The following is a 55,974-nucleotide window of genomic DNA, read 5'->3' as shown; positions in this document are numbered from 1 at the left end:
ACGCCGCCACCGCCGTGGCAAGGAGTACCGCCGCGCCGACGCCCGACGCCAGGCGCAGGCCGTCCACGAAGGACGACTGTGCCGCCGAGAGCAGGGCGTCCGCCTGTCGCGCCGGCAGGCTCACAACCGATTCCACGGCGCCGCCCAGGGATTCGTGGGACGCCGCAGCCACGTCGGCCGGGGTGCCCGGTGGCGCCGTGAAGTCGCGGTACACGCCCGTGACGATCGAGCCGAGCAGGGCGATGCCGAGGGCCGCGCCCAGTTCGTACGCCGTCTCCGAGACCGCGGAGGCCGCGCCCGCCTGTTCCTTGGGGACGCTGGAGAGGATCACGTCGGCGGTCACCGTGAACGAGAAGCCCGCGCCGATGCCGACGACCAGGAGCGAGGCGCCGAGCAGCGGATAGCCGGTGTTCTGGCTCAGCGTCGTGAGCGCGGCGAGCGAGAGACCGACCGCCGCGAGGCCGCCCGCGACCACGATCCGCACCGAGAACCGCCGCGCCACCATGCCCGCGACCAGACCGGCCGCCACCGCGCCCGCCGCGGCGGGCAGTTCGGCGAGGCCCGCCTCGAACGGCCGCCTTCCCTGCACCAGTTGCAGGAACTGGGAGAGGAAGAAGACCAGGCCGGACAGGCCGAGGACGGTCAGCAGATCGGCGAGGACCGCCCCGGAGAAGCCGCGGTTGCGGAAGAGCCGCATGTCCAGGAGCGGCGCGGTGAGGGTGAGTTGGCGGCGTACGAACCAGGTGAGCGCGCCCACGCCCACGACGGCGGCCGTCGCGACGTCCCAGCGCAGCCCGTGCGCGGCGGCCTCCTTGATGGAATACACGACGGCGATCATGCCGATGAGCGAGAGCGCGACGCTGATCAGGTCCCAGGGCCCGGGTGACGGGTTCTTCGATTCGGGCAGCAGCTTGATGCCGACGATCACGAGCACGGCCATCACCGGCAGGTTGATGAGGAAGACCGAGCCCCACCAGAAGTGTTCGAGCAGGAAGCCGCCGACGACGGGCCCGACGGCCGCGCCCGCGGACGCCATGGCGCCCCAGATGCCGACCGCGAGGCTCCGCTCGCGCGGGTCGTGGAAGATGTTCCGGATCAGCGCCAGCGTCGACGGCATCAGCGTCGCACCCGCGACGCCGAGCAGCGCACGGGCCAGGATCATCATTTCCGGGCTCGTGGCGTAGGAGTTGAGGACCGACACCGCACCGAAGGCCACGGCTCCGGTGAGCAGCAGCTTCTTGCGGCCGATGCGGTCGCCGAGGCTGCCCATCGAGACGAGCAGACCCGCGATGACGAAGGAGTAGACGTCGCCGATCCACAGCAGCTGTGTGCCGGACGGCTTGAGGTCCTCGCTGATGTACGGCGTCGCGAGGCCGAGCACGGTCGCGTCGACCGCGACGAGGAGCACGGCCAGCGCGAGCACGGCGAGGGCGAGCCAACGGGCCGCCGCGCCCCGTTCCGCTTCCGGTGCCGCGGGCCGCTGGTGGGTGCTGGTCATGATTCCACTCTCCGCTGTGCGCCGCCGATCAGCAGCTCGGCGATCATGTACGAGAAGTCCTTGGCCGCCACACGGCCGTCCTGCACGGCCCAGGCGCCCGAGCCGACGAGGCCGTAGAGCGCCTCGGTCAGCCAGACGGGCGTCAGGTCGATGCGGAACTCGCCGCGCTCCTGGCCGCGCCGGAAGAGCGCGGCCAGGCGGTCGTCGATGCGGGACCAGCCCTCGTGCTGCTCGTCGCCTTCGAAGAGCTGGTTCTCGGTGTAGAGGAACGCGAGCAGCCCGGCGGCCGGCTCGACCTCCTTCACCAGGCGCCGCAGCGCGTCGCAGGCGCTGCCCTCCTCCAGCCGCGCCCGGTCGAGGGCGGCCTCGCTCTCTCGGAGGCCGAGGTCCTCGAGGGCGCGCACGAGGGCGTCGCGGCCCGCGAAGTGGCGGTGCAGCGTGGCCCTGCTGATGCCTGCGGCGCGGGCGACCTCGTCCATCGTGGACGTGGACTTGCGGGTGAGCAGGGCCGCGGCGCTGCGCAGGACCTGATCGCGATCGACTGACATGAGACAACCATAAGCCGTGTGAGACAGAAATGTCTCACAACTTTTCGGCGTCACCCCACTTCGGGACGTCCCACGCCTTCACGAGGACCCTGCCGCGGCCCTTCCTCGCGCTCAGTGCCAGGGCAGCTCCGCGCGCCCCCGCCAGTACGCCCCGGGCTCCTCCACCAGACCTGCCAGGCGCTCCAGCTGTCCGCCGTCCAGGTCCACGGCGGCGGCGTGCAGATTGGAGACGAGCTGGACCGAGGTGGCCGCCCCGGACAGGACGACGCCCGTCCACGGCTCGCGCAGGACCGCGGCGAGCGCGACCGCGTCGCAGCCGAGCCCCGTCTCCTCGGCGACCTCGCGCAGGGCCGCGGGCGCGTGCGGGGCGGCGAGCCTGCCGTTGGCCATGCCCTCCTTGACGAGCACGGTGAGCCCCGCGTCGTGCGCCTCGGCGAGCGCGGGCCCCGCCGAGGTCTCCAGGATGTTGTACGTCGCCTGGACCGTGCGGAAGAGCGGCTCCCCGTCGACCGTCACGGCGAGGGCGGAACGGATCGCCGCGGCCTGCTCGGGGCCGCTCACGGAGAGGCCGACGGTGACGCCCTGGGCCGCGAGTTCGGCGAGACGGGCGTGGAGATCCTTGTCGGTGAGCGCCGGGCTCTCGGGCGTCACGGAGTGGATCTGGTAGAGGTCGAGCCGGTCGCCGAGCAGCTCGGCGGTCTCGGCGCGCTGACGTGCGTACGCGGCCGTGCTGTGGTCCTTGACCTCGTGCGGGCCCTCGGCGTCGGTGCGCCAGGCGGCGGTGTACGTATAGCCCCACTTGCTGCCGATGACGACGTCACGGATGTCGGGCCTGGCGTGCAGCCAGTCGCCGAGGAACTCCTCGGACCGGCCGTAGGAGCGCGCCACGTCGATGTAACGGACCCCCGACGCGTAGGCGGCGTCGAGGAGTTCGAAGGTGCGCTCGCGCAGGGCCTCGACGCTGCGGGACGGCGGCAGGTCGGTCTCGCGGTCCAGCGTGATGTAGCCGGGCCTGCCGACGGCGGCGAGACCGAGCCCTATGTGCGCGGTCGGGGTCGTGGCTGCGGCCAGCCGGGCGAAGGGCATCGCGGGCTCCTCGTCGTAGGGGTGTTCCCCGTCAACGTAACCCGCGATGCCGCTTTGTCACCCGCGGGCGCCGGCCCACTCCCGCTGCGCCGCCAGGTCCGCCTTGACCTCGGCGAGCTGTACGGCGACGGCCGAGGGTGCGGTGCCGCCGCGGCCGTTGCGGGAGGCCAGCGCGCCCGGCACGTTCAGGACGGTGCGCACCTCGGGGGTGAGGTGCTCGGAGATCTTGGCGAACTGCTCGTCGGTGAGGCCGTCCAGTTCCTTGCCCTCGGCCTCGGCGACCTTCACGCACTCGCCCGCGACCTCGTGCGCGACACGGAACGGCACGCCCTGCTTGACCAGCCATTCGGCGATGTCGGTGGCGAGCGAGAAGCCCGCAGGGGCCAGCTCCTCCATGCGCTCGCGGTGGACGGTGAGCGTGGCCATCATGCCGGTGAAGGCGGGGAGCAGGACCTCCAGCTGGTCGCAGGAGTCGAAGACCGGCTCCTTGTCCTCCTGGAGGTCGCGGTTGTACGCGAGCGGCAGGGCCTTGAGCGTGGCCATCAGGCCCGTCAGATTGCCGATCAGACGGCCGGACTTGCCCCGCGCCAGCTCGGCGATGTCCGGGTTCTTCTTCTGCGGCATGATCGACGAGCCGGTCGAGAAGGCGTCGTGGAGGGTGACGAAGGAGAACTCCTTCGTGTTCCAGATGATGACCTCCTCGGCGATCCGCGAGAGGTTCACGCCGATCATCGCGGTGATGAAGGTGAACTCGGCGACGAAGTCGCGCGATGCCGTGCCGTCGATGGAGTTGGCCGCGGAGCCGTGCTCGAAGCCGAGGTCCTTCGCGACCGCCTCGGGGTCGAGGCCGAGGGAGGAGCCGGCGAGGGCGCCCGAGCCGTACGGCGAGACGGCCGTGCGGGTGTCCCACTGCCGCAGCCGCTCCGCGTCCCGGGACAGCGACTGGACGTGCGCGAGGACGTGGTGCGCGAAGAGCACGGGCTGGGCGTGCTGCAGATGCGTACGCCCCGGCATGGCGACGTCCGGGTGCGCCTCGGCCAACCCCACGAGCGCTTCCTGGAGTTCGGCGATCAGGCCGCCGATGATCCGGGCGTGGTCGCGCAGGTACATCTTGAAGAGCGTCGCCACCTGGTCGTTGCGGGACCGGCCCGCCCGCAGCTTGCCGCCGAGGTCGGGGCCGAGCCGCTCGAGGAGGCCCCGCTCCAGCGCGGTGTGGACGTCCTCGTCGGCGATGGTGCCGACGAACGATCCGTCGGCGACGTCGCCCTCCAGCTGGTCGAGCCCGGCGATCATGCGGGTCAGCTCGTCCTCGGTGAGCAGGCCCGCCTTGTGGAGCACGCGCGCGTGGGCGCGGGAACCGGCGATGTCGTACGGCGCCAGACGCCAGTCGAAGTGGACCGACGCGGACAGCTTCGCCAGGGCCTGTGCGGGCCCGTCGGCGAACCGTCCGCCCCAGAGCCGGACGCCACCGCCGTTGTTGCTGCTCACTGCACGTGCTCCTCAAGGCTGTTGCTGGTATGGCCGATTTCGCGTTACGCGAGGTCGCGCCGGGCGGCGATCTTCGACGAGAGGCCGAAGATCTCGATGAAGCCCTGCGCCTTGGACTGGTCGAACGTATCGCCCGAGTCGTAGGTGGCGAGGTTGAAGTCGTAGAGCGACTGGTCGGACTTCCGGCCCGTGACCACGGCGCGGCCGCCGTGCAGGGTCATCCGGATGTCGCCGGTGACGCACTGGTTCGCCTCGTTGACGAAGCCGTCCAGGGCGCGCTTGAGCGGGGAGAACCACAGGCCGTCGTAGACCAGTTCGCCCCAGCGCTGCTCGACCTGCCGCTTGTAGCGGGCCAGTTCGCGCTCGACCGTGACGTTCTCCAGCTCCTGGTGGGCGGTGATCAGGGCGATGGCGCCCGGAGCCTCGTACACCTCACGGGACTTGATGCCGACGAGGCGGTCCTCGACCATGTCGATCCGGCCGATGCCCTGGGCGCCCGCGCGCTCGTTCAGCTGCTGGATCGCCTGGAGGACGGTGACGGGCGTGCCGTCGATCGCGACCGGGACGCCCTCCTTGAAGGAGATGACGACCTCGTCGGCCTCGCGGGGCTCCGCGGGGTTGGCGGTGTACTCGTAGATGTCCTCGATCGGCGCGTTCCAGATGTCCTCCAGGAAGCCCGTCTCGACGGCACGCCCGAAGACGTTCTGGTCGATGGAGTACGGCGACTTCTTGGACGTCGCGATCGGGAGCCGCTTCTCCTCGCAGAAGGCGATCGCCTTGTCCCGGGTCATCGCATAGTCACGGACGGGGGCGATGCACTTGAGCCCGGGGGCGAGGGCGACGATGCCGGCCTCGAACCGCACCTGGTCGTTGCCCTTGCCGGTGCAGCCGTGGGCGACCGTGGAGGCGCCGTGCTTCTCGGCCGCGGCGACCAGGTGCTTGACGATCGCGGGCCGAGAGAGGGCGGAGACCAGCGGATAGCGGTCCATGTAGAGGGCGTTCGCCTTGATCGCCGGGAGGCAGTACTCCTCGGCGAACTCGTCCTTGGCGTCGGCGACTTCGGCCTCCACGGCACCGCAGGCGAGCGCGCGCTTGCGGATGACGTCCAGGTCCTCGCCGCCCTGGCCGACGTCCACGGCGACGGCGATGACCTCGGCGCCCGTCTCCTCGGCGATCCAGCCGATGGCGACGGAGGTGTCAAGGCCGCCCGAGTAGGCGAGTACGACGCGCTCGGTCACGGGGCCCTCCTTGCGTGCGGTGCGTTCGCTGGTGTGCGCATTCACTGTCATGCATGAGTATGCAGTGCTCCGTATGTTTCGTCAATCCAGTCGGCATATCTTTCGTTAGACAAGCGAAGGACTTCTGGTCAATAATTCTTGGACATGGGAAAGACTTACGAACGCATCGACGGCAGGCTCCGCACCTTCATCGAGGAACAGCCGATGTTCTTCACCGCGACCGCGCCCCTCGCCGACGACGGCACGATCAACCTCTCCCCCAAGGGCCTCAAGGGCTCCTTCGCGGTCGTCGACGAACTGACCGTCGCTTACCTGGACTTCGCGGGCAGCAATGCCGAGACCATCGCGCACCTGCGGGAGAACGGCCGCATCACGCTGATGTGGTGCGCCTTCCAGGGACCGCCCAACATCGTGCGGGTGCACGGCCGCGGCGAGCCCGTCTTCCGTGACGACCCGCGCTTCAAGGAACTGCTCGGCCACTTCCCCGGCATCGACCCGACCCCGCACGGGCTGCGCGCCATCATCGTCGTGCACGCCGACCTCGTCCGCGACACCTGCGGCTACGCGGTGCCCTTCATGACGTACGACGAAGAACGCGACCTGCACGGCAAGCGCTTCGCGCGCGAGGACGACGCGTCGCTCAACGCGTACTTCACCAAGAAGGAACACATCGCGCAGAGCATCGACGGACTTCCGGGGCTTCCCCTGCCGCTGCCGCCCAGCGCCGCCTGAGCGCGCCGCGCGGCCTTCGTGTAGCGACCACATACCGAGACGAGGTTGCGCACGCGCGGGGCCGGGGCGTTGCATCGCGCCGTGCAATCCGAACAGACGATCCCCGCCGACGGCGCGGGCACCGCGGACAGGGCGGCCCGCCGCGCCGTCACCGTCTTCCCCGTCCTCGTCCTGGCCGCGGGCGCGCTCGGCCTCCTCGTACCGGACGCCTTCGAGGGCTGGGGGACCAACGTCCCGTACCTGCTGGGCGTGGTGATGTTCTGCATGGGGCTGACCATGACCCCGCTCGACTTCCAGGGCGTGGTCAAGCGGCCCTGGGCCGTCGCGCTCGGACTCGTCGCGCACTACGTGATCATGCCGGGACTCGGCTGGCTGATCGCCCACGCGCTCGGCCTGTCACCGCAGTTGGCGGCCGGCGTGATCCTGGTGGGCTGCGCGCCGAGCGGCACCGCGTCGAACGTCGTGACCTATCTGGCGCGCGGCGACGTGGCGCTCTCCGTGTCGGTCGCCACCGTCTCGACCGTCCTCGCGCCGCTGATCACGCCGCCGCTGACGCTGCTGCTCGCGGGCGAGTACCTGCCGGTGGACGCGGGCTCGATGGTGACGGACATCCTCAAGACCGTGCTGCTGCCGGTCATCGCCGGACTCTTGGTTCGGCTGCTCTTCGGGCGGTACGTCGACCGGGTGCTCGGCGCGCTGCCGTGGCTGTCGGCGCTGACCATCGCCGCCATCGTGGCGATCGTCGTCGCGGGCAGTGCCGCGGCCATCAAGTCGGCCGCGGCACTGGTGTTCCTCGCGGTGTTCCTGCACAACGGGCTCGGCCTCGCGCTCGGTTACGGCGCGGGCAAGCTGGCGCGGCTCGGCCCGCCGGCCTCGCGGGCGATGGCCTTCGAGGTCGGCATGCAGAACTCGGGCCTGGCGGCCTCGCTGGCCACGGCTCACTTCAGCCCGCTCGCCGCGCTGCCTTCAGCCGTGTTCTCGGTGTGGCACAACGTGTCGGGGGCCGTGGTCGCCGCGTGGATGGCCAGGCGTTCGCGCGGTTGATCAGTGGTCGTTCGAAGCCAGGCGCAGCAGGTGGTCCGCCAGCGCCTGACCCCCCGCCGGCTCCCTGCTGATCAGCATCAACGTGTCGTCACCCGCGATCGTGCCGAGGATGTCGTGCAGCTCGGCCTGGTCGATGGCCGATGCCAGGAACTGGGCCGCGCCCGGCGGGGTGCGCAGGACGACGAGGTTCGCCGAGGCCTCCGCGGAGATCAGCAGCTCCGCGGAGAGACGCCGCATCCGCTCCTCCTTGGCCGACTCCCCCAGCGGCGCGCGCGGGGTGCGGAAGCCGCCCTCGCTCGGCACCGCGTAGATGAGGTCGCCCTCGGCGTTGCGGATCTTCACCGCGTTCAGCTCGTCCAGGTCCCGGGAGAGCGTCGCCTGCGTGACGGTCAGGCCGTCGTCGGCGAGCAGCTTCGCCAGCTGACTCTGGGAGCGCACCGGTTGCCGGTTGAGGATGTCCACGATCCGGCGGTGGCGTGCGGTGCGGGTCTGCGGCACGGCGGGACCCGCGTGGTCGCCGTGCTCGTTGCCTTGCGCCTGGCTCATCGTCGTCTCAATCTCCGGATCATTCGTCCCCGTCGGCTTCAAGAGCCTTGTCCAGGATGCCGGGCAACGCCTGGAGGAACGTGTCCACCTCGTCGTCGCGCACGTTCAGCGGGGGCATCAGCCGTACGACATCGGGGGCGGGGGCGTTCACCAGGAAGCCGGCGTCCTGAGCCGCCTGCTGCGCCCGGGGCGCGAGCGGCTCGGTGAGCACGATACCCAGCAGCAGGCCCGAGCCCCTGACATGGTCGACGAGCGGGTGTCCGAGTGACTCGATTCCGTCGCGCAGCTTTTCGCCCGCCCGCTTGGTGTTCTCCAGGAGCCCCTCGGTCTCGATCGTCTCGATGACGGCGAGGCCCGCGGCGCACACGACGGGGTTCCCGCCGAACGTCGAGCCGTGATGACCGGGCTTGAACAGCTCGGCCGCCGCGCCGAACGCGACGGTCGCGCCGAGCGGGAGCCCGCCGCCCAGACCCTTCGCGAGCGTGACGACGTCCGGCTCGACACCCTCGTGCGCGAGGTGCTCGAACCAGTGGCCGGTGCGGCCGATTCCGGTCTGCACCTCGTCGAGGACGAGCAGCGTGCCGGTGGCGGCGGTGATCTCGCGGGCCGCCGTGAGATAGCCCGCGGGCGGCACGACGACGCCGTTCTCGCCCTGGATCGGCTCGATGATCACGAGGGCGGTCTCGGTGGTGACCGCCGCGCGCAGGGCCTCGACGTCGCCGTACGGGACATGGGTGACGTCACCGGGCAGCGGCAGGAACGGCTCCTGCTTGCCGGGCTGGCCGGTGAGGGCGAGCGCCCCCATGGTCCGGCCGTGGAAGCCGCCGGTGGTGGCGACCATGTGCGAACGGCCGGTCAGCCTGCCGAGCTTGAAGGCGCCCTCGTTGGCCTCGGCGCCGGAGTTGCAGAAGTACACCCGGCCCGCGCGTCCGAAGAGCCGCAGCAGCTTCTCGGCGAGCGTGACGGGCGGCTCGGCGACGAAGAGGTTCGAGACGTGGCCGAGCGAGCCGATCTGCGTGCTCACCGCCTCCACGACCGCCGGGTGGGCATGGCCGAGGGCGTTGACCGCGATGCCGCCGACGAAGTCGACGTACTCCTTGCCGTCGGCGTCCCACAGCTTGGTGCCCGCGCCGCGCACGAGGGGCAGCCGCGGCGTGCCGTAGTTGTCCATGAGCGCGCCCTGCCAGCGCGCGGTCAGCTCCTGGTTGCTCATGACTCCCCCTCCGTGCCGGTGGTGCTGTCGTCGTGGTCGGGCACGACCATCGTGCCGATGCCCTCGTCGGTGAAGATCTCAAGCAGGATCGAGTGCTGGACGCGGCCGTCGATCACGCGGGCCGTCTCGACGCCGTTGCGCACGGCGTGCAGACAGCCCTCCATCTTCGGGACCATGCCGCTGGCCAGCTCGGGCAGGAGCTTCTCCAGCTCCTTCGCGGTGAGCCTGCTGATCACCTCGTCGGAGTGGGGCCAGTCCTCGTAGAGGCCCTCGACGTCGGTGAGGACCATCAACGTCTCGGCACCAAGCGCCGCAGCGAGTGCCGAAGCCGCCGTATCAGCATTGACGTTGTAGACATGTCCGTCGTCCTGGGAACGGGCGATCGAGGAGACGACCGGGATACGGCCGTCGGCGAGCAGCGCCTCGATGGCGCCGGTGTCGATCTCGGTGATCTCGCCGACCCGGCCGATGTCGACCAGTTCGCCCTCGATGCGGGGCTGATGCTTGGTGGCGGTGATGGTGTGCGCGTCCTCGCCGGTGAGGCCGACGGCGAGCGGGCCGTGCTGGTTGAGCAGGCCGACGAGCTCGCGCTGCACCTGTCCGGCGAGCACCATGCGTACGACGTCCATGGCGTCCTCGGTGGTGACGCGCAGGCCCGCCTTGAACTCGCTGACGATGCCGTGCCGGTCGAGAGCCTTGCTGATCTGCGGTCCGCCGCCGTGCACCACGACGGGCCTGAGGCCCGCGTGGTGCAGGAAGACGACGTCCTGGGCGAAGGCGGCCTTCAGCTCCTCGTCGACCATGGCGTTGCCGCCGAACTTGATGACGACGGTCTTGCCGTGGTGCCGGGTCAGCCAGGGCAGCGCCTCGATGAGGATCTGCGCCTTGGGGAGCGCGGTGTGCTTGCGCGCGGTCGGCTGACTGCTGGGGTCTTTGCTCATGTCGTCGCTCATGAGCTGTACGCGCTGTTCTCGTGGACGTAGTCGGCGGTGAGGTCGTTGGTCCAGATCGTCGCGGTCTCGGCGCCCGCCGCGAGGTCGGCGGTGATGACGACCTCCCGGTAGCGCATGTCGACGAGCTCGCGGTCCTCGCCGACCGAGCCGTTCTTGCAGACCCAGACGCCGTTGATGGCGACGTTGAGCTGGTTCGGGTCGAAGACCGCGGAGGTCGTGCCGATCGCGGAGAGCACCCGGCCCCAGTTGGGGTCCTCGCCGTGCAGGGCGCACTTGAGGAGGTTGTTGCGGGCGATGGACCGGCCGACCTCGACGGCGTCGGCCTCGCTCGCGGCGTTGACGACCTCGACCTTGATGTCCTTGCTCGCGCCCTCGGCGTCGCCGATCAGCTGCCGTCCGAGGTCGTCGCAGACCTCACGGACGGCCTCGGCGAAGTCGGCGTACTCCGGGGCGACTTCGGCCGCGCCCGAGGCGAGCAGGAGGACCGTGTCGTTGGTGGACATGCAGCCGTCGGAGTCGACGCGGTCGAAGGTGAGCCGGGTGGCGTCGCGCAGCGCCTTGTCCAGGACGTCGGCGCCGAGGTCGGCGTCGGTCGTCAGGACCACGAGCATGGTGGCGAGGCCGGGGGCGAGCATGCCCGCGCCCTTGGCCATGCCGCCGACGGTCCAGCCGTCCTTGGTGACGACGGACGTCTTGTGCACGCTGTCGGTGGTCTTGATGGCGATGGCGGCCTTCTCGCCGCCGTGCGCGGAGAGTTCACCCGCGGCCTTCTCGACTCCCGGCAGGAGCTTGTCCATCGGCAGCGTGACGCCGATGAGTCCGGTCGACGCGACGGCGACCTCGCCCGCGTTGAGGGACAGCACGTCGGCCACCTTCTCGGCGGTGGCGTGCGTGTCCTGGAAGCCCTTGGGTCCCGTACAGGCGTTGGCGCCGCCGGAGTTGAGGACGACCGCGGAGACGAGGCCGCCCTTGAGGACCTGCTCCGACCAGAGGACGGGGGCGGCCTTGACGCGGTTGGAGGTGAAGACGCCCGCGGCGGCCAGGCGCGGCCCGGTGTTGACCACGAGGGCCAGGTCCGGGTTGCCGTTCTCCTTGATTCCGGCGGCGATGCCCGCGGCCGTGAATCCCTTGGCTGCCGTCACACTCACGGCGCGACTCCGATCGTAGAGAGCCCGGTGGCCTCGTCGAGGCCGAGGGCGATGTTCATGCTCTGCAGGGCACCGCCGGCGGTGCCCTTGGTCAGGTTGTCGATGGCGCTGATCACGATCACGCGGCCGGCCGCCGCGTCGTGGGCGACCTGGACGTGCACGGCGTTCGAGCCGTACACGGCGGCGGTGTTCGGCCACTGCCCCTCGGGGAGCAGGTGCACGAACGGTTCGTCGGCGAAGGCCTTCTCGTACGCGGCCCGCACGGACTCGGCGGTGACGCCGTCCTTCGCCTTCGCGGTGCAGGTGGCGAGGATGCCGCGGGGCATCGGGGCCAGGGTCGGCGTGAAGGAGACGGTGACCGGCGCGCCCGCGGCCGCGCTCAGGTTCTGGATCATCTCGGGGGTGTGCCGGTGCACGCCGCCCACTCCGTACGGGGACATGTTCCCCATGACCTCGGAGCCCAGGAGGTGGGGCTTGGCTGCCTTGCCCGCGCCGGAGGTGCCGGACGCGGCGACGATCACCGCGTCGGCCTCGACGAGGTCCGCGGCGTACGCCGGGAAGAGCGCGAGCGAGACGGCGGTGGGGTAGCAACCGGGCACCGCGATGCGCTTGGCCCCCTCCAATGCGGCGCGGGCGCCCGGCAGTTCGGGCAGGCCGTAGGGCCAGGTGCCCGCGTGCGGGCTCCCGTAGAACTTCTCCCAGTCCCCCGCGTCCTTCAGCCGGAAGTCGGCGCCCATGTCGACGACGAGGACGTCGGGGCCGAGCTGGTCGGCGACGGCGGCGGACTGCCCGTGGGGCAGGGCGAGGAACACCACATCATGCCGACGGCCCTGGCCCGCGAGGACCTCGACGGTGGTCGGCTCCAGGACGCGGTCGGCGAGCGGAAGAAGATGCGGCTGCAGCGCGCCCAGGCGCTGGCCCGCGTTCGTGTTGCCGGTCAGGGCACCGATCTCCACCTCGGGGTGGACGAGCAGCAGACGCAGCAGTTCGCCGCCCGCATACCCACTCGCCCCTGCCACTGCTGCGCGTACCGCCATGGAACCCTCCTCTTGGGTGGCATGACTATACGCATAGCCGCAGTTTTATGCAATGCCGATGGGCGCTGTGCGGGCGGCCGCCTGTGACGTTGCGCTTCAGTTGGCGGGTTTGCAGGTGATCTGGCGGGTTGTGCGTGATGCTTCGGGGGGTGCGCACGCACCTCTTCAGATTGATGACATCGGATCGCGCCGATTAACGCCGAGCACGTGCAGCGTCAAGCAGGGGCCCCGGACCTCCACCCCGCTCTGGCGAGACACCGCGACCGCACACGAGCACCTACCCAACGCCGCCCTCCGACCTCGGACGGTCAGCCCCACGACCTGCTGACCGCTGTCCCTCATGTGACTGAGCGCGATAGCCGGCGGCTGAGCGCGATGACTGGCGCGCGGGGTAGCGACTGAATCGACACGGCCAGGCGTCTTCCCGGGTTCCACGGTGCGGGCCTGGTTCGCGCGGGGCTCTCACGTCATGACGGGTGCTGTTCTTGGATACGTGTGATCTAACCGCTTCGACGAGCTGGTCGTGCCGTGCACCGTCGCGTAGGGAGAGAGCCTCGACCCGCGCACGGATTGGGCGGAACGGCGGATGGCCACTTGGCAGACTGGCGGAAGAGACATCGTCAGCCCTGTCCGTGACCTGTGGGCCGCGGCTTCGGCGAAGCGCAGAAGTGGTGACAGGGCGCGGCTTACTTCTGCCGAAGTCGGCGGCGGTACTCAACTGTCCGTGCTTCCGGGCGCGCAACGATCCCGCGCTACGCGTCCCAGTCCCAGCTTGCGGGGGCGGCCAGCCCTGCCAGCGGGCATGTTCGTCCCCTCGCGCCTACGAGCTAGGGTGTTCGTCGATCCAGCTCTGCGGGACGAGGGCCTCGCCGTCGCGCCAGTTGTAGCGAACACAATCCTGGTACCACTGGTCAGGCAGGTTGGCGTGGTCGCTGACGATGAGTTGGAAGTCGGGGGCGAGGTCGTGGGTGAAGCGGTACATCAGGTCAAACATGCCATGAACGGTGTTGCGGTCGGCGTCCGAACGGATGAGGTCGGGGTTCCCGCTGTCCTTGGCGACTTCTGAGGGGTAGAACGGCTGGGTCACCTGGTCCAGCAGAAGCATCCGCGGCACAGGCCGATGGTTTAGTGCGAAGAAGCGGTGCAACGCCAGGTGGGCGACAAGGTGGTAGCCAACCCAGTTCTCACCGCTGCCGATGCGCAGCAGCGGGGTGATCCCGTCGTCGGTGTCGGCAAGGACGGTAAGTTTGCGCACGTCGAGGCGCACGTTGCGTTCGCTGTGCTCAAGTTTGAGTTCCTGGGCGTAGGCCGTCATGTCGGTGTTGATGTAGCTGAGGGCGTGATCGAGCCGGTCCTGCATGGCGTCAGTGTCGAGTTCCGCTTCGAGTTCGTCGGCCGTTGCCTGGGCGAAGGCGGCGGACGCTCGCATCTGCAGGAGACTCCCCTCGTAGCTGTCCCCAGTGCCCGGGAGCTGGCTCAGGTGCGCGTCGATCCGGCCGCGCAGGAAAGCCTGTTCCTCGGCCTGGGCGCGGAAGCGCGTGCGGTCGGCTTCCAGTTCAGCCAGTGAGTTGAGAGCTCCTTCGACGCCCCGCAATTCTTCTCGCACAGTGTCCGCCTGCTCGGCGAGTTCCCGCAGTGTCTGCTCGCGCCGGGGCCGCACCGTGTGAACGGAAGCGAGCTGCCCCCGAAGATCGCTGAGGGTGTGCAACATGTCTTCGACAGCGCTATCGGGTTGTGGCAGGCGCGATGCGCACAGTGGACATGTGGCGTCATCTACGAGCGGCCCACGGCCGGGGGGAAGCAGGTCGACGGCATAGAGGCGGGAGATGCCGCGTTGTACCACCTGTGAGTAGCTGTTTTCTTCTGCTTCTTGCCGCGTGAGGAACCGACGCTGCTCACTGATGTCCTCCAACCGGTGGCGGAGTTGGGTGCGACTGTCTTGCAACGCGACGGTGCGCTCTGCCTGTGAGGGGTTCGCCTCGGTGGGGGGCGGCGGAAAGCGGACCGCTTCGCGTAGGGCGTCGAGCAGAGCTTCGCGGCTGCCGAACTCCTCGCCGGCGGATATCAAGCCTGCTGTGCGGGCTTGGGCCAACAGCAAGTGCAGGCGGGCGTCGATGTTGCCGTCGGCGGTTTCGGCGACCTTCAATTCCTGCTGTCTGCGTCGCAGAATTCGGCGCGCTGTGGTCAGTTCGTGCTGTTTTTGCGCCTGGTCGTCACCAACCGCACCGAGGAAGTACGGCAGGGTCGAGGTCAGCCGAGCTCCTGCGTCGCGTTCGCCTTGCCGGTGGAACAGGATGCTTCGTGTGGTGATCTCGTCCTGGTTCTGCAGGCACAGTGGTACCGCATGTCCGAGGTGGACTGCGAAGGGTGCTTGCAGGCTTCCGGGCTGTGGTTCGCTGCGGACGTCTCCTAGGCCGATCCTGAGGCCGAGCTGCTGACGCAGTTCGTCGGAGTCGCAGTTGTTGTCGAGCCGCTCGTAGGGCAAGGCCTGTAGAGCGGAGCCGAACTCAAGCATCGCGGTGGAGATGGACTTCCTCCCCTTGGCGGGAAGTCGACGTGCCACAAACGCCCGGGTGTCGGGCAACTCTAGTAGCACGGCCACCCATTCGACGGTTCTGGTGATTGGCCCGACGGACACGGGGGCGTCGTCGCGTCCCAGACAGAAGTCGACGATATCCAGGATGATGCTCTTCCCGGTCCGAGAACTGCCCGTGATGATGTTCAGTTCACCCAGCCTGAACTTCAGCTCACGGGTCTTGCCGCTCTTGCTGTAGAGAATCAGTGACCGAAGCTGCACGCTGATCAGACTCTCACGCCTAGGAGCGCCAAGAGGGTGGAAGGCTGATCTACGGTCGCCGCCCACTTTCCGACGAGTCGGGCCGCCTTCAACAGCTCCTGAAGTTCTCCCTCGGCCCGCTGTGCGGGAACAGGCGCGGAGGACACGGCTCCGGACTCCATCTGTATGAGCCCGTGCCGCAGAGCAAACCGGAGCCCTTCCCGCATCACCGGCAACGTCGACTGGACCCGAGCTCCGAAGCCCGCGAGCAGCCCCGGATTGCGCGCTGCCCAGGTAGGCAGGTGCGTTCTGGTACTGGACGGCAGTGCCTCACGAGTAGAGCCGTGCAACACCAGAACGGGCAGGACGAGCGCCAGCGGCCAGGCCATCGCGCGACCACGCTTGAGCTCGTACTCCCGGGCCATCACGGCCTGTACCGCACCTACCAGTGCCGGGTTGAGGAACGTGGCAAAGGCCTGCGGCTGATGGACGCGGCTAGGCACGAACTGAGCCAACGGTCAGTTCCTGGACCCGCTGCACGAACTCGGGATGCCACCCCACGCGCGCTTCATCCGCTAGGCAGTGATGCTGGCCACGATGGAAGAAGACCTGGTCGTACTGGTCCCGGATCCTGACTGTGACGCTGTCCAGCACCTGCCACAAAAGCTCTTCCCCCGCGTCCTGTCGCTCCTGCTCGCCAGCATCCGCCGGCAGGCGACGCACCATGCGGGCAAAGAGACGCTCCCACTCGTCAATCAAGTCGGCTTGGTATTTGCCCAGTTCGTCCAGCCCGATCAGGTCGTTGGTGGCCCAGGCCACGGCCTGGGTATAGGCGCGGTAGTAGTCCATCATCGCCTTCTCCAACTCGGGCCGGCCGAGGTTGACCCACCGCAGCTGGTGAACGAAGCACCGATCGTCATAGACCGTTCCGCGCCGTTGGGCGGCCTTCCAGTCACTTCGCTCCACCAGCGTCGGAAGCCGGTCGGCTGCGTAGTCGTCCCGGATCTGCTCCACCCGCCGATGCACCGACCCGACGGAAACGCTCGTCCGACGCTTCTGCAGCATCTCCACGACTTGGTCGTACCACCACGCCCACAGCTGCTCCATGAAAGCTGCCTGCGGACCCTCTCCCGACGGCAGAGTGAACAGCAGTTGCTTACGCACCGCACTATCGAGGTCATCAATGCCGAGCGTGCCGTCGATGACACGCATCCGCTGAACGAACGTCGCGCGCTCGCCCGCCGACAGCGCAAGAAACCGCGCGCGGGCCTCAGCTGTGTCCTTCGACTTGGAGACTGAGGCGGCCGACTCGAGCCGCCGCAGGGCCGCTGCCGGGTCTCGACTCGTGCTGCGCAACGCAGCGGCGGCAGACCCCTCCCGCGCCTGCTGGGTGGTGACGAGCGTCAGCCACGGCCCCTCTGCGTCTCCGGGGTCATGGGTGTCCATCCACGATCGGATAGTGCGCCACAGATCGTCATCCCGATCACCCAGCGTCCGGGTCGACCGTTGGTGAAGTTTCGTCTGCAGCAAATCGACAGGACGGTCAGCGACCTCCCATGCCACGTCGTCGTGCAATTCGAGGCTGATGGCTCCGTCCGGCCGCTCAAACGATCCCCGAAGGAGCTCCAGCAGCGCCCACTTCGCCTGATAGAGGTAACCCAGCGCTGAGGCCGACGCATCGTGAGACACCTGAGAGGGCATGATCCAGTCTCCTCACGCAGCATGGCCGGTGTCCAGCCTCCTAGCCGCATTTGATAGCCCATTACCAGCGCGAAGTCCCTTATAGACCGTCCTGCACGTAGTGGTGCCGATTCTGGTCAGCTGGTCTCTCCAAATACGCAGTGCCCTCGCACACGGCGCCTCTATCTTGATTCGCATGTCCCAAGCATCGATCCACGAGCACCTGCTGATATCGGCCCGGAAATGGGCGCGCACGGCTGTCGATGCGTACCTGGAGGAGCCCATCGACCAGGACTTCGCCGTGCACCACATGGCGGTCGCAGTGGAACACGCGTCCAAGGCGTACCTGGCGTCCATCGCTCCCGTGCTCCTCGCCTCGGAGAAGCAGCCGAGCGTCGACGACCTCCTGGTCCTGAGTGGGAACGAGGACAAGGCGAAGAAGGGCCGCGCCGGGCTCAAGACCATCGGCGGCGAGGGGGCCATCCTCAGAGCAGCCCAGCTTCTCGGCCCCGAGCACAAGACGCCTGCCAAGCTCAAGGAACTACGAGAGTCCCGCAACGGCATCACCCACATGGGATGGGGTCAGCCCGTGACCGAGTGCCGCGCGCTCCTGGCCGCAGGCATCGAACACATCAACGCACTCCTGAAAGCCCTGTCGACAGAGCCCGATGGCTTCTGGGGCACGCACCTCGAAGCCTGCACCGCGCTGGTAGCCCAGGCCATGACCGAGAGGGAGGTCCGCTACAACGCGAAACTCCGGCAGGCCCACGAGCGCTTCGCCGAGACCACTCGGCGCCTGTCCGAAGCCGAGATCACCGAACTCGTCAGCAGTCTCTCCGCGCTGCCGACTGCCGCTCCATGGCCGTTGACCGTACCCGCAGCATGCCCCGCGTGCGGGCACACCGGCTTCGTAAGCGGCCGGGACAAGTCAGGTGAATACGGCGAAATCTGGTTCCTCCCACGGCACTTCGGGTGCCGCCTGTGCGGTCTCACACTCACGATGTGGGAACTCGACCTCGCTGGAATCAAGGGCCAGATACTCAATGACGATGAAGAGCCCGACCCTGACTGGGAACCCGACTTCGAAACATACTGAAGCCTCCGACAGCCGTTCCCCACTGACTGTGCCCCATCCGTCACGGGAAGGCCAGCGTCCTGGGCGTACCTGCCCTGCAGGGCCGCAGGTTGTAATTTCAGCGGGCCAATCGGCCCGCGCAGGGGGTCACATCTGCGAGGCACATCATGGAACGTCACGGGCAGCATAAGCCGCGTCGCTCACAGGACGAGAGCGGGCAGCCGAAGGCGGAGTGGCTCGGCACCGCGTTCCATTCCACGGAGGGAATTCCTCACCTGGATGTTCGCCGGTCCGGCAACGGCATTCTGATCACCTCCTCTCCTGCCGAGATCGACGGCTTCGCGGCTTGTTAGTTCGTGGGCTTGCCACTGAGAGACTTCCACCACGCCTCAACGAGACTGCGGATGAATGCTTCACCCTCAGCCAGGTTCATTGTCCGCTTAGGCAGTCCGGCGCCACTGGCCCTTGCATGACGCGCATCACTGCCACTCACGTCAGGTCGATTAGCCGATGCCGTGAATGCAGAGATGTCACCATCGGGCACCCACTGCGTTGCCCTAACCGCTTTCTCGCCCCCGATGTTGCTTCGCACAATCTCATAGAGCTTGTAGAGGTCAACCCAGTTGAGTGAAACACTCGGCTTACCCAGGATCTCCAGAGCCTCAGCCACGTCAGGATGGCTGGATGCCAACTGGAGGTACGGTGGCCCTTCCGCCGGTGGCGAAGGCGGGGGCTCGGATACCGAGGACTGTCCATCATCCGTTGACACAATTACGGCGCACGCCTTGGACCGAACCACGGCGGTGTCAGCCGCCACCACATGATGGCGGCGGGTGCCGCCATCGCCGTCATCCTCAACGAAAGTACCGGGCAGGCTGACAGGCCGGAAACTGCTGTCGAGGATGCGAGCAACACCTGTCACTTTCTGGAGGAGACGAGTAGCTGCCTCGACCAGCCGCCCGCCATCGCCCATCAGGCCGTCCAACTCAGATGAGCTCAGGTAGTAGCCGTCATCTTCTTTGCTAACTTTCGACTCGCCCTCGCGGAATAGTTCAACGAGGGAATCCAGATCAAACACGTGCCCTTCAAGTTTTGCTTTCACCGCCATGTCGCCTCCTTATTGCACTCTATCTTTTCGATCTTTTCGCTCACCGCAGTCTGCGACCGACTGTAGTTCCTGACCATCTGGTGAAATTGCCACATCCACTGCGTCCACACGTCCGTAGCCGCGCACCTAGGAAAGAACTATGTCGGCACTCAGGCCCGGTGCAGGGTTGCGGATTGATGTTACCTATCTCGAAAAGTCGCAGTTCACGTGCTGATCGGCGTACTCGGTCAGGAGCTCCCCGAGCGCGGAGTAGTGAGGCGAGACACCTGGGTTGACGAGCAGGCACCACATGGTGTTGCGACGGCTCTCCCACCATTTCTGTTTCTGAAGATTTTGGCTGGCTTCCATGGGGCGCGGGGCGAAGAGGTGCTCACCTTGTGTAATACGGCTCCAAACGAAGATCGAGGCGATGTGTCGCTTGAGATCGTCGTAGTGGGCTGGGGTGGTGGACGAAGGCGGGACTTTGGTGGTGAGCTCGCGCCAGCTCTGCTCGTCGAGGTACCAGTTCCGGAGTGTTTGACGCCGGTGTCTGTAGTCGGGGAGATCTGGCGCATGGACGTCGAGGGCGGTAGCCAAGGCGTGCAGGGCGGTGTCGAACTCGAACACATCGAGCTTCAGGTGGGCCCATCGGCGGATGGCACCCGTTGCGCTCGTTGGGGCGTGGATGCCGAGGAAGTCCGCAGCTTGGTCTAGAGAGCCGCCCATGGCCATTTGTGCGAGTCGGACGGACGCTGTGCGTCGCAAGATCCGCTGGCTGACACCGCTGCATTTTTGAAGGTACTGGTCAGCCCAGCTCTTGGGTAAGAAGGCGGGTACCTGTTCGGGAGCGAATCCGTCGTGCTGGGCGGGCGACCGGCGCGCGGATAGACCACCGCTGATGGCGTGGGTGAGCGGGGCACCAGCTTCTCTGAGACGGCTGGAGCAGGCGTCCTGTTGTCCCACAAAGCGCTCGGACCAGGTGGTCGTCCGGTTCATGGTGCGGTCACGCAGCACGAGGGGAACCAGGTGCGAGCGGAGGTCATCCCTGTCAAGCACCGATTGAGCGATCCGCAGGAGGGCAGCGGCTGCGGCTGAGCCGACGGGCAGTTCGGTGAATCTGTGGATTCGGCGACTGGCAGTCGGCCGCGCGGCCAGGTTGCGGAGGTAGCTGTCTGCGATGTTGCCTGCGACGAGGGGGGCCTGGTGCTTCGCCTCGGGCCAGGTCATGACGACGAGCGCGGCAATCAGTTGCAGGTCAGTGAAATACTCGGAGGCTTCGCGCTTCGAGATGTCTGGGGACAGGTGTCTTAGAATTTGAGCCTGTAGGGCCACCATGTCCGGGAATGGCCGTGTTGGGACCGCCACAATCTGCTGATCAAGCCGGATTCCGCAGGCGGGACCCGTGCGCTTGTTGCCTTCGGGGAACCGCAGTGGATTTCTGCACTGCACTGGATGAAGGCTGGCGTCGCCAATCCTGGCAACCAGTCGACTGCCCGTACTGGCATCGGGGGCCTGGTGACATCCAGGGCACCCGTAGCGCAGGTATCTGCGGTGCTCCAGGCAGGCGAAGACCACGGGGAGCCTCCAGGACTTCTTCCAGGGGCCACCGTGCTGCTGCTGAATGACTGATCCGTCGCCAGCCAGGCATTCGGGGCAGTAGCGGGCCGTGCTTCGGAAGAGCCAGTCGCCAGCATGTCGACGCCCGCCAGCTTCGATGGCCCGAGTGATGGGCGGATATCGACCGTTCCAGCAAGCCAGAGTGAGAGCAGTGACCTCGTCTGGGTGAAGGCGGGTGGTGCGGGCGACCCGGGTCGTTACATCCTCGGGGAGTGCGGTGGCCAGGGCACTGTTCGAGGCAAAAAGACCATGCGCGTCGAGGTTCCCGATACCGGTGTGCTGCATCAGCCACCCCGGAGGCAGGGCCAGCCGGTGGGAAAGTCGAAGCACGTAACCGGAGAGGGATTCATCGGGCAAAGGATCGAGGCTGCGGGGAAGCGACGACAGCAGCATGTATTCACCCCGCGTCCTGAGCGTCGGGGCCGGGGTCATCGAAGACGGTGTTGCGTGGTCGTTTGGCCCTCTTCTTGGGCTTATTCCGTGACGGCTTGGGCACCGAAGGCACTTCGCCGGCGTTCGGGTCCCGCCCCGGGGTCCCGGCCAGGTCAAGAGCGACGGATTCCAGAAGCTCCTCGGTCAGGCATTCCCTCCCACTGGCGATGGCCTCGCGGCACCCGTCTTCCAACAGTCGTTCCAGTAGGCCGACAACCCCGTCGGTGCGCTGGTAGAGGTACTCAGGCATGGTGCCTTCGGTGAGCATCCCTTCGCGCGCGTCCATGAGCCGCAACTCGTTCTCAACACCAGCCAGATGAGCGGTCCAGGTGGCGATTTCTTCAGCCGAGTCGTAGCTGAAGCGGTCAAGTTCGACCAGGTCGAAGCGGCGCTCGGTTTGGGTGGCTTCCAGGCCGTGCACCCTGGCGTGCCGTGAGGCCGGCATGGTGACTTGCTTGCTGCGTGGATCGAAGCGTCCTTCGCTGAGCAGGCCGGATTGGGGGATATCTACTCCGATCAGCACCAGAGTGACGTTCATGCTCATGAAGGCGCGGATGAGGTCGAGCGTGTCCTGATCGTCTGCCCGGTGCATGCGCAGCCTGGTGATGTCGTCCAGCAATAGGGCTTTGGTGCCGTGGTCGTGGAGTGAGGCGGCAACCTGGCGGACCAGGTCTGGGAGGTCCATGCGCGGGTGCACCGGGGCACCGAAGTAGTTCAGGATGGCCTTGCAGGTGCTCTTGGGCTTCGCAGTCACCGGGGTCTGGACGTACGCGACTGGTGCGTGAAGATCTCGAGTTCCGGGTTTGGCTTCAGGGTTGAAGTGATCGAGTAGGGCGAGCCATCGGTCCTCGAAGGCGGCGGCGACCTCACATACGGTCTCGGTCTTCCCTTGGTAGCCGCCTCCCGTGACCATCACTCCAGAGCAGGTGGTGGGTTTACGCTTCAGCGCGTTGTTCTCGATCCTTCCGTTCAACAACTTCGCGACTGCCCGGCTCATGGGCGTGTGCAAGAGTGGCAGGTTGGCGTGGGTGGCGATTCGGTGCAAATCGTGCAGTGTGCGCTGGCGAGGGCTCAAGGACCGCCAGCTAGCCAGGTCCAGGCGAGGTGCAGGTTGGAAAGAATGCCGAGTTCTGCGGTAGCCCTGCCAGCCGATCACGGTGTCGCGTTGAGGCGGAGGACCGGCAAAGGCAAAGGGGATCGCGCTGTCGTCATGCGTCATGCATGTTCCTCCGGTTCGGCGTGGCTCTCGTCCGGGAGTACGAACATCCCCTCAGTCCGCAGGACCTCGCCCATGCGAGGGGGAGGCGTGGGCCGTGAGGTAACCGTGGCCTCGCGACGCCGGCGCCGGTCCGCGGTGATGGCCCTGGCGTTGCGCTGGGCAAGTTCCGCAGACGTGGGTGCCGGCGGCAGCCCCCGTGGCCCGTCCGGATGTCGCGTAGGCCGGTCCACCGCAGCGGACCGTGCGCGAGCCAGTTCGCGTGCCCGCTCCAATCTCTGACTCTTGGTCATCTGGCTCGGCCAAGCCGAAACGGGTGTGCGGTCCGCAACCAAGTCCAGCAGCACGGGCAGAAGTTCAGAGTCATCTTGGGGCTTGAGACCAATACGGGCCGCTTCGCGCAGGACCTCGCGCACTCGTGCGTCGGAGAAGGCCGGGATGTCCTCGTCCCGGGGCAGGCCGCGCCACTGCAACGGATGCCAGTCGTTCGTGGAGGGGTCTTGGAAGAAGACCTCGCGGCAGTCACGCGGATCACGATGGACAGCCCATTTGCCTCGGTGGACCCCGCTTCGCGCCGACGGTCGACTGCGGTAGGGACCGAGAGCGGGGCCGTCATACCAAAGCCCGCCGACCTTCACTCCGCGGTTGCCGTGGATTTTCACATAGTGAGGAAACAACAGCTCGTAATAGAGGCCGGGTTCAGGCACTTCCAAGTCGATGCCGTCGCGGGCTCCTGCCATGGCGAAGAGCGTGTTCGGGCTGTGTCGGCCGCCGGGGTCCCAGGCCGGCCCGTACTCCGTGAGCTCGCGGTTTTGCCACACCTGGACGATCCAGGTCGCCAGCAGGTGTTCCATCTCCTCCAACGTCCAGGTCGCATCCCCCTCGGGATCGACTCCGCGGTCGGCGACGTCGACCCCGCTGTAGCCCAGCAGGAGTTCCAGCAGCAAGGACCGGATTCCCCCGAAAGCCCGTTCGCAGGCGGCCTTGTCGGTGGGGCGCATGGTCCGGGCTGGCAGCAAGACCACACCCAGTTTCCGGGCAACGCTCACCATGTGGTGGTTCTTGTAGACGCTGCCGTGATCACTGGTGACCGTCTCCGGGGCAAAGTAGGGGCGTCCCGCCACCGGGTGGCCCGCGAATTCCGCGACTACCGCGGCAGGGACCCCGGGGTAGGGCCATTCCATCTCGGGCCCCCAGCCAGGCCGCATGGGCAGCGGGAGCATCACATCCCGCAGCAGCATGGCCACTTCCACCGAGGAGTCCGAACCTGGGGTGAGCCGGAAGGCAACCAGGGAATGTGTGAAGGCATCGAGGGCCAACGTCAGATCGACAGAGATCGGCTCTTCGAAGACATCGTCCAAGACCTTGACCGGCAACGGCGTGGTGTCGAGTACGACTACCTGCCCAGGACGTGAGATCACCACCCGGGAAGTCCCTGCATCCACCGCAGCTGCCGAACGTGCATACCTCTGCCGGGCTCCCTGCGGGCCGAACCATTCCTTCCAGACTCGCCACAACGTGACGTAGTGCGGGATCTCCTCCTCTGCTTCCGCGCCGAACTTCTCTCGTACGTATTGGTGGATCATGCGTTCCTTCGTGCGCATGCTCACCTTTGAGCGGTGCAACGTCTCTGCATGAACGGCATGAATGGCCTTTTCGGTGGCTGGTCCGATCGATCGGTGCCCGCGCAAAGGTGGTGTCCATCGGCCGTCGGCCAGGCCCATCAGTCCGTTCTCGTCGAGTTCGGCGGCCATCCGTTCCAGAGTTCGGAAGCTGATCTGGCCCAGGCCCAGCACCTTGGCATCCTGCGGATGCAGAGCACACAGCTCGGCCACTTTCGCGCGGCGGCGCTGTGTCAGCGTGGTGCGTTCGGGATCGTACTGTGGGCGCGGTTCGCCGGGCTCGGGCCAGAAGGGGCTGCCGCTGCGGAACCCCGTCTCGACCTCCAGGAGATGCGCCATTCGGGCTCGGGCCCGGTCCTGATTGGTCCCGCCAAGGTCATCGATCTGCTGCGGTTGACGCTTCTCCGTCATCTCGGCCTCCCACCCGGTAGATCCAGGTCGCGTCCTTAAAGGGTTGGGCCAAATCCATGGCCAGGCGGCCATGCCAGAGCAGATGGATGGCGTGCGTACGTGCAACCTGGGGTAAGTCAGTGCCCGTAACAAGGTCGCCGAAGCGCTGTGGCTGTCCGCGCACTCCGTCCAGCAGTTGCCGTTGCAGGCCAAGCCGATCGGTCATGCTTCTGCGGCGGGCGGACAAGGTGTCGATGCCCGCGATCACCTGCCGTCGCCAGCCCGTCACGACGGCATAGCGCCAGCCCGCCGACGCGGCGGCCTGGGCTGCCGCTGCAAAACGCAGCTCGTCTTCCGGCTTGATCCTCGCCGCAGGCCGAACATCCAGCAGCCACACCGCCTCTGGCCCCAGAGCCAAGTAGTCCGGCGTATGTTCGCCCGCCCCGCCCGTCGAGGTGAACTGCAGTCGAAACGGCTGCGACAGCACCTCTCGTACCCGCCCAGCGAAATCCAGCGCCAATAGCAGTCGCCGCTCCGCAAGGCTCTCGAAGCCGTGCTGGCGCCCCGTCGACACCAAACACTCAAGCCCGGGTCGGTGCCCTTGACTCGGATGCCAGGAAAACCTCCGCGCGGGGACGGACCACGGCACCGGCGCGCTGGCCAACTCCCGCACTGGCCAGAAGACATCGGCGCTGCCTGTCTTCCACGTCGTCATCCACCGACCCGTCCACCCCGCGCCGCTGTCGAGCTGGCGTACAGCTGACTCTGGCACCGTGTACGAGGCCCTCAGATCATCAAGGGTGCACCGGTGCGACCAGACCACAGAGGAGTCCGCGTTCCCTCTACGGGCGCTCATGTCACGAGGACAGCACCTACTCGGATCTCAGCACGCAGATTCGCGCAGAAGCGCCTCACCTGCGTGCCTCGAGGGCTACCCTGCCCGCCAACCATCACGCACAACCCGCCAAGTGCAATGCAAGGTCACACCGCCGGTTGGGGGCGGAACGTGCGGCGGTAGGCCTGGGGGCTGACACCGATGGCGGCGTGGAGGTGTTGGCGCAGGGAGGCGCCCGTGCCGAATCCGGCCCGGTGGGCGACCAGGTCGACCGGCCAGTCGGTGGTCTCCAGGAAGTGGCGTGCGAGGTCGACGCGCTGCCGGGCGAGCCACTGTCCGGGCGTGGTGCCGACTTCGTCGCGGAAGCGACGGCTGAAGGTGCGGACGCTCATGTTGGCGTGGGCGGCGAGGTCGGCCAGGGTGAGCGGTTCGGCCAGGTGCCGCACGGCCCATGCCCGGGTGGTGGCCGTGCTGCCGGTGGCCGGACCGGGGACGGGACGCCGGATGTACTGGGCCTGACCGCCGTCGCGCCACGGCGGTACGACGCAGGAGCGGGCGACCTCGTTGGCGATGTGGCTGCCGTGGTCGCGGCGGACGAGGTGCAGGCACAGGTCGATGCCCGCGGCGACTCCGGCGGAGGTGAGGATGTCGCCGTCGTCGACATAGAGGACGTCGGGGTCGATGCGGGTTCTGGTGAACATCCGCTGCAGCCGGTCGGCTTCGCGCCAGTGGGTGGTGGCGCAACGGCCGTCGAGGAGGCCGGCGGCTGCCAGGACATAGGTGCCGGTGCAGATCGCGACGATCCTCGTCCCGGGGCGGATGGCGGCCAGGGCGTGCCGCAGCGGGCCGGGCAGACGGCCCTCTTCCCGGATCGGTCCCAGCCGGTGGGAGGGCGGGACGACGACGGTGTCGACGGTGGCCAGCAGAGAGGCGTCGTGGGAGACGGCGAGGTCGTAGTCGCCCTCGGCGTGCACGGGTCCACCGTCCAGACTGCAGGTCGCCACGGTGTACAGCGGGTTGCCGTCCCCGTCGCGGGCGGCGTTGAAGATGCGGGCGGGGATGCCGAGCTCGAAGGGGACGACGCCGTCCAGGGCCAGAACGCCAACACGATGCATGGCCAGATCTTTTCAACACATGGCCATCACGCCACCACCGGGGGCGTTGCCGAGCGGCCAGTCTTGGGCCGTGCCGGGGCCACTGGCACGGGCTGTGTCGGGACCACCGGCACAGGCCGTGCCGGCACCACCGGCACGAGAGCCCGATGCTCCTCGATGGGCACCGATACGCACCGATACACACCGATACGCACCCCGAAGAAGGAACGCCTCCATGTCCCAGCCCACCACCACCGCCCCTTCGACCATGCGCGCCGTGTCCCAGGACAGGGCCGGAGCCCCCGACGTCCTCAAGGTCGTCGAGACCGAGCGGCCGGAGCCGGGCCGGGGCGAGATCCTGGTCCGTGTGCGCGCGGCGGGCGTGAACCCCGCCGACTGGAAGACCCGCGAGCGCGGCGTGTTCGCCACCGGAGCGACGCCTCCCTTCACCCTCGGCTTCGACGTGGCCGGAGCCGTCGAGGCGGTCGGCGCCGGCGTGACGATCTTCCGGCCCGGCGACGAGGTGTTCGGGATGCCCCGCTTCCCGCACCCGGCGGGCGCCTATGCCGAGTACGTCACGGCACCGGCCCGCCACTTCGCCCCTCGCCCACGCGGCCTCGGCCCCGTCCAGGCCGGCGCCTTGCCGCTGGCCGCGCTCACCGCCTGGCAGGCCCTGGTCGACACCGCTCGTGTCCGACCGGGGCAGCGCGTGCTGATCCACGCCGCGGCGGGCGGTGTCGGCCACCTCGCCGTGCAGATCGCCAAGGCCCGCGGCGCGTACGTCATCGCCACCGCCAGCGCCGCCAAGCACGACCTCCTGCGCACACTCGGCGCCGACGAGCTCGTCGACTACCGCACCCAGGACGTCGCCGATGCCGTCCACGACGTCGATGTCGCCCTCGACGGCATCGGCGGCCCCAACTGGACACGCTCCCTGCGCACCCTGCGCCGGGGCGGCATCCTCGTCTCCCTGCTGCCGCCGGACGACACCTTCCCCGTCCGGCAGGCCGAACAGGCCGGGGTACGAGCGGTGTTCATGCTCGTCGAACCCGACCAGCAGGGGCTGCGCGAGATCAGCGCCCTGGTCGAGGACAGCCGTCTGCGGGTGATCGTCGACGCGACGTTCCCCCTCGAACAGGCAGCCGAGGCACACGCGTTGGGTGAAACCGGCCGCACGACCGGGAAGATCGTCCTGACAGTCGCACCTGACGCCGAGCGATCCTGAGACCCCTCAAGCCCTCCCTGACACGGAAACGAATCGGGATGGATGCCAGACGAGTCCCGCACCGGATTCCCCCGCCCACGACGGCAGTTATCTGCTCGACAACGCACAGTCCGAGGCGGGCGCCCGCTTCGACGCACCGGCCGAGCTGTTCGACCCGACCACCTTCCGGCACATCGAGGACCTCGGGATCACCTCGGGGTGGCGGTGCTGGGCTGACCGACGTCAACGCCGACGCCTGCTTCCCGGTCACGTCCGCCGCCTGCGACGTCCTGGAGGCGGCGACGGTCCGGCAGGTGCGCGGAAGCCGGTCGCCGCGGGGCTCGCGACCGACAAGGAGGTCGACCGGCACCTCGCGAACCTCGCCTCGGTCGGGCCGCCTCAGCCGGGCCGCCTCGGCCTCACCGTTTCCCCGCTGTTCTCGGCCGGGGCCGCAGGGCGCCACACACCTGATCGGTCAGGATTCGAGAAGCGCCGGTCAGGGAGATGTCCCTAGCATTCAAGGCATGGACATCACCATTCACACAAGCGTTCTGCCCCATGTCGACCCGGAGGCCTCCCTGGCCTTCTACCGGGACGTGCTCGGCTTCGAGGTCCGCAGTGACGTCGGGCAGGGGACGATGCGCTGGATCACGGTCGGCCCCGCCGGCCAGCCCAGCACGTCCATCCTCCTGGCCCCGCCGGCCGTCGACCCCGGAATCACCGAGGCCGAGCGCCGCACCATCGGCGAGATGATGGCCAAGGGCACGTACGGCTGGATCCTGCTGGCCACCCCGGAGCTCGACGACACGTTCGCCAAGGTGCGGGCCGGTGACGCCGAGATCGTCCAGGAGCCGACCGAGCAGCCGTACGGCATCCGCGACTGCGCCTTCCGCGATCCCGCGGGCAACCTGATCCGCATCCAGGAACTCCGCTGACGAGAAGGAGGACTCTCATGTGTCACCCCGCCTGGGGGCGCGCACGTACCGAGGCGCAGCGCCTGAACAACCTGGACGATCCGAACGACCCGAGTGACGAGAAGACGTCCGACGAAGTGAGCGAAGAGCGCGCGGCGGTTCAGACGCCGGCCTGAAGCTGCCGGGCGAAGCGGCGCACCGCGTAGGTGAAGGCGGCCGGTGCGTCGAAGTTCGCCAAGTACCTTGCCCCCGGGATGAGTTCGATGCGGGCCCGCGGGCGCGCGCGGACGAAGTCCCGTTCACCCGCCCGGAAGACGGTGTCCTTCTCGCCGTTGAGGATGAGGACGGGCACCGCCACGTGCCGCATCGCGCTCGCGTCGAAGCGGCCGAGGACCTCGCCCCAGGCGGCCGGGAGCGTGTGGAAGGCGTACCCGGAGCGGATGGTCTGCGCGACCACCTCGGGCGGGTACAGACGGCGCAGCAACCGGTCGTTCCAGCGGGTCAGCCGGTCCTTCGGTACGCGGGGGACGAGCCCGGCGGCCCATCGGTACGGCGTGGCCCACCCGCCGCGGGTCGATGCGCTGGCCCCCGCGAGGACCAGCCCGCGCAGCCGGTCCGGGTGGTGGCGCGCGAACTCCAGTGAGGCGTACCCACCGAGCGAGTGCCCCACGACCAGGGCGGGCCCGCGGTCGAGCGCGTCCACCGCGGCCGCGATGATCTCCGTTGCGACGGCGAGGCTCCAGGGCTCCGCCGAACGGGCGCCGTGGCCGGGCAGATCGACCGCGTTCACCGCGAAGTCCTCGCGCAGGGCGGCGAGTTGAGGGCTCCACTGGCCTGCGCTGAACCGCGTCCCGTGCACGAGAACGATGGGCGGCGCGTCCGCCGCGGCCGTGAGCGTCATGAATCCCCCTGGTCAGCGCTCGATGGTCCCCTGGTCGGCGCTCGGCAGTGCCGACTCTGTCCATGAGCCGACTCCCCCGTGCGGGCGAGGCGGATACCCCCGGCGGCTGATTCCCGTGAGGCTGCCGGGGGCGAGGCTTGAACTCCGTACAGCGGAAGCGGAGTTCAGGTGAGCGCAGGAGACAGGTCCGGGCGGATCGGTGCGTACGGAGCCGCGTCGACATTGACCCCGTATCTGCTGATCAAGGTGTCCTGGGTGGCCGGCGCGCTGCTCGGGCTCGCGCCGACCGGTACCGGGTTCGGGGTCACGGGGTGGGTGGTGCTCAACACCGTGACGATCGGCATGGCGGCGGCCGGGATCGCCGTGGCGCTCGCGCTGGTGCGGCCATGGGGGCTGCGGATTCCGGCGAAGCCGCTGGTCTTCTGCGCGTGGGTGGGCACGGGCTTCCTGGTGCCGCTCGTGCCGTACGCCGTCCTGGACTCGCTGTTCGGCCCGGCCGACGCGGCGCCGGAGAGGGGCGGTGACGACGACCCCTCGATGCCGGGCTGGGAGGCCGTGCTGATGCAGATCGGCTTCGTGGGGATGGGCATCGGCCTGGCCCTCGCGCTGCCCGCGTATCTGCGCCGCCGCTGGCCGGAGACGTTCGCGGGGCGGGTCGGCGACGGACGCGCCCGGACCGGAGCCGTCCAAGCGGCTCCTTGGTCGGCCCTGGCCGCCGTCGCGATCGGTCTGTTCTGGCTGTACTGGGCGGCGGGCGGCACCGTCGGCATCGCCCGCCCCGAGGAGCGGGTGCTCACCGGACGCCTTCTGACCGGCGTCCTCGGGGCGTGGGCGCTGCTCGCGGCCGCGGCCGTCCTGGTCATCGCCCGGGGACGGCCCGCCCGCCTGCCCCGCTGGATCCCGCTGGGCATCGGCTGGCTCGGTTCGGGGTCGCTGTTCGCGTGGAGCGCCTGGAAGCTCCCGTACACGCTCCACCTGGCCCTGACGAACCCGGCCGACGCACCCCTGCCCGAGAACCTCGCGGTCGCGGCCTGCCTGCATGCGGCCGCGGTGGCCGCAGGGGCGACGATGTCGGCGTCACTCGTCCGACGGACGGGGCCGGGGCCGGAGCCGAGGTCGGAGCCGGTGCCGGGGCCCGGCTCGGCGCCGGGGTTGTAGCTGGGGTTGGGAACGGTGCCGAAGCCGGGACCGGTGCCGGGGCCCTGATCCGAGTCGAGGCCCGGGTCCGAGCCGAGGCCCGGGTCCGAGTCGAGGCCCGGGTCCGAGTCGAGGCCCGGGTCCGAGCCGAGGCCCGGGTCGAAGCTGAGGTCGGGCCCAGCTCCGAAGCCGAGACCGACACCGAAGCCGAGACCAGCGCCGGGGCCCGCGTCCAAACCAGGGCCAGGCTCCAAACCGAGGTCAGACCCAGCTCCGAAGCCGAGACCAGCCCCGAGGCCCGCGTCCAAGCCAGAGCCCGGCTCCAAACCGAGGTCAGCCCCGGGTCCGAGGTCAGGCCCGGGTCCGAGGTCAGGCCCGGGTCCGAGGTCAGGCCCGGGTCCGAGGTCAGGCCCGGGTCCGAGGTCAGGCCCGGGTCCGAGGTCAGGGGCGGGTCCGAGGTCAGGGGCGGAGCCGGTCAAGGGCGGAGCCGGTCAGTCGCGCGGGGCGTCCGACTCGCGCTCGCTCCGCTTCGCCTGCTTCTCCGCCTGCTTCTCCTTGATGCGGACCGCCTCCTTGCGGACCTCGGCCTGCGTGGCGCGCTCCTCGCGCAGCCAGCCCGGCAGCTCCTGCTTCAGGGCCTCGATCTGCTCCGTGGTGAGCGGCTCCGTGACCCCGCCGCGGGCCAGGCCCGCGATGGAGACGCCGAGCTTCGCGGCGACCACGGGGCGGGGGTGCGGGCCGTTGCGCCGCAGCTCCTGGAGCCACTCGGGCGGGTCGGCCTGCAGCGCGTTCAGTTCGCTGCGCGAGACGACACCCTCCTGGAACTCGGCGGGCGTGGCCTGGAGGTACACACCCAGCTTCTTCGCCGCGGTCGCGGGCTTCATGGTCTGGGTGGTCTGGTGCGACGTCATGCCGTCAAGGGTATCGAGCATGTGCGCGACCTCCGACCACGACCGGTAGCCTGGCGAGGTGACAGGCTCGGAAGTAACCCCTTCGTTCCGGCTCGCCTACGTCCCGGGGGTGACGCCCACCAAGTGGGTGCGGATCTGGAACGAGCGGCTGCCCGACGTCCCGCTGACCCTCCTCCAGGTCTCCGCCGCCGAAGCACCCGAGGTGCTGCGCGGCGGCGGTGCCGACGCCGGATTCGTGCGACTGCCCTTCGACCGTACGGATCTCAGCGCGATCCCCCTCTACACCGAGACGACCGTCGTCGTGATCCCCAAGGACCACGCCGTGGCGGCCGTCGACGAGGTGTCCCCCGAGGATCTCGCCGACGAGGTGATCTTCCACCCCCTGGACGACACCCTCGGATGGGAGCGGCCCCCCGGCCTGCCCGCGTACGAGCGCCCCGCCACCACCGCGGACGCCGTCGAGCTGGTCGCCGCGGGCGTGGGCCTGCTCGTCGTCCCGCAGTCGCTCGCCCGCCTCCACCACCGCAAGGACCTCACCTACCGCCCGCTGACGGACGCCCCCGAGTCGCGCGTCGCCCTGTCGTGGCCCGAGGCCGAGACCACCCCCGACCTGGTCGAGGACTTCATCGGCATCGTCCGCGGCCGGACGGTCAACAGCTCGCGCGGCCGCACGCAGCCCGCGGCCCAGGCCAAGTCCAAGTCCGCGACCAAGGCTCCGGCGAAGGCGGCGCAGCAGAAGCGGAAGCCCGCCGCGAGCAAGTCCTCGGCGGGAAAGTCCACCGGCAAGGGGCAGCGCGGCGGCACCGCGCGCGCCAAGCCCGCCAAGCGCGGCAAGCCCCGCCGCCGGTCGTAGCCGTCGTCACGTAACGCCTCAACCCGGACAAGACGTTACGTACGTAACCGAAAAGCCCGCCCGGTGCGTTACATTCGCCGCGTGCCCCCTCACCGCAACGACTGGTCGACCCCGCAGTCCGTGTCGGCCGTCGCCCGGCGCAGCGCCGATCTCGTCAACGTCCTGAGCGGCGAGGAGACCCGGCCCGACACCGTGGCCGCGCTGCTGCGCGAGTACGGCGGAGCCGGCTTCGTCGAGGTGTCCGACCGCGATCTCACCGAGCTGCGCACCGCCGCCCTGCGGCTGCGCGAGGTGTTCGCCGCCGACCACGTGGACGCCGCGGCCGCCGCCCTGAACGGTCTCCTGGCGCGCGGCACCGGCGCACTGAGGCTCACGTCCCACGGGGGCGCCGCCCCCTGGCACCCGCACCTGGACGGCGACGACGACGCCCCCTGGGGCGAGTGGTTCCTCGCCTCGGCGTGCATGGCGCTGACCGTCCTGGTCTGGGACACACAGCGCGCCCCCGGCGGCATCTGCGCCTCGCCCTGCTGCCCGAACGTCTACCTCGCCCAGGGCAGCGGCGCCGCCCGCCGCTACTGCTCGCGGCGCTGCGCCACCCGTGAGCGGGTCGCCGCGCACCGCCGCGCGGCACGGGCCGCGGGCGCATGAAGCGGACGCGGAAACAGACGCATGAAGGGGACGCAGAAACGGGCGCATGAGAGCGAGGTGCATGAGGGCGAGGTGCATGAGAGCGAGGCGCTCAGCCCTCCGGCGCTCTCGGCACCACCAGGCCCGATTCGTACGCCGCCACCACCGCCTGCGTCCGGTCCCGCAGGCCCAGCTTGCCGAGGACGCGGCTCACATGGGTCTTCACCGTCTCCTCGCTGACGTGCAGCCGGGCGGCGATCTCCGGATTGGAGAGGCCTTCCGCGATCAGCCGGAGCACCTCGGTCTCGCGGGGCGTCAGCGCGTCGACCCGGGGCGCGGGCCGCGTGGAGCGGGCGGGTCTGATGCGGGCGAACTCGGCGATGAGCCGGCGCGTGACCGTCGGCGCAAGGAGCCCCTCGCCCGCGGCCACCACGCGGACCGCGTCGAAGAGGTGCTCCGCGGTCACGTCCTTGAGCAGGAAGCCCGCCGCCCCCGCGCCCAGAGCGTCGTACACGTGCTCGTCGAGGTCGAAGGTGGTGAGGATGAGGACGCGGGTGCCCGTCCCCGCCAGGCGCCCGGTCGCCTCGATGCCGTCCATCACCGGCATGCGTACGTCCATCAGGACCAGGTCGGGGCGCAGCTCGCGGCAGATGCGGACCGCCTCCGCGCCGTCCGGCGCGGTGCCGACGACGGTGAAGTCGGGCTGGGTGGCGAGCAGTCCGGCGTAGCCGACGCGGACGACCTCGTGGTCGTCCGCGATGACGATCCGCAGCGGCGGGGCGGCCTCGCGGGGCCGGGTGCTCATGCGGCCCGCTCTCCTGGCGGGACGGGGAAGGTCGCCTCGACGGGGAAGGTCGCCTCGATCAGGAAGCCGCCGCCGCGCGCCGGACCCGCCCGCAGGGTGCCGCCCGCCATGGCGGCGCGCTCCCGCATGCCGAGCAGACCGTGCCCGCTGTCGTGCCCCGCGCAGCTGTGCGGGCTCGGTCCGTTGTCGCGCACACGCAGGCGCAACGCGTCGTTCCCGTAACGGAGTTCGACGTCGACGGCGGCGCCCGGTGCGTGCCGCCGGGTGTTGGTGAGGGCTTCCTGGACGATGCGGTACGCGGTGAGCTCCACGCCCGGGTCCAGGGACCGCATCGGCCCCTCGACGATCAGGCGCAGCGCGCCGCCGGACGCGTCGCGTGCCTCGTCGACGAGGTCGGCGAGCTGCTCGATGCCCGGCTGCGGGCGGCGGTCGGGCACGGCGTCGTGACCCGCGTCCTCGCGCAGCACGCCGAGCAGCCTGCGCATCTCGGTGAGCGCGGTACGGGCGGTGTCGCCGATGGCCAGGAAGCGCTCGGCACCGGCCGGGGGCAGCCCCGGCGTGGTGAGCCTGGCGGTCTCGGCCTGTACGGCGATCATCGAGATGTGGTGGGCGACCACGTCGTGCAACTCCCTTGCGATTCTCGCCCGTTCGCCACGGGCCGCGTGTTCCAGCAGAGTGTCGGCGATGGCCCGCTCGGTGGCGCTGTGCGCGAGCGCGGCATCCCTGGCCCTGCGGGCGAGTCCGGTGCCTGCCGCCGCCGCGGCGCAGGCGGCGATCAGCGCGGCGAGGAAGCGGGACCTGGTGTCGGTGCCCTCCGGCGCGCCGACCGCGTACGCGACGAACGGCAGCGGAAGCAGTGCGGCGAGGACCTTCGGGCCCCGGCGCCCCGCCCGGTGGAGGGCATGGAGGAGCGCGCCGAACCCGGCGGCGGTCAGGACGTGGAAGGGCGTGAGCGACAGGAGCCCGGCGGCGCCCGCGGTCAGCGCCGCCGCGCCCACGATCCGCTCCCCGCCCGGGGAGCGCTGCGGGGCGGCGAGCACCGCGACCGGCGCCGTCGTCCCCAGTGCGAGGGACAGCGTCAGCGGGAGCGGGATCCTGCCGTCCGCGCGCAGCAGGACCTCCCCGGCGGCGGCCAGCGCGAGCAGCGCGGCGGCCACGACCGGGCCTTCGGGAAATCCCCCGGCCCGCCGTCGAAGCAGGCCGCGCAGGGGAGTTGTCGGCTTCACGGGTGTCATTGTCACCGTCGAGCGGCGCGGCGGAGTCCCTCGCGTGAGGGATACGAAGACTGCTCCGGTGCGTGACGACCCGCGCCGTCGGCGTCCCTAGCCTCCCTTGGTGACGGATGCCGTACGAGTACGGCGGGGCGACGGGGAGGGAACGGACGCATGGAAGCGACGATCGAGGTGCGCGGGCTGCGCAAACGGTTCGGGGCCGTCACCGCGGTGGACGGGCTCTCCTTCCGCGTCGAACCGGGGCGGGTGACCGGTTTCGTCGGGCCCAACGGCGCGGGCAAGTCCACGACGCTGCGGATCCTCCTCGGTCTGGACACCGCCGACGAGGGCGTGGCGTTGATCGGCGGTCGGCCCTACCAGGCCCTGCGCACCCCGCTGTTGGAGGTCGGCGCGCTGCTCGACGCGGGCGCCGTGCACCCCAGCAGGCGCGGGCGCGACCATCTGCTGTGGATGGCGCACTCGCACCGGATCCCGACGCGGCGCGTGGACGAGGTGCTCGACCTGGTGGGCCTGGGCGCGGCGGCGCGACGCCGGGCGGGCGGCTACTCGCTCGGCATGCGGCAGCGCCTCGGCATCGCGGCGGCGCTGCTCGGCGATCCACCGGTGCTGCTGTTCGACGAACCCGTCAACGGACTCGATCCGGAGGGGATCCAGTGGATCCGCGGGTTCCTCGGGGCGCTGGCCGCCGAGGGGCGGACCGTGCTGGTCTCCAGCCATCTGATGGGCGAACTGGAGGACACCGCCGACCACTTGGTCGTCATCGGGCGGGGCCGCGTCGTCGCCGACACGAGCGTGCGGGAGCTGCTGGCCGCCGCGTCCGGGGACCGTGTCGAGGTCCGCACCGTCGAGCGCGCGAGGACCATGGCCGTCCTCACGGCGGCGGGCGCGAGCGTCGCGGCCACCGGACGGGACACACTCACCGTCTCGCGGCTCGACGCGGAGCGCGTCGTGGCGCTGCTCGGCGGGGCGGGCGTGACGTTCTCCGGGGTCGCCGCGCACCGGGCGACGCTGGAGGAGGCGTACATGGAACTCACCAGGGAAGCGGTGCAGTTCGCGGCCGACGCGGGGGCCGAAGGTGCCGCCGACGCGGTGACCGCGAATGCCCCCGCCGCCACGACCGACAGCGCCACCGGTGTCGCGTCCGAAGTCACTGCCGCCGCCACGGCCGAGAACACCGTCGACCCCACGGCCAAAGGCACCGCCGACGCGGGGGCCGAAGACGCCACCGACGCCGCGGCCCATAGCCCCGCCGAAGACTCCGCCCGCCCCGTCGAGGGCGGTGCGCGATGAGGACCCTCGCGCCCACGCCCCGCCGCACCGGCGCCGTGCCCGTCGGTCGTGACGGCTTCCCCCAGATCCTGCACGCCGAGTGGACCAAGCTGCGCACGGTGCGCCGCTGGTGGTTCACGCTGCTCGGCGCGGTCCTGGTGACCGTGCTGATCTCCCTGTTCTCCGCGGTCAGTTCGACGGCCGAGACCGCCAGGGGCGGCGGCCCGACCGGTCCCACGGGAGCCGACGGGCAGCCCGTGCGGGACGACTTCTCCTTCGCGCACCGCACGCTCACCGGCGACGGCAGCGTCACGGCCCGCGTGAGCGTGCCGAAGGCCGGGGGGTCCGGCACGACGGCCGAGTGGGCCAAGGCGGGCATCATGGTCAAGGAGAGCACCAGGCCCGGGGCGGACTACGCCGCGCTGATGCTCACCGCACGCCACGGAGTGCGCCTGCAGAGCGAGTTCACCCGCGACGTGGCGGGCTCCGACGCCTCGCCCGGGGAATCCCGCTGGCTCCGGCTGACCCGCAAGGGCCCGATCGTCACCGGGTACGAGTCCACCGACAGGCGGGACTGGACGAGGGTCGGCACGGTCGACCTGGACGGCACGGAAAAGGCCGGTGACTCGGGTGACTCCGGCAGCTCCAGCGGCTCCGCGGACACGGTGGCGGCAGGGTTCTTCGTGACCTCCCCCGACATCCAGTCCCGCGAGCGGGAGTTCGGCAGCGCGTCCATCGACCAGCGCCCCTCGACGGCCACCGCCCGCTTCGACCACGTACGGCTCGACGGCCGCGCGGCTCCGGCCGCCTGGCAGCACAAGGACATCGGCGGCGACCCCCGACGCGAGGCGGGCGAGCTGCGGCGGGCCGGGGACGGCTACACCCTCAGCGGCTCCGGCGACATCGGCCCCGCGCCGCCCGCCAACGACCTCGCCGTAATGGCCCTGGACGGCGCCCAGTTGGGCCTGGTCCTGCTCGCCGCGCTCGGCGTGCTCTTCGTCACCGCCGAGTACCGGCGGGGCATGATCCGCACCACCTTCGCCCTCAGCCCGCGGCGCGGCCGGGTGCTCGTCGCCAAGGCCGTGGTGATCGGCACGGTCGCGTTCGCCGCCGGGCTCGTCGCGACGTTCGGCTCGTACCTGCTCAGCGCGCCCGAGCTGCGGGGCGACGGCAAGCCGCCGCTGTTCGGGGACATCTCCCTCGCCGACGGGCCGATGCTGCGCGCCGTGATCGGCACCGCCGCCGTGCTCGCCCTGATCGCCGTGCTCGCCCTGGGGCTCGGGGCGCTGCTGCGCAGTACGGCCGCCGCGATCGCCGTCGTCGTGGTGGTGTTCGTGCTGCCGCTGATCCTGCTCAGCACCCTGCCGCTGGACCTGGCCCACGCGGTCCAACGCCTCACGCCCGTGGCCGGGTTCGCGATCCAGGGCACCCTGCCGCGCTACCACCAGGTGGCGACCGTCTGCCTGCCGGAGGAGGGCTGCTATCCGCAAGGCCCCTGGACCGGCCTCGCGACCCTCGCCGCGTACGCCGTCGTGGTGCTCGGCGCCGCGGTGTGGCGGCTGCGCGGGCGGGACGCGTGAACGGCCGCCGGGGGCGCGCCGCCCTGCACGCCGAATGGACCAAGCTCCGTACGCTGCCCAGCACGTGGTGGCTGCTGCTCGCCGTGGTCGCGCTGACCGTCGCGGCGGGCGCGATCACCGCGGCGGCGCTGTCCGCCGGGGACTGCCCGGTGCCCGCCGAGTGCCACGAGGACACCGTCGAGCTGAGCCTCACGGGGGTGTGGGTCGGGCAGGGCGCCGTCGTCGTCCTCGCGGTCCTCGCGATGAGCGGCGAGTACGGCACGGGCACCATCCGTACGACGCTGACGGCAGAGCCGGGGCGGCTGCGGGTACTCGCCGCCAAGGCCGCGGTGGTGGGCGCGCTGACGGTGGCCGCGGGCACGGTCGGGGTGCTCGGATCGCTGCTCGTGGGGCGGGAGTTGCTGGCCGCCGACGGGTTCCCGGTGCCGGGCCTGGTCGAGGAGCCGACGCTGCGGGCGGCCCTGGGCTCGGTCCTCTATCTGGCGCTCGCCGCCCTGGTCGGGCTCGGCACGGCGACCGCCCTGCGCGACACGGCGGCCGCGACGACCTCGGCCCTGGCCCTCTTCTACGGCCTGCCGGTGCTCTCGGGGCTCCTCGCGGACCCCGACTGGCGGGAGCGGGCCGAGGAGTTGACCCCGTCGACGGCGGGGCTCGCGATCCAGGCGACGACGGGTCTGGACCGGCTGCCGATCGGCCCGTGGGCGGGGATCGGGGTGCTCGGCGGGTATGCGGCGGGGGCGCTGCTGGTGGGCGCCCTCGTACTGAGGTCACGGGACGCGTGAGAAACGGGAGAGGGGCTTCCCGCCACATCGGCGGGAAGCCCCTCTTTCCGCTACCGGCTCATCAGCCCAGGATCGACAGCGCCTGGTTGAGCGTCGCCGACGGGCGCATGACCGCGGAGGCCTTGGCCACGTCCGGCTGGTAGTAGCCGCCGATGTCGGCCGGGGAGCCCTGCACCGCGATCAGCTCGTCGACGATGGTCTGCTCCTGCTCGCCCAGCGTCTTGGCCAGGGCCGCGAAGGCCTCGGCGAGCTGCGCGTCGTCGGTCTGCTTGGCCAGCTCCTGCGCCCAGTACAGGGCGAGGTAGAAGTGGCTGCCGCGGTTGTCGATGCCGCCGAGACGACGCGACGGCGACTTGTTCTCGTTCAGGAACGTGCCGGTGGCGCGGTCCAGGGTGTCGGCGAGCACCTGGGCGCGCGCGTTGCCCGTCTTCGTGGCGAGGTGCTCGAAGCTGACCGCGAGGGCGAGGAACTCACCCAGGCTGTCCCAGCGGAGGTAGTTCTCCTTGACCAGCTGCTGGACGTGCTTCGGGGCGGAGCCGCCGGCGCCCGTCTCGAAGAGGCCGCCGCCGTTCATCAGCGGGACGACCGACAGCATCTTGGCGCTGGTGCCCAGCTCCAGGATCGGGAACAGGTCGGTGAGGTAGTCACGCAGGACGTTGCCCGTGACGGAGATCGTGTTCAGGCCCTCGCGGATGCGCTCCACCGACAGCTTGGTGGCGTCGACCGGGGCGAGGATCTTGATGTCCAGGCCCTCGGTGTCGAACTCCGGCAGGTACGCCTTGACCTTGGCGATCAGGTTGGCGTCGTGCGCGCGGGTCTCGTCCAGCCAGAACACGGCCGGGTCGCCGGTGGCGCGGGCGCGCGAGACGGCCAGCTTCACCCAGTCCTTGATCGGGGCGTCCTTGGTCTGGCAGGCGCGGAAGATGTCGCCCTCCGAGACCGTCTGCTCGATGAGGACGTTGCCCTCGGCGTCGGTCAGACGGACCGTGCCGGTGGTGGGGATCTCGAAGGTCTTGTCGTGGGAGCCGTACTCCTCGGCCTTCTGCGCCATCAGGCCGACGTTCGGGACGGAGCCCATGGTGGCCGGGTCGTAGGCGCCGTTGGCACGGCAGTCGTCGATGACGACCTGGTAGACGCCCGCGTACGAGGAGTCGGGGATGACGGCGAGGGTGTCGGCCTCCGCGCCCTCCTTGTTCCACATGTGACCCGAGGTGCGGATCATGGCCGGCATCGAGGCGTCGACGATGACGTCGGACGGCACGTGCAGGTTGGTGATGCCCTTGTCGGAGTCGACCATGGCGAGCTCGGGGCCCTCGGCCAGCTCGGCCTCGAAGGACGCCTTGATCTCGGCGCCGTTCGACAGGGCCTCCAGGCCCTTGTAGATGCCGCCGAGGCCGTCGTTCGGGGTCAGGCCCGCGGCCGCGAGGTCGGCACCGAAGGCCGCGAAGGTCTTCGGGAAGAAGGCGCGCACGACGTGACCGAAGACGATCGGGTCGGAGACCTTCATCATCGTGGCCTTGAGATGCACGGAGTAGAGGACGTCCTCGGCCTTGGCGCGGGCGACCTGCTCCGTGAGGAACTCGCGCAGCGCGGCGACGCGCATGACCGAGGCGTCCACGACCTCGCCCGCGATGACCGGTACGGACTCGCGCAGGACGGTGGCGGAGCCGTCGTCGCCGAACAGCTCGATCTTGAGCGCGCCGGCCTTCTCGATCACGACGGACTTCTCCGTCGAACGGAAGTCGTTCTCACCCATGGTGGCGACGTTGGTCTTGGAGTCGGCCGTCCAGGCACCCATGCGGTGCGGGTGGGCCTTGGCGTAGTTCTTGACCGACGCGGGGGCGCGGCGGTCGGAGTTGCCCTCGCGCAGGACCGGGTTGACGGCGCTGCCCTTGACCTTGTCGTAGCGGGCGCGGATGTCGCGCTCCTCGTCGGTCTTCGGGTCGTCCGGGTAGTCGGGGAGCGCGTAGCCCTGCTCCTGCAGCTCGGCGACGGCGGCCTTGAGCTGCGGGATGGAGGCCGAGATGTTCGGCAGCTTGATGATGTTCGCTTCGGGCGTCTTGGCCAGCTCGCCGAGCTCGGCGAGGGCGTCGTTGATCCGCTGGCCCTCCTCGAGACGCTCCGGGAAGCTCGCGATGATCCGGCCCGCGAGCGAGATGTCACGGGTCTCCACGCTGACCCCGGCCGTCGAGGCGTAGGCCTGCACCACCGGCAAGAACGAATGGGTCGCCAGGGCCGGGGCCTCGTCAGTGTGGGTGTAGATGATGGTCGAGTCAGTCACCGGGTGCTCCGCTCCGCGTCTGCAACATTGCTCGACATCAAGATATCTCCTACCTCCCCCCATCCGGACAGGGCCCTCGGGGTCCCGATCTGCGTAGACACTGTCTACGCAATGTAGTAGACAGTGTCTACGTCGAATACGGGACAGACACGAGGGGGACAGGGCGTGACGGAACAGGACGCCGGGCTGCGGGCCCGGCTGGTGGACGTGGGGGTGGAGCTGGTGGCCACCCACGGGGTGCAGGCGCTGACGCTCCGGGAGATCGCCCGCAGGGCCGGGGTCTCCCACGGGGCACCCCGCAGGCACTTCCCCACGCATGTGGCCCTGCTGTCCGCCATCGCGCGACGGGGCTTCGACGACCTGGCCGCCGAGACGCGGAAGGTCACGGGCGAGGGCAGTCCCCGTACGCAGCTGAAGGCGCTGAGTCGCGCGTATCTCGCCTTTGCGGCGACTCACCGCGGCATGTTCGAGCTGATGTTCCGCCACGACCTCCTGGAGAGCAACGAGCTCGGCCTGCGGGAGACCAGCCTGCCGCTGTTCGACGTGCTGGTCGGCCTGGTCGCCGAGGCGCGGCCGGTCTCCGGCGCGGGGGCGCGGGTCGTCGCGGGCGCGCTGTGGGCGAACCTGCACGGCATCGCGCAGCTGTGGGGCTGGGGAAGTCTGCGGCTCGCCTCGGGGGCGCAGGACGTGGAGGCGCTGCTGGGCGCGGCGCTGGAGGCGCACCTCGGGCCGGAGGGTTCATGAGTACAGGCCCCCGGAACCGACAGCTCGCTCTCGCCTGCAGCGTGGTCGGGGCCATGACCGTCGCCCTGGACGGCACCGTGCTGACCGTCGTCCAGCCGTCCCTGCAGCGCGATCTGGACGCCTCGTTCACCCAGGTGCAGTGGACGAGCACCGGCTATCTGATCGCCGTGGCGAGCCTGCTGGTCTTCGCGGGGCGGCTCGGCGACCGGTACGGCCACCGGCGACTTTTCGCCATCGGGACGCTCGGCTTCGCGGCGGCGTCCGCGGGGGTGGCCTGCGCGTCCGGGGTCGGCGGGGTGATCGCGCTGCGCGTCGCCCAGGGGATCTTCGGGGCGCTGCTGCAGCCCGCGACGCTGGGGATGCTGCGCGCGGCGTTCCCGCCGGACCGGCTCGGCATGCCGATCGCGCTGCGGACGAGCGCGATCGGCCTCGCGGCGGCGGCAGGGCCCGTGCTCGGCGGGGTGCTCGCGACACACCTGGGCTGGCGTTCCGTCTTCTTCCTGAGCGTGGCGCCATCGCTCGCGATCGGCCTGGTGGCGCTGGCGATCCGCCTGCCCGCACCACGGCGCGAGGCGCCCGCGCCCGGCCTCGACCTGCCGGGCGCGGCCTTGCTGGCGGTGACGCTGGCCTGCCTGGTCCACGCGCTGGTCACCATGCCGGAGTCCCCGAAGGCAGCCATCCCGGGGCTCCTCACAGCAGCCCTCGCCTGCGCCGCGTTCCTCGCCCACGAGAGGCGTACGACGAGCCCACTCGTACCGCCCCGGCTCCTCGCCACGGCCGCGGTCGGCCCCGCCCTCGCGATCCTGGTGGCGGCGTCCGCGGCGATGTTCGGGTCACTGTTCATAGCGACGTACTTCCTCCAGGACGTCCTGGATCTCGACCCCCTGCGGTGCGCACTGAGGGCACTGCCGCTCGCCGTGGCGATGGTGGGGGCGGCACCCCTGTCGCCGGTCCTGCTGGAAAGACACGGCCCACGCCGGACGATCACAGCGGCGATGACGTCGCTCACCCTCGGCATCCTGCTCCTGTCCCGCCTGGCCCCGGACTCACCACAACTGACGACCGCCACCGGATTCGTCCTCCTCGGCGCGGGCTTCGGCACGGTGATGGTCGCGGCGACAACGGTCGTCGTACGCCACGCCCCGGTGACGGACGCGGGAGTGGCGGGCGGCCTCCAGCAGACGGCACTGAACGTGGGCCCGACCCTGGGCATAGCCGCGGCCACCACGCTGATGACGACGCTGACCCCACCAGCCCCACACCGGACGAACACCGCTTTCCTCGCGGCGATGCCTACGACACTCATGACACTGGCAGCCGTGGCGGCACTGGGCACACTGACGGCGACCAGGCTCCCCGCCCGACACTCGCACCCCCACACGCCCGCGGACGCCAAGACGGCCTGAGGGGACGTGGGGGTATGTGCGCACGGAGCACCGAGCACAAAGCTCACCCCAGCCGCAGCAACACAGCCCCGCAACAAAGATGGCGAGTACGGACATACCCCCGCGGCCCCGCCCCACAGCCGAAGAAAAGGCGCGGGACGGCCAGAACAAAACACCTGTCAGCCCAAAGCCGCATCCACCATCCGCAACATGGCCCGCCCCTGCGCCTCGTTCGCCTTCTCGTCGTCGAGCCGCAAGGTGAACGCCGCGCTGGTCACCGACATCGCGCCATCCGCGGTCACCCCCGACTCGCAGACGCACCCGAGGCTCGTGCCCCCGTGGAACCAGACACCGCCCTCGCGCCCCGCGACCGGACGCCAGGCGATGCCCAGCCCATAGCGGACCCCTTCGGCAGGGACCCAGTCCCGTACGGGCACGGTCGTCTTCATCGCCGTCAGCTCGGCGGGCCGAAGCAGACGCCCCGCGAACAGGGCCCGAAGGAAGACCCCGTGGTCACGCGCCGTCGAGATGAGACACCCGTCCGCCCCTCCGCCGAAGCCGAGGGTGGTCTCCGTGGGGCCGGTCTCCTTGCGCCCGTCCCCCTTCGGGAAGTGCGTGTAACCGAGGGCCGTCGGCTGCGGCACGTACGGCGAGGTCCCGGGCGTGAACGTGCTCCGCAGCCCGAGCGGCTCGATGATCCGCTCGTGGACCTCCTGGGCCCAGGGCCGCCCGGTGACCGCCTCGACGATCATCCCGGCGACGACGTAGTTGGTGTTGGAGTACCCCCAGCGCCGCTCCCCCACCGGATCGTCCGCATCCGGCAGCCACTGAGGCGCCCTGCCGAGGGCCGCCGTCAGCTGCTCCCGCGGCGTCTGCGAGCGGAAGCGGTTGCGGCGGTAGGCCTCGGGAGTGAAGTCACCGCTGTCCGCGGCGAGGTAGTCGCCCAGGCCGCTGGTCTGCCGCAGCAGGTTGGTGACGGTGATCCGGCGGCCGTCGTTGCCGTGCCCGCGGATCGCTCCGGGCAGCCACCGCTCGACCGTGTCGGTGAGCTTCAGCCGTCCCTCGCCCACGAGTTGGAGGACGACGGTGGCGGTGAAGGTCTTGGTGTCGCTGCCGATGCGGTAGTACGCGTCCCAGGGCACGGGGTCCTTGCCCGCGAGGTCGGCGACGCCCGCGCGGGCCCGCACACGGCCGCCCGCGCTCCCCACCTCGGCGACGACACCGCTCACGCCGGTGGCGAGGATCGCGTCGACGTCGCTCTGGAGCCGCCGCGACGGCGCACGGGACGCGGCGAGGGCACGGGTCGTGGCCGAGGCCGGGGCCGCCGCGGACGCGGCTCCCGCCAGGGCCGCCGCCAGAGTGGCCGCGAGCCCCGCTCGCCGACTGATCGAGGTCATCGGACATCCTCCGGCTTGGCGCAGGTGAGGTCGGCGGCGGGCAGCTTCCCGTCGCGCAGATAGGAGTTGACGGTGCGGTCGGCGCACGGCACGGGCGTGAGCCCGTCGTTGCCGCGCCCGTACACGCCGTGCGAGCGGATGTCCGCCGTCAGAAGGCGCGATCCGGTGAGCTTGCGGTGCAGGGCGAGGGCGCCTTCGTAGGGGACGTTGTTGTCGTGGCGGGCCTGGAGCATCAGGACGGGCACGTCGTTGCCGATCCTCGTGCCGGGCTCGCGGGGTTCGCTCCCCCAGAACGCGCACGGGGCGATCATGCCGTTGACGTACGGCCCGAAGACCGGCTGCGTGGCGCGGCTGTGCTGCATGTTCTTCCAGTACGTGGCCGGGTCCTCGGGCCAGCCGCCGGCGGGCCATCCCCCGTCCCCGCACATGAAGATCGCACCGCCCACCATGCCGCTCTCCAGCTCGGGCGAGGACAGGAGTTCGAGGAGGCCACTCAGCGCGGGTCCCGGCTCGAACGTCTCGCCCGCCGCGGCCTTCTTCAGGTCGGCCACGACGGAGGCGAGCCGAGGATCGTTCTCCTCGTGCTGGACGAGCTGCTTGAAGATCATTCGCAGGAGCGGGGCGTCGAGCCGCTGCCCCTTCACCGCAATGGGGTGCCGCTCGGCCCGGTCCAGCAACGCCCGCACGTCCGAACGCACTTGACCGTCGAGCGCGGCCTCCGCGGGCTCGCCGGAGCGCTGGAACAGCTCGTACTGCGTGGCCGCGGGATCGGTCGAGGAGTCCAGGACGATCCGGTCGGCACGGCGCGGGAACAGCTGGGTGTAGACGGCGCCCAGGTCGGCTCCGTACGAGATGCCGTAGTAGGAGAGCTTGCGCTCGCCGAGCGCGGCGCGGATGGCGTCCATATCGCGGGCGACGTTGCGGGTGGACGCGTGCGGGAGCAACGCGGCGTTGTCGCCGTGCTCCTGGCACCGGCGCGCGGTGTCGCGCGCGGCACGCACCTGGCGCTCGAAGTCCTCGCGCGGTGTGGTCGTCTCGGCGGGCGGGGCGGGGCGCGGGGCCTTGCCGCAGGTGACGGGGGTGCTCTCGCCGAGGAAGCGGGGGTCGAAGCCGATCAGGTCGTAGCGGTCGGCCACGTCCTTCAACGTGGGCCGCAGGGCCAGGGTGTTGGCGAGTCCGGTACCGCCCGGGCCACCCGGATTGGAGAGCAGGATGCCGCGCCGCCCGCCCGGCGACTTCGCCTTGACGCGGGAGACGGCGATCTTGATCGTACGGCCGCCGGGGTCGGCGTAGTCGAGCGGCACGGTCACCTTCGCGCACTGCGCGCCCGCCTCGTTCAGTTCTTTCTGGTCGGCGGAGCAGCGGCCCCAACTGAGCTTCTGCACCTGCCCCTTGGGGGTGTCGGGCGGCCCCGCGGCCACCACTGTGCCCGCGAGCAACCCGACGAGACCCATGCCCGCGGTGACTGCTGAGACGACGCGCATCGTGCTCCTTGTTCTCATGTGAGGAAGTCGATCACCACGCTAGGAACACGCGGGGCTGCGGACCATCCGGCCACCGGGCCCGGCTCCCCTGGGGACAACCCCCGGACGCCCTCTCCGGCTGGCCGGACCTCCGCGCCTCGACCTGGAGTTGACCTGGAGTCCGCTCCAACTCCTAGGGTCGTCGACGATCACAGGGCACACCCCAGGAGGTACCACCATGACCACCCTTCCCACGCGTCGCCTCGGCGCGCTGACCGTCTCGGCGCAGGGCCTCGGATGCATGGGGATGAGCCACGGCTACGGCACGTCGGACGACGCGCGGTCCATCGCGACGATCCACCGCGCCCTGGACCTCGGCGTCACCCTGCTCGACACCTCCGACTTCTACGGCGGCGGCCACAACGAAGAGCTCATCGGCCGCGCCCTGGCGGGCCCGCGCCGCGAACAGGCCGTCATCGCCACGAAGTTCGGCTTCGCCAACCGCCTCGGCGAGCCCCCGCTGATCCGGGGCGACGCCGCCTACGTACGCGAGGCCTGTGACGCCTCGCTGCGGCGCCTCGGCGTCGACCACATCGACCTGTACTACCTGCACCGGGTGGACAGGAGCGTGCCGATCGAGGAGACCGTCGGCGCGATGGCCGAGCTGGTCGAGGCGGGCAAGGTGCGCCACCTCGGGCTCTCCGAGGCCGGCGCGCCCACGATCCGCCGTGCGCACGCCGTGCACCCCATCGCCGCCCTGCAGAGCGAGTGGTCGCTGTGGACCAGGGACCTGGAGGCGGAGATCGCGCCGGTCTGCCGCGAGCTCGGCATCGGTCTCGTGCCGTTCTCGCCGCTCGGCCGCGGCTTCCTCACCGGCCGCTACACCACGCTCGACGGGCTCCCGCAGGACGACCTGCGCCGCACCCAGCCCCGCTTCACCGACGGCAACCTGGAGCGGAACCTGTCCATCGTGCGGACGCTGGAAGCGCTCGCCACCGAGAAGGGCGTGACCGCGGGGCAGCTGGCGCTCGCCTGGGTGCAGCACCGCGGCGACGACGTCGTGCCGATCCCGGGCACGCGCCGGGAGAAGTACCTGGAGGAGAACCTCGGGGCCGTCGCGATCGAGCTGTCGGCCGACGACCTCGCCGCGATCGACGCGGCGGCGCCCGCGGGCCGGGTCGCGGGCACGCGGTACGACGAGCGCAGCCTGTCGGTCGTGAACGGATAGCGGGCCCGGGGCCGGACCGGCGGCCCCGCCCTGTGCCGACCGAGGAGACCTGGACCGGCGGCCCGGCCCTGTGCCGACCGAGGAGACCTGGACCGGTGGCCGCCACGAGGGGGGCGGCCACCGGTCGCCGTAGCCTGCTGGCATGCCCTTCCCCGATGAGATCTCCGACGTGACGGTGGTCGACTACCAGGACACATGGCCGCGGGACTTCGAGCGGATCGCCGAGCGGCTGCGGTCCGGGCTCGGCGGCCTCGCGGTCGCCGTCGACCACGTGGGCTCGACGTCGGTGCCGGGGCTCGCCGCCAAGGACTGCGTCGACGTGCAGGTGCGGATGGGCTCGCTCGACGAGGCCAGGGACGTCCCGCTGCTCGCCGCGCTCGGCTTCCGCCGCCGCCCCGAGCCGTGGAACCGCTCCGAGATCTCGTTCGGCCACCCCGCACCCAAGCTGGTCTTCGCACCGCCGGTCGGCGCCCGCCGCTGCAACGTCCATCTGCGCGAGCACAGACGCTCGAACTCCACCTACGCGCTGCTCTTCCGGGACTACCTGCGCGCGAACCGCGAAGCCCGCGACGCGTGGGGCGCCTTCAAACGGCGGCTCTCACACAGCGCGCCCACCCTTGAGGAGTACGGACAGATCAAGGCCCCGGCGACCGACGCCCTGATGGCCGGGGCACAGCTGTGGGCGATCCAGACGGACTGGACCCCGCGATGAGCGACTTCCCCGCGGCCCCCGCCGGGCCCGGCACCCATCCCGTGGCGGACGCCCTCGCCCACCTCGCGGGCACCTGGCACGTGGAGCGCACCGTCCACGACCTCACGGACGGCTCGGAGGGCCTCTTCACCGGTACGACGTTCTTCTCGCCGCTGCCCGCGCCCGACACCGGCGCCCTCCTCCACCACGAGTCGGGCACCTTCACCTGGCACGGCACCGCCCGCCCCGCCGAGCGCACCCTGCGCTTCCTGCCGGGCGGCGAACCGGGCACCGTCCGCGTGGAGTTCGCCGACGGCCGCTTCTTCCACGACCTCGACCTGCGCACCGGTCGCTGGACGGCGGACCACCCCTGCGCGGCCGACCTCTACCGCGGCGAGTTCGCGGTGACGGACGCGGACCACTGGAGCAGCCGGTGGCGGGTGGGCGGCCCCGCCAAGGACCTCCTCCTCGTCACGCAGTACCGGCGCGCGCGTCCAGCCTGAGGTTCCAGCGGCCGCCGTGGCCGGTGAGGGTGACGGTCGAGAGCGGGCGTACGTCGATGTTCCAGTACGTCGACGGGGGCGCCTTCAGGGCGTAGGTGAGCGCGGCGCGGACCACGGCGGGCTCGGCCACCGCGAGGACGCGGGTGCCGTCGGCGACCGGCCGGGTGTCGAGCCAGCCGCCGACGCGCGAGATGAACCCGTGCAGCGACTCGCCGCCGTGCGGCGCCGAGCGCGGATCGCTCAGCCAGGCGTCGACCGCGGCCGGTTCGCGCGCCGTCACCTCGGCGAGCGTCAGACCGCGCCAGCGCCCCATGTCGCAGTCCCGCAGGGCGGGTTGGGCGAGCGGGGCGAAGCCGAGCGCGTCGCCGGTGGCGCGGCTGCGCGGGGTGGGCGAGCAGTAGCGCAGTTCGGCCACGCCGAGCTCCGAAAGCGCGGGCGCGGCGCGCTGGACATGGGCCAAGGCCGCCCGGTCGAGCGGCCGGTCGTCGTCGAAGCGCTCCGCGAGCAGCGAGGCGCTGCGGGCGGCGGCGATGAGTGTGACGCCGGCGTGCATCCGGAGATCGTGACCCCCACAACGCCACAGGTCAAGGCTTCACCGTACGTACGCGATGTCTCTCGCCCCTGCGCACGCGGCTCCCCTCGGCCCGGGTGCCGGCGGCTCACTGGCTGCCGAGCGCCATCCACTTCTCCGGTGTCTCCAGGGGCTTGAAGCCCACCTTCTCGTAGACCCCGTGCGCGTCGGCCGTGGCCAAGAGCATGCGGCGCACGCCCAGGGGTTCCAGGTGGTCGCGGACCGCCTGCACGAGCGCGGTGCCGAGCCCTTTGCCGCGCACGGCCGAAGAGACGTACACGTCGCAGAGCCAGGCGAAGGTGGCCCGGTCGGTCACCACCCGCGCATAGGCGACCTGCTCCCCCGAACCTCCTTCGTACACCCCGAAGTTGAGCGAGCCCGCGATGGCCGCGTCCTGCTTCTCGCGGGTGCGTCCGAGCGCCCAGTAGGCGTCGGTGGAGAGCCAGCGGTGGACGCGGGCCGCGTCGATGCGGGCGGGGTCGGCGGATATCTCGTAGGCACCGTGGAGCGTGACATTGTCCTCGTTCATCCCCCGACCCTCGCAGCGGACCCGGCGTGACGTCGACCGTGTTTCGCCTGGCGGGACAGGCGGGGTCCGGCTAGGCAAGGACCTCGTCGCACGCCTCGCGCAGCCTGCGCACACCCTCCGTGATCTCCCCCGCACCGGCGACCGCCGCGAAGCTCAACCGGATGTGCCCCGCCGGGGGTTCGGCCGCGAAGTAGGGCCTGCCGGGGGCCACGGCCACGCCCGCGCGCAGGGCCGCCGCGGCGAGCGCCGACTCGTTCACGCCGTCGGGCAGGCGCAGCCACAGGTTGTAGCCGCCCGCCGGGATGTGCGACACGGCCAGCTCGGGCAGGCGCAGCCGCAGCGCCGCCGCCATCGCGTCCCTGCGGCCCTTCAACTCGCCCGCGACGGCCCGCAGATGGCGCGGCCAGGCGGGAGATCCCACCAGTTCGAGGGCAGCCTCCTGCAGCGGTCTCGGCACGAAGAAGTGGTCGACGACCTGGATGGCCCGCAGGCGTTCGAGGACCGGGCCGCGCGCCGCGAGGGCGCTCACGCGAAAGCTCGGCGACGTGGCCTTGGTGAGCGAGCAGACGTGCACGACGACACCGTCGTGGTCGTCGGAGGAGAGCGGGCGCGGCAGCGGCCCCGCGTCCTCGTGGACCAGGCGGCGCACGAAGTCGTCCTCGATGACGAACGCCCCCGCCTCGCGGGCGATCCGCAGGATCTCGGGGCGGCGCTCGGCGGAGAGCACGGCGCCGGTCGGGTTCTGGAACAGCGGCTGGCAGACGAAGACCCGGGCTCCCGTGGCACGGAAGGCGGCCTCCAGGAGCTGCGGGCGCACCCCGTCGGTGTCGACCGGCACGGGCACGGGCCGCAGCCCGGCGGCCCGTGCGATGGCCAGCATGCCCGGGTACGTCGGGGACTCGACGAGGACCGGCGCCCCGGGCGGTGCGAGCGCCCGCAGCGCCGTCGTCAGCGCGCTCTGGCCGCCCGCCGTGATCAGCACCTCGGCTGCGGTGATCGCCCCGCCGATGCCCCGCGCGAACCACTCGCGCAGCTCGGGCAGGCCGTCGATCGGCGGCCGCCCCCACGCCCCGGGCCGCCGCCCCGCCCGCGCGAGGGCCGCCGCCATGGCGCGCTCGGGCTGCAGCGCGGGGTCGAGATAACCGCCGTTGAACTCGATGACGCCGGGCGGCGGCGCGGCCAGGGTGACGAGGACCCCGGACGCGTCGACGGCACGCGGCACCAGCTCCGTCGCGGCGTCGGCGCTCAGCGACACCTCCTGCCACGAGGTGTCGCCCGCGGGCACGGCCGGTGCCGCCCGCTCCGCACGGAAGACACCCGCACCGGGCCGAGTGACGACGAGCCCCTCGGCGGCCAGCTGTGCCAGGGCCCGCGACACGGTCACCGGGCTCACCCTGAACCGTTCGACGAGCGCCCGACTCGATGGCAGCTTTCCCCCTGGAGAGTAGCGGTCCAGCTCACTTCTCAGTTGTTTCGCCAGTTCACCCACACTGCTACTGTCATGCATGACAGCACAGGATAGCGCTACTCGCTCGACCCGGATAGCGGTCCCGGCCCTCGAAGAGACGCCGAGCCCCGCACCGTCCGGCGCTCCCTCCCGATCCGACGCCCCGGCCGGACCCGGCTCACGCCGCACCGGCACCCTGATGGCCGCCCTCGGCGTCACCGCCTTCTCGCTCACCTTCCCCTCCACCGCCTGGGGCCTGGAGGCCATCGGCCCCTGGAGCTTCGTGACCCTGCGCGGCGTGCTCGCAGCCCTCGTGGCGGGCGGCTGTCTGCTCGCCCTGCGCGTCGCGGTCCCGCACCGCCGTCACTGGGCGGGGCTCGCGGTGGTCGGCGCCGGCGTGGTCATCGGCTTCCCGCTGCTCACCACGCTCGCCCTGCAGACCTCCACCACCGCGCACGCCGCCGTGGTCGTCGGCCTGCTGCCGCTGACGACCGCCGTCTTCTCCGCGGCGCGCACCGGGGCACGCCCCTCGCGCACGTTCTGGGCGGCGGCGCTCGCCGGGGCCGCCGCGGTCATCGCCTTCACCGTGCAGCAGAGCGGCGGCGCCCTGAACACCGCCGACCTCTATCTCTTCGGCGCGCTCCTGATCTGCGCGGCCGGCTACACCGAGGGCGGCCGCCTCGCCCGCGAGATGCCCGGCTGGCAGGTCATCGGCTGGGGCCTGCTCCTGTGCCTGCCGCTCAACGTCGTGGGCGCGCTCGTGGCGCTGCCGCACGAGTCCTTCGAGCTCACCGGCCACAGCACGGCGGGCCTGCTCTACTCCGCGATCGGCTCGCAGTTCCTCGGCCTGGTCGTCTGGTACCGGGGCATGGCGGCCATCGGCGTCCCCAAGGCCAGCCAGCTCCAGCTCGCCCAGCCGCTCCTCACCCTGGTCTGGTCGGTGCTCCTGCTCGGCGAGCACCTCACCGTCGCCGCGCCGCTCACGGCGGCCGCCGTCCTCGTCTGCATCGCGGTCACCCAACGAGCCCGCGGCTGACCTGTCCGGCACCGAGACCGCGCACCCGACAGGGCCCCAACTACCGCCACCCGTCGTACACTTGCGCCCACAGATCGCGACCGCAGAGCGGGACGAGGGGGCACTCCAGATGCGTGCAACCGTAGGCGACGAGCTGGTGGTGCACGGCAGGATCGTCGGGCAGCACGACCGGATCGCGGAGATCGTCGAGGTGCTCGGCGCGGACGGCGGACCGCCGTACCGCGTCCGCTTCGAGGACGGCCACGAGACGCTGATGTCGCCGGGCCCCGACACCGTCGTACGGCGCCAGGGCCCGGCCAAGCAGTCGAAGTAGCGGGAGGATCAGCGCGGCGGCTTCGCCGGCCGCTGGTAGTGGTCGGCGACCACCCGCGCCATCGCGCCGATCTTGTCGACCCCGACCTCCTTCGCCGAGAAGAAGACGTGCCCGCGCACCTCGCGGAAGCCCTCGGCGTACGTGAGGTGGCGGGACAGCTCCGCCGGGTCCTGCCAGGCCGCGGGCTGCGCCGGATCGCCCGCCTTGTAGAGGGCCTCGCCGATGTAGAGGCGCACGCCCGTGCCGCGCACGACGTCGTTCCACCACGGGATCAGCTTGGCGTAGTCCGCGGCGGGGAAGCCGATGTTCCAGTACACCTGCGGGACGATGTAGTCGATCCAGCCCTTCTTCACCCAGCCGCGCGTGTCCGCGTACAGGTCGTCGTAGGTCTGTACGCCGGCCCGGGTGTCCGAGCCGATCGGGTCGGTGGCGATGTTGCGCCACACCGCGAAGGGGCTGATCCCGAACTCCGTACGCGGGCGGGCCTTCTTCACACGGCGGGCCATCTCGCGCACCAGGCGGTCGATGTTGTCCCTGCGCCAGGAGGCCCGGTCGGGGAAGCCGCCGCCGTAGCGCTCGAAGGCGTCGTCGTCGTCGAAGACCTGTCCCGCCACGGGGTACGGGTAGAAGTAGTCGTCCCAGTGCACCGCGTCGATCGGATACTTGCGCACGGCGTCGAGCATCGCGTCCTGCACGAAGCGCCGCACCTCGGGCAGGCCCGGGTTGTAGTAGAGCTTCCCGCCGTACGGCACGACCCAGTCGGGGTGCACGCGCGCGGGGTGCGTGGCCACCAGGCGCGAGGGGTCGGTGTGGTTGGCGATCCGGAACGGGTTGAACCACGCGTGCAGCTCCAGGCCCCTGCGGTGCGCCTCGTGCACGGCGGTGCCCAGCGGGTCCCAGCCCGGGTCCTTGCCCTGCACTCCGGTGAGGTACTCCGACCACGGCTCGTACGGCGAGGGCCACAGCGCGTCCGCGGTGGGCCGCACCTGGAAGATCACCGTGTTGAGTCTGCGGTTCACGGCCGAGTCCAAGTAGGCCAGCAACTCGCTCCGTTGCCGCTCCGCCGTGAGCCCCGGCCTGGACGGCCAGTCGCGGTTGACGACGCTCGCCAGCCACATGCCCCGCAGCTCCCGTCCCTTCTTGCGACGCCCGTCGGGAGCGGCGGCCGCGTCCCCCGCCGTCGCCAGGCCCGCGATCGCCGCCGCGGCCACCACCGAGAAACCTCGACGTGACATACGCCTCATCTGCATGCCCCCTGAGCTCGCTGTCCACCGGCACCCCTTGCCGGTTGCCGACAGCATGCCCGACCCGGCCCGTCATGGACCCCTCGTTGCGGAGTAACGTTCACGGCCGAGGCAGGCACCGCATCCGTACGGGGGTCCTGCCGGCCCCGTTGATCAGCGAAAGGCACGAGGTGACCGACTCCATGACCGATATCGCACGCGTCGGAGTGGTGGGCTGTGGCCAGATGGGCGCCGGAATCGCAGAGGTCTGCGCCCGCTCCGGACTGGACGTGAAGGTCGCGGAGACCACCGGTGAGGCCCTGGAGATCGGCCGGACCCGGCTGTACAACTCCCTCTCCAAGGCCGCCGAGCGCGGCAAGATCTCCGAGGAGGAGCGCGACGAGACGCTGGCCCGCCTCAGCTTCACCACCGACCTCGGCGAGTTCGCCGACCGTGACCTGGTCATCGAGGCCGTGGTGGAGAACGAGCAGGTCAAGACCGAGATCTTCCAGGTCCTCGACCAGGTGGTGACCCGGCAGGACGCGATCCTCGCCTCCAACACCTCCTCCATCCCGCTGGTGAAGCTGGCCGTCGCGACCTCGCGTCCCGACCAGGTCATCGGCATCCACTTCTTCAACCCGGCGCCGGTGCAGCAGCTCGTCGAGCTGATCCCCGCGCTGACCACCTCCGAGGGCACCATCAGCCGGGCCCAGGCCATGGTCGAGAAGGTCCTCGGCAAGCACGCGATCCGCGCCCAGGACCGCTCGGGCTTCGTGGTGAACGCGCTGCTCATCCCGTATCTGCTCTCGGCTATCCGAATGTTCGAGTCGGGCATCGCGTCCCGCGAGGACATCGACAACGGCATGGAGATGGGCTGCGCCCACCCGATGGGCCCGCTCAAGCTCGCCGACCTGATCGGCCTGGACACGGTCGCCTCGGTCGCCGACTCCATGTACGCCGAGTACAAGGAGCCGCTGTACGCCGCTCCCCCGCTGCTGCAGCGCATGGTCGACGCGGGCCGCCTCGGCCGCAAGACCGGCTCGGGCTTCTACACCTACGCCTGACACTCCGGACGTACCTCTTCGCACGGCGCTCACGCTCCGTACGGGAAGCGGGCCCGGCACTCGTTCGAGTGCCGGGCCCGCCGCGTTCACACACCGTGTGCGCAAGGGGCTCGCATATGCCCTTCGCACACTCTCCCGCCTTGCCCACCAGGCGAGTTGACTTTCCGTGCGGATGAAGGGGGGACGCGCCACTACAGAGAGGAGTGGACTCGTGACCACCGACGGCGAGATTGCCGTGGTCCCGGAAGAAGTCGCCGAGTTACGCCGTAGCCAGGACGTGGGCTTGGCCCGTGTCGACGGACGGCTGGCGTTGCTCACTCAGCACGACGAACAGACCGCCAAGAACGTGGAGGCCCTGGAGGCTCGGGTCACCGCCCTGGAGAACACACGCTGGCCGTTGCCCACGATCGTCGCCCTCGCGGCGGTCGCGGCGCTCGCCGTGGCGGTCTGGCAGGCCCTCGGCCATTAGCTAGCGCGCGTCCTGGCCGAGACGCAGATGGTGGAGGAGGAGAAGTGCCGCGGCCATGTTGGCGGCCGGGACCTCCCCGCGGGCCACCATGTCGGGGACCAGTTTGAGCGGGACCCACTCGCGGCGGTCCGACTCGAAGTCGTCCTCGGGGTGCCCGATGTACGTCCCTTCGTCGGACCAGTAGATGTGGTGCCGGGCGTCGGTGAGACCGTTGGACGGCTCGACGCTCATGAGATGCCGCAGCGGGCCCGGCCGCCAGCCGGTCTCCTCCTCCATCTCGCGTGCCGCCGCGTACGCGATGTCCTCGCCGTCCTCGACGACGCCTGCCGCGAGTTCCCAGCCCCAGCTGTCGGTGATGAAGCGGTGCCGCCACAGCAGCAGCACTTCGTTGGCGTCGTTGACGACGGTGGCCACGGCGACGGGCCGCAACCGTATGAGGAAGTGATCGAGATGCCGGCCGTCGGGTAGTTCGACATCTGCGAGATTGACGGTGAACCATCGGTTTCCATACACAGTTTGTTCGCCCTGTTTCGTCCACTGCACGGTTCTGCCACCTTCCGACGAGTAGATGGCAATATCGCAGCAGGGGAAACGTCGCAGCAGCGTGTGTGCGCCTCGGAACGGTGCGTATGCGCGACGCCGGACGAAGGGCGCCGGGAGCGCGTCACAGCGGAACGCGCAGCGCCCCGTCGATGAGTTCGGCCGCCTCGGCCGTGCCCGCGCAGTCGCTGCGGACCAGGTGCTCGCGCACCGCGCGCAGCCGGTCGCGCAGCCTCTGGGACTCCATCCCCCGTGCCTGTTCTGCCATTTCCACGGCCGTGGCCACCGCTTCGTCGGTGTTGCCCTGGCGCAGTTCGATCTGGCTGAGCATGGCGAGCCGGTGCACGCGGCCCCGGTCGTGCGCCGGAGTGTCCACGGCCGCCGCGGCGTGCTCACGGGCGCTGGTGAGATCCCCGAGGCTCAACAGGGCCTCAGCCACTTGTACGTTGACCAGACCCGGCTGGACATAGCCCGTCTCGTCCGGCTCACGGCCGCGCAGGATCCGGTCGGCCGCGTCCTC

Annotated in this window: 52 protein-coding genes and 1 pseudogene (2 of these 53 running past the window's edge); 21 read left to right on the top strand and 32 right to left on the bottom strand. The window is 70.3% G+C overall.

The window, feature by feature from the left end; translation table 11 throughout:
• The 5 genes from AB0B50_RS08830 to AB0B50_RS08810 all read right to left on the bottom strand — a co-directional run.
• Positions 1–1,498 carry the 5' portion of an MFS transporter gene (locus AB0B50_RS08830; protein ID WP_362327807.1) on the bottom strand. The gene continues 47 nt to the left of window position 1, outside the view, so 1,498 of the gene's 1,545 nt are visible here — the first part of the coding sequence; its start codon is at positions 1,496–1,498; its stop codon lies off the left edge, out of view.
• Positions 1,495–2,046 (bottom strand): helix-turn-helix domain-containing protein, encoded by a 552-nt coding sequence (locus tag AB0B50_RS08825; RefSeq protein ID WP_362327804.1) that lies wholly within the window; start codon positions 2,044–2,046, stop codon positions 1,495–1,497. Before AB0B50_RS08825 ends, AB0B50_RS08830 begins: the two co-directional genes overlap by 4 nt.
• 111 nt (positions 2,047–2,157) lie before the next feature.
• The gene (locus AB0B50_RS08820) at positions 2,158–3,132 is read right to left on the bottom strand and encodes an aldo/keto reductase (RefSeq protein ID WP_362327801.1); all 975 of its coding nucleotides are present in this window, start codon (positions 3,130–3,132) and stop codon (positions 2,158–2,160) included.
• A 57-nt stretch (positions 3,133–3,189) separates the two neighbouring features.
• Positions 3,190–4,620, bottom strand: a complete 1,431-nt coding sequence (gene argH, locus AB0B50_RS08815; protein ID WP_362327798.1) for an argininosuccinate lyase — start codon at positions 4,618–4,620, stop codon at positions 3,190–3,192.
• A 44-nt stretch (positions 4,621–4,664) separates the two neighbouring features.
• Positions 4,665–5,858, bottom strand: a complete 1,194-nt coding sequence (locus tag AB0B50_RS08810; RefSeq protein ID WP_362327795.1) for an argininosuccinate synthase — start codon at positions 5,856–5,858, stop codon at positions 4,665–4,667.
• 144 nt (positions 5,859–6,002) lie between these two features.
• Between AB0B50_RS08810 and AB0B50_RS08805 the strand changes: the two genes are divergently transcribed.
• Positions 6,003–6,590: a pyridoxamine 5'-phosphate oxidase family protein gene (locus tag AB0B50_RS08805; protein WP_362327792.1), complete on the top strand. Its 588-nt coding sequence runs from the start codon at positions 6,003–6,005 to the stop codon at positions 6,588–6,590.
• 81 nt (positions 6,591–6,671) lie between these two features.
• Positions 6,672–7,634 (top strand): bile acid:sodium symporter family protein, encoded by a 963-nt coding sequence (locus tag AB0B50_RS08800; RefSeq protein ID WP_362327789.1) that lies wholly within the window; start codon positions 6,672–6,674, stop codon positions 7,632–7,634.
• On the opposite strand, the gene AB0B50_RS08795 is transcribed toward AB0B50_RS08800, so the two are convergent.
• The 8 genes from AB0B50_RS08795 to AB0B50_RS08760 form a co-directional block, all read right to left on the bottom strand.
• Positions 7,635–8,180, bottom strand: a complete 546-nt coding sequence (locus AB0B50_RS08795) for an arginine repressor (RefSeq protein ID WP_362327786.1) — start codon at positions 8,178–8,180, stop codon at positions 7,635–7,637.
• A 19-nt stretch (positions 8,181–8,199) separates the two neighbouring features.
• A complete protein-coding gene (locus AB0B50_RS08790; RefSeq protein WP_362327783.1) occupies positions 8,200–9,393 on the bottom strand; it encodes an acetylornithine transaminase in 1,194 nt (397 codons plus the stop codon).
• Positions 9,390–10,334 carry an acetylglutamate kinase gene (gene argB / locus AB0B50_RS08785; RefSeq protein WP_362327780.1) on the bottom strand — a complete coding sequence of 315 codons (945 nt, stop codon included), beginning with the start codon at positions 10,332–10,334 and terminating at the stop codon, positions 9,390–9,392. The genes AB0B50_RS08790 and argB overlap by 4 nt, the downstream gene beginning before the upstream one ends.
• Positions 10,335–10,342: 8 nt before the next feature.
• Positions 10,343–11,494: a bifunctional glutamate N-acetyltransferase/amino-acid acetyltransferase ArgJ gene (argJ, locus tag AB0B50_RS08780; RefSeq protein ID WP_362327778.1), complete on the bottom strand. Its 1,152-nt coding sequence runs from the start codon at positions 11,492–11,494 to the stop codon at positions 10,343–10,345.
• Positions 11,491–12,531 (bottom strand): N-acetyl-gamma-glutamyl-phosphate reductase, encoded by a 1,041-nt coding sequence (argC, locus tag AB0B50_RS08775; RefSeq protein ID WP_362327775.1) that lies wholly within the window; start codon positions 12,529–12,531, stop codon positions 11,491–11,493. The genes argJ and argC overlap by 4 nt, the downstream gene beginning before the upstream one ends.
• A gap of 820 nt (positions 12,532–13,351) precedes the next feature.
• Positions 13,352–15,328, bottom strand: a complete 1,977-nt coding sequence (locus AB0B50_RS08770) for a DUF3732 domain-containing protein (protein WP_362327773.1) — start codon at positions 15,326–15,328, stop codon at positions 13,352–13,354.
• A gap of 5 nt (positions 15,329–15,333) precedes the next feature.
• Positions 15,334–15,810 (bottom strand): three component ABC system middle component, encoded by a 477-nt coding sequence (locus tag AB0B50_RS08765; RefSeq protein WP_362328234.1) that lies wholly within the window; start codon positions 15,808–15,810, stop codon positions 15,334–15,336.
• A complete protein-coding gene (locus AB0B50_RS08760; protein WP_362327771.1) occupies positions 15,803–17,008 on the bottom strand; it encodes an ABC-three component system protein in 1,206 nt (401 codons plus the stop codon). The genes AB0B50_RS08765 and AB0B50_RS08760 overlap by 8 nt, the downstream gene beginning before the upstream one ends.
• A gap of 100 nt (positions 17,009–17,108) precedes the next feature.
• Here AB0B50_RS08760 and AB0B50_RS08755 point away from each other — a divergent pair, with 100 nt between their 5' ends.
• Positions 17,109–18,083, top strand: coding sequence for a hypothetical protein (locus tag AB0B50_RS08755; protein ID WP_362327768.1), 975 nt, complete (start codon positions 17,109–17,111; stop codon positions 18,081–18,083).
• Positions 18,084–18,411: 328 nt separating this feature from the next.
• On the opposite strand, the gene AB0B50_RS08750 is transcribed toward AB0B50_RS08755, so the two are convergent.
• The 6 genes from AB0B50_RS08750 to AB0B50_RS08725 form a co-directional block, all read right to left on the bottom strand.
• On the bottom strand, positions 18,412–19,170 hold the full coding sequence (locus AB0B50_RS08750; RefSeq protein WP_362327766.1) for a hypothetical protein: 759 nt from the start codon (positions 19,168–19,170) through the stop codon (positions 18,412–18,414).
• 183 nt (positions 19,171–19,353) lie between these two features.
• The gene (locus tag AB0B50_RS08745; RefSeq protein ID WP_362327764.1) at positions 19,354–21,159 is read right to left on the bottom strand and encodes a TniQ family protein; all 1,806 of its coding nucleotides are present in this window, start codon (positions 21,157–21,159) and stop codon (positions 19,354–19,356) included.
• Between the two features lie 4 nt (positions 21,160–21,163).
• Positions 21,164–22,417 (bottom strand): TniB family NTP-binding protein, encoded by a 1,254-nt coding sequence (locus tag AB0B50_RS08740; protein ID WP_362327761.1) that lies wholly within the window; start codon positions 22,415–22,417, stop codon positions 21,164–21,166.
• Positions 22,414–24,447: a transposase gene (locus tag AB0B50_RS08735; RefSeq protein ID WP_362327758.1), complete on the bottom strand. Its 2,034-nt coding sequence runs from the start codon at positions 24,445–24,447 to the stop codon at positions 22,414–22,416. Before AB0B50_RS08735 ends, AB0B50_RS08740 begins: the two co-directional genes overlap by 4 nt.
• Positions 24,413–25,141 carry a TnsA-like heteromeric transposase endonuclease subunit gene (locus tag AB0B50_RS08730; RefSeq protein WP_362327755.1) on the bottom strand — a complete coding sequence of 243 codons (729 nt, stop codon included), beginning with the start codon at positions 25,139–25,141 and terminating at the stop codon, positions 24,413–24,415. The genes AB0B50_RS08735 and AB0B50_RS08730 overlap by 35 nt, the downstream gene beginning before the upstream one ends.
• A 266-nt stretch (positions 25,142–25,407) precedes the next feature.
• Complete coding sequence (locus AB0B50_RS08725) at positions 25,408–26,376, bottom strand: helix-turn-helix domain-containing protein (protein WP_362327752.1); 969 nt, start codon at positions 26,374–26,376, stop codon at positions 25,408–25,410.
• Positions 26,377–26,590: 214 nt separating this feature from the next.
• On the opposite strand from AB0B50_RS08725, the gene AB0B50_RS08720 reads away from it, so the two are divergent.
• From AB0B50_RS08720 to AB0B50_RS08710, 3 genes are all read left to right on the top strand, one after another.
• A complete protein-coding gene (locus AB0B50_RS08720; RefSeq protein ID WP_362327749.1) occupies positions 26,591–27,580 on the top strand; it encodes an NADP-dependent oxidoreductase in 990 nt (329 codons plus the stop codon).
• 503 nt (positions 27,581–28,083) lie between these two features.
• Positions 28,084–28,494 (top strand): VOC family protein, encoded by a 411-nt coding sequence (locus AB0B50_RS08715; protein ID WP_362327746.1) that lies wholly within the window; start codon positions 28,084–28,086, stop codon positions 28,492–28,494.
• A gap of 17 nt (positions 28,495–28,511) precedes the next feature.
• Entirely contained in the window at positions 28,512–28,649 is a 138-nt protein-coding gene (locus AB0B50_RS08710) for a hypothetical protein (RefSeq protein WP_362327744.1), read from the top strand.
• Here AB0B50_RS08710 and AB0B50_RS08705 read toward each other — a convergent pair.
• Positions 28,634–29,374 (bottom strand): alpha/beta fold hydrolase, encoded by a 741-nt coding sequence (locus tag AB0B50_RS08705; RefSeq protein ID WP_362327741.1) that lies wholly within the window; start codon positions 29,372–29,374, stop codon positions 28,634–28,636. The genes AB0B50_RS08710 and AB0B50_RS08705 overlap by 16 nt on opposite strands.
• Positions 29,375–29,542: 168 nt before the next feature.
• Here AB0B50_RS08705 and AB0B50_RS08700 point away from each other — a divergent pair, with 168 nt between their 5' ends.
• The gene (locus AB0B50_RS08700; protein WP_362327739.1) at positions 29,543–30,532 is read left to right on the top strand and encodes a hypothetical protein; all 990 of its coding nucleotides are present in this window, start codon (positions 29,543–29,545) and stop codon (positions 30,530–30,532) included.
• A gap of 470 nt (positions 30,533–31,002) precedes the next feature.
• On the opposite strand, the gene AB0B50_RS08695 is transcribed toward AB0B50_RS08700, so the two are convergent.
• A complete protein-coding gene (locus AB0B50_RS08695; protein WP_362327736.1) occupies positions 31,003–31,422 on the bottom strand; it encodes a DUF5997 family protein in 420 nt (139 codons plus the stop codon).
• A gap of 58 nt (positions 31,423–31,480) precedes the next feature.
• On the opposite strand from AB0B50_RS08695, the gene AB0B50_RS08690 reads away from it, so the two are divergent.
• Together AB0B50_RS08690 and AB0B50_RS08685 are read left to right on the top strand one after the other, a co-directional pair.
• Positions 31,481–32,275, top strand: a complete 795-nt coding sequence (locus AB0B50_RS08690; protein ID WP_362327733.1) for a LysR substrate-binding domain-containing protein — start codon at positions 31,481–31,483, stop codon at positions 32,273–32,275.
• Between the two features lie 81 nt (positions 32,276–32,356).
• Complete coding sequence (locus AB0B50_RS08685) at positions 32,357–32,923, top strand: CGNR zinc finger domain-containing protein (protein ID WP_362327730.1); 567 nt, start codon at positions 32,357–32,359, stop codon at positions 32,921–32,923.
• A 91-nt stretch (positions 32,924–33,014) separates the two neighbouring features.
• Here AB0B50_RS08685 and AB0B50_RS08680 read toward each other — a convergent pair whose 3' ends face one another.
• Both AB0B50_RS08680 and AB0B50_RS08675 read right to left on the bottom strand, forming a co-directional pair.
• Positions 33,015–33,707, bottom strand: coding sequence for a response regulator transcription factor (locus AB0B50_RS08680; RefSeq protein WP_362327727.1), 693 nt, complete (start codon positions 33,705–33,707; stop codon positions 33,015–33,017).
• Positions 33,704–34,933, bottom strand: a complete 1,230-nt coding sequence (locus tag AB0B50_RS08675) for a sensor histidine kinase (RefSeq protein WP_362327724.1) — start codon at positions 34,931–34,933, stop codon at positions 33,704–33,706. Before AB0B50_RS08675 ends, AB0B50_RS08680 begins: the two co-directional genes overlap by 4 nt.
• A 159-nt stretch (positions 34,934–35,092) precedes the next feature.
• Between AB0B50_RS08675 and AB0B50_RS08670 the strand changes: the two are divergent.
• The 3 genes and pseudogenes from AB0B50_RS08670 to AB0B50_RS08660 all read left to right on the top strand — a co-directional run.
• Positions 35,093–36,016 (top strand): annotated as a pseudogene (locus tag AB0B50_RS08670) (ATP-binding cassette domain-containing protein); the annotation flags it as partial.
• Positions 36,017–36,225: 209 nt separating this feature from the next.
• On the top strand, positions 36,226–37,788 hold the full coding sequence (locus AB0B50_RS08665; RefSeq protein WP_362327721.1) for an ABC transporter permease: 1,563 nt from the start codon (positions 36,226–36,228) through the stop codon (positions 37,786–37,788).
• Positions 37,785–38,570: an ABC transporter permease gene (locus AB0B50_RS08660; RefSeq protein WP_362327718.1), complete on the top strand. Its 786-nt coding sequence runs from the start codon at positions 37,785–37,787 to the stop codon at positions 38,568–38,570. The genes AB0B50_RS08665 and AB0B50_RS08660 overlap by 4 nt, the downstream gene beginning before the upstream one ends.
• A gap of 61 nt (positions 38,571–38,631) precedes the next feature.
• Here AB0B50_RS08660 and AB0B50_RS08655 read toward each other — a convergent pair whose 3' ends face one another.
• Positions 38,632–40,851 (bottom strand): NADP-dependent isocitrate dehydrogenase, encoded by a 2,220-nt coding sequence (locus tag AB0B50_RS08655; protein ID WP_362327715.1) that lies wholly within the window; start codon positions 40,849–40,851, stop codon positions 38,632–38,634.
• Positions 40,852–41,016: 165 nt separating this feature from the next.
• Here AB0B50_RS08655 and AB0B50_RS08650 point away from each other — a divergent pair, with 165 nt between their 5' ends.
• Both AB0B50_RS08650 and AB0B50_RS08645 read left to right on the top strand, forming a co-directional pair.
• Positions 41,017–41,595 carry a TetR/AcrR family transcriptional regulator gene (locus tag AB0B50_RS08650; protein ID WP_362327712.1) on the top strand — a complete coding sequence of 193 codons (579 nt, stop codon included), beginning with the start codon at positions 41,017–41,019 and terminating at the stop codon, positions 41,593–41,595.
• Positions 41,592–43,001 carry an MFS transporter gene (locus AB0B50_RS08645; RefSeq protein WP_362327709.1) on the top strand — a complete coding sequence of 470 codons (1,410 nt, stop codon included), beginning with the start codon at positions 41,592–41,594 and terminating at the stop codon, positions 42,999–43,001. The genes AB0B50_RS08650 and AB0B50_RS08645 overlap by 4 nt, the downstream gene beginning before the upstream one ends.
• Positions 43,002–43,159: 158 nt before the next feature.
• Here the strand turns inward: AB0B50_RS08645 and AB0B50_RS08640 are convergent, their stop codons facing one another.
• Together AB0B50_RS08640 and AB0B50_RS08635 are read right to left on the bottom strand one after the other, a co-directional pair.
• Positions 43,160–44,377 (bottom strand): serine hydrolase domain-containing protein, encoded by a 1,218-nt coding sequence (locus tag AB0B50_RS08640; protein WP_362327706.1) that lies wholly within the window; start codon positions 44,375–44,377, stop codon positions 43,160–43,162.
• A complete protein-coding gene (locus tag AB0B50_RS08635) occupies positions 44,374–45,861 on the bottom strand; it encodes an alpha/beta hydrolase (RefSeq protein WP_362327704.1) in 1,488 nt (495 codons plus the stop codon). Before AB0B50_RS08635 ends, AB0B50_RS08640 begins: the two co-directional genes overlap by 4 nt.
• Before the next feature lie 217 nt (positions 45,862–46,078).
• Between AB0B50_RS08635 and AB0B50_RS08630 the strand changes: the two genes are divergently transcribed.
• The 3 genes from AB0B50_RS08630 (at position 46,079) to AB0B50_RS08620 (ending at position 48,262) form a co-directional block, all read left to right on the top strand.
• The gene (locus AB0B50_RS08630; RefSeq protein ID WP_362327702.1) at positions 46,079–47,068 is read left to right on the top strand and encodes an aldo/keto reductase; all 990 of its coding nucleotides are present in this window, start codon (positions 46,079–46,081) and stop codon (positions 47,066–47,068) included.
• Between the two features lie 142 nt (positions 47,069–47,210).
• Entirely contained in the window at positions 47,211–47,780 is a 570-nt protein-coding gene (locus AB0B50_RS08625; RefSeq protein ID WP_362327699.1) for a GrpB family protein, read from the top strand.
• Positions 47,777–48,262: a DUF6314 family protein gene (locus AB0B50_RS08620; RefSeq protein ID WP_362327696.1), complete on the top strand. Its 486-nt coding sequence runs from the start codon at positions 47,777–47,779 to the stop codon at positions 48,260–48,262. The genes AB0B50_RS08625 and AB0B50_RS08620 overlap by 4 nt, the downstream gene beginning before the upstream one ends.
• On the opposite strand, the gene AB0B50_RS08615 is transcribed toward AB0B50_RS08620, so the two are convergent.
• The 3 genes from AB0B50_RS08615 to AB0B50_RS08605 form a co-directional block, all read right to left on the bottom strand.
• Positions 48,231–48,815: a histidine phosphatase family protein gene (locus tag AB0B50_RS08615; RefSeq protein ID WP_362327694.1), complete on the bottom strand. Its 585-nt coding sequence runs from the start codon at positions 48,813–48,815 to the stop codon at positions 48,231–48,233. The two genes, AB0B50_RS08620 and AB0B50_RS08615, sit on opposite strands and share 32 nt — an antisense overlap.
• A 106-nt stretch (positions 48,816–48,921) precedes the next feature.
• The gene (locus tag AB0B50_RS08610) at positions 48,922–49,362 is read right to left on the bottom strand and encodes a GNAT family N-acetyltransferase (RefSeq protein WP_362327691.1); all 441 of its coding nucleotides are present in this window, start codon (positions 49,360–49,362) and stop codon (positions 48,922–48,924) included.
• Between the two features lie 70 nt (positions 49,363–49,432).
• Positions 49,433–50,869 carry a PLP-dependent aminotransferase family protein gene (locus AB0B50_RS08605; RefSeq protein WP_362327689.1) on the bottom strand — a complete coding sequence of 479 codons (1,437 nt, stop codon included), beginning with the start codon at positions 50,867–50,869 and terminating at the stop codon, positions 49,433–49,435.
• Between AB0B50_RS08605 and AB0B50_RS08600 the strand changes: the two genes are divergently transcribed.
• Both AB0B50_RS08600 and AB0B50_RS08595 read left to right on the top strand, forming a co-directional pair.
• Complete coding sequence (locus tag AB0B50_RS08600) at positions 50,868–51,845, top strand: DMT family transporter (protein WP_362327686.1); 978 nt, start codon at positions 50,868–50,870, stop codon at positions 51,843–51,845. The two genes, AB0B50_RS08605 and AB0B50_RS08600, sit on opposite strands and share 2 nt — an antisense overlap.
• Before the next feature lie 109 nt (positions 51,846–51,954).
• Positions 51,955–52,158: a DUF1918 domain-containing protein gene (locus AB0B50_RS08595; RefSeq protein WP_362327683.1), complete on the top strand. Its 204-nt coding sequence runs from the start codon at positions 51,955–51,957 to the stop codon at positions 52,156–52,158.
• Between the two features lie 8 nt (positions 52,159–52,166).
• Here the strand turns inward: AB0B50_RS08595 and AB0B50_RS08590 are convergent, their stop codons facing one another.
• The gene (locus tag AB0B50_RS08590; RefSeq protein WP_362327680.1) at positions 52,167–53,402 is read right to left on the bottom strand and encodes a family 10 glycosylhydrolase; all 1,236 of its coding nucleotides are present in this window, start codon (positions 53,400–53,402) and stop codon (positions 52,167–52,169) included.
• Between the two features lie 182 nt (positions 53,403–53,584).
• On the opposite strand from AB0B50_RS08590, the gene AB0B50_RS08585 reads away from it, so the two are divergent.
• Entirely contained in the window at positions 53,585–54,445 is an 861-nt protein-coding gene (locus tag AB0B50_RS08585; protein WP_362327677.1) for a 3-hydroxybutyryl-CoA dehydrogenase, read from the top strand.
• 211 nt (positions 54,446–54,656) lie between these two features.
• Complete coding sequence (locus AB0B50_RS08580) at positions 54,657–54,914, top strand: hypothetical protein (RefSeq protein ID WP_362327674.1); 258 nt, start codon at positions 54,657–54,659, stop codon at positions 54,912–54,914.
• On the opposite strand, the gene AB0B50_RS08575 is transcribed toward AB0B50_RS08580, so the two are convergent.
• Both AB0B50_RS08575 and AB0B50_RS08570 read right to left on the bottom strand, forming a co-directional pair.
• Positions 54,915–55,457 (bottom strand): NUDIX hydrolase, encoded by a 543-nt coding sequence (locus AB0B50_RS08575; RefSeq protein WP_362327670.1) that lies wholly within the window; start codon positions 55,455–55,457, stop codon positions 54,915–54,917.
• A 121-nt stretch (positions 55,458–55,578) separates the two neighbouring features.
• Positions 55,579–55,974: the 3' end of a transcriptional regulator gene (locus AB0B50_RS08570; protein WP_362327667.1), read on the bottom strand. It continues 954 nt past the right edge of the window; 396 of the gene's 1,350 nt are visible here — the last part of the coding sequence; its start codon lies off the right edge, out of view; the stop codon is at positions 55,579–55,581.

Origin of the sequence: Streptomyces sp. NPDC041068 (assembly GCF_040647455.1) — a bacterium.
In the GTDB taxonomy this organism is placed as follows: Bacteria; Actinomycetota; Actinomycetes; order Streptomycetales; family Streptomycetaceae; genus Streptomyces.
The sequence above is the reverse complement of the archived record's forward strand: the minus strand, read 5'-3'. Positions and strand labels throughout refer to the sequence as shown.

Bases quoted from the DNA above. Each gene is read 5' to 3' on its own strand.
- AB0B50_RS08825 (WP_362327804.1), bottom strand. From the start codon at position 2,046: ATGTCAGTCGATCGCGATCAGGTCCTGCGCAGCGCCGCGGCCCTGCTC.
- AB0B50_RS08820 (WP_362327801.1), bottom strand. From the start codon at position 3,132: ATGCCCTTCGCCCGGCTGGCCGCAGCCACGACCCCGACCGCGCACATA.
- AB0B50_RS08805 (WP_362327792.1), top strand. From the start codon at position 6,003: ATGGGAAAGACTTACGAACGCATCGACGGCAGGCTCCGCACCTTCATC.
- AB0B50_RS08795 (WP_362327786.1), bottom strand. From the start codon at position 8,180: ATGAGCCAGGCGCAAGGCAACGAGCACGGCGACCACGCGGGTCCCGCC.
- AB0B50_RS08790 (WP_362327783.1), bottom strand. From the start codon at position 9,393: ATGAGCAACCAGGAGCTGACCGCGCGCTGGCAGGGCGCGCTCATGGAC.
- argB (WP_362327780.1), bottom strand. From the start codon at position 10,334: ATGAGCAAAGACCCCAGCAGTCAGCCGACCGCGCGCAAGCACACCGCG.
- argC (WP_362327775.1), bottom strand. From the start codon at position 12,531: ATGGCGGTACGCGCAGCAGTGGCAGGGGCGAGTGGGTATGCGGGCGGC.
- AB0B50_RS08760 (WP_362327771.1), bottom strand. From the start codon at position 17,008: ATGCCCTCTCAGGTGTCTCACGATGCGTCGGCCTCAGCGCTGGGTTAC.
- AB0B50_RS08750 (WP_362327766.1), bottom strand. From the start codon at position 19,170: ATGGCGGTGAAAGCAAAACTTGAAGGGCACGTGTTTGATCTGGATTCC.
- AB0B50_RS08745 (WP_362327764.1), bottom strand. From the start codon at position 21,159: ATGCTGCTGTCGTCGCTTCCCCGCAGCCTCGATCCTTTGCCCGATGAA.
- AB0B50_RS08740 (WP_362327761.1), bottom strand. From the start codon at position 22,417: ATGACGCATGACGACAGCGCGATCCCCTTTGCCTTTGCCGGTCCTCCG.
- AB0B50_RS08735 (WP_362327758.1), bottom strand. From the start codon at position 24,447: ATGACGGAGAAGCGTCAACCGCAGCAGATCGATGACCTTGGCGGGACC.
- AB0B50_RS08730 (WP_362327755.1), bottom strand. From the start codon at position 25,141: ATGACGACGTGGAAGACAGGCAGCGCCGATGTCTTCTGGCCAGTGCGG.
- AB0B50_RS08725 (WP_362327752.1), bottom strand. From the start codon at position 26,376: ATGCATCGTGTTGGCGTTCTGGCCCTGGACGGCGTCGTCCCCTTCGAG.
- AB0B50_RS08720 (WP_362327749.1), top strand. From the start codon at position 26,591: ATGTCCCAGCCCACCACCACCGCCCCTTCGACCATGCGCGCCGTGTCC.
- AB0B50_RS08715 (WP_362327746.1), top strand. From the start codon at position 28,084: ATGGACATCACCATTCACACAAGCGTTCTGCCCCATGTCGACCCGGAG.
- AB0B50_RS08710 (WP_362327744.1), top strand. From the start codon at position 28,512: ATGTGTCACCCCGCCTGGGGGCGCGCACGTACCGAGGCGCAGCGCCTG.
- AB0B50_RS08705 (WP_362327741.1), bottom strand. From the start codon at position 29,374: ATGACGCTCACGGCCGCGGCGGACGCGCCGCCCATCGTTCTCGTGCAC.
- AB0B50_RS08695 (WP_362327736.1), bottom strand. From the start codon at position 31,422: ATGACGTCGCACCAGACCACCCAGACCATGAAGCCCGCGACCGCGGCG.
- AB0B50_RS08680 (WP_362327727.1), bottom strand. From the start codon at position 33,707: ATGAGCACCCGGCCCCGCGAGGCCGCCCCGCCGCTGCGGATCGTCATC.
- AB0B50_RS08665 (WP_362327721.1), top strand. From the start codon at position 36,226: ATGAGGACCCTCGCGCCCACGCCCCGCCGCACCGGCGCCGTGCCCGTC.
- AB0B50_RS08645 (WP_362327709.1), top strand. From the start codon at position 41,592: ATGAGTACAGGCCCCCGGAACCGACAGCTCGCTCTCGCCTGCAGCGTG.
- AB0B50_RS08640 (WP_362327706.1), bottom strand. From the start codon at position 44,377: ATGACCTCGATCAGTCGGCGAGCGGGGCTCGCGGCCACTCTGGCGGCG.
- AB0B50_RS08635 (WP_362327704.1), bottom strand. From the start codon at position 45,861: ATGCGCGTCGTCTCAGCAGTCACCGCGGGCATGGGTCTCGTCGGGTTG.
- AB0B50_RS08630 (WP_362327702.1), top strand. From the start codon at position 46,079: ATGACCACCCTTCCCACGCGTCGCCTCGGCGCGCTGACCGTCTCGGCG.
- AB0B50_RS08625 (WP_362327699.1), top strand. From the start codon at position 47,211: ATGCCCTTCCCCGATGAGATCTCCGACGTGACGGTGGTCGACTACCAG.
- AB0B50_RS08620 (WP_362327696.1), top strand. From the start codon at position 47,777: ATGAGCGACTTCCCCGCGGCCCCCGCCGGGCCCGGCACCCATCCCGTG.
- AB0B50_RS08615 (WP_362327694.1), bottom strand. From the start codon at position 48,815: ATGCACGCCGGCGTCACACTCATCGCCGCCGCCCGCAGCGCCTCGCTG.
- AB0B50_RS08610 (WP_362327691.1), bottom strand. From the start codon at position 49,362: ATGAACGAGGACAATGTCACGCTCCACGGTGCCTACGAGATATCCGCC.
- AB0B50_RS08600 (WP_362327686.1), top strand. From the start codon at position 50,868: ATGACAGCACAGGATAGCGCTACTCGCTCGACCCGGATAGCGGTCCCG.
- AB0B50_RS08605 (WP_362327689.1), bottom strand. From the start codon at position 50,869: ATGCATGACAGTAGCAGTGTGGGTGAACTGGCGAAACAACTGAGAAGT.
- AB0B50_RS08595 (WP_362327683.1), top strand. From the start codon at position 51,955: ATGCGTGCAACCGTAGGCGACGAGCTGGTGGTGCACGGCAGGATCGTC.
- AB0B50_RS08590 (WP_362327680.1), bottom strand. From the start codon at position 53,402: ATGAGGCGTATGTCACGTCGAGGTTTCTCGGTGGTGGCCGCGGCGGCG.
- AB0B50_RS08585 (WP_362327677.1), top strand. From the start codon at position 53,585: ATGACCGATATCGCACGCGTCGGAGTGGTGGGCTGTGGCCAGATGGGC.